The following is a 57671-nucleotide window of genomic DNA, read 5'->3' on the forward strand; positions in this document are numbered from 1 at the left end:
CGTGCTTTTCCCATTTAGCGCATCGAGCCTTTCCGCCAAAGATAAATAAATTTGCCAATCGGTAAGCTGATCTTCGTCAATGTCCACCACCGCTTCAGAATACTTAGCGAAATTTCGCACAGCGAAGTTGTGAAAAACAACGTCGTAGTGGTCGCGTTCTAGCGCGGTTACTGGAGGAAGAATTACATCAGCATGGCGGGAAGTTTCGGTAACATAAAAGTCTACGGCAACCATAAAATCGAGTTGTGAAAACGCCTTATCAAGCTGCTCTGCATTGGGCGTAGTAACCACGGGATTGCCAGCACCAATTACCATAGCTTTAATTTGCCCGTCTCCGGGGGTTAAGATTTCCTCGGCTAAACACGCTACCGGGTACTCACCAGCAAAGGCTGGAAGCCCCCTTACGCGAGAGCTAAACCCGCCCATACTGCCCCTACCTGAAACTGGCAGTACGTCAGCGGCCGGCTGGGTGAACATCATGCCACCTCGCTTATCTAAGTTTCCGGTAAGCATGTTAAACAGCATAATAAGATACTGGGTGAGCGTGCCAAACCTTTGTACGCTAGCCCCCATCCTTCCATAACAAACTGCAGACCCGGCATTGCAGAAATCCAAAACAAGCTGAGTTATTTGTGACGCCGATATACCGGTAAGCTCGCTGACTTTTTGTGGCGAGTAATCGCGAACGTATTTTTCGACCTCTTTTATATCTTCTGCATAAGGTAAAATTTCATCCACTTTGTACAATTGCTTTTCAAACAATACATGCAGCATAGCCAGTAGCAAAAGCGCATCACTGCCTGGGCGAATAAAGTGATGTTCACAGCTGATATCAGCGGTTTCACTGCGTTTAGGGTCGATAACGACGACCTTCCCACCGCGTTTTTGAATACCTTTCAAACGCTTTTTCACGTTTGGCACCGTCATAATGCTGCCGTTGGATGCCAGCGGATTCCCGCCGATGATCATAAAATGCTGGGTATGGTCGATATCTGGAATGGGAATTTGAGAGATATGACCAAACAGCCGTCTACTAACAATGTGATGTGGCAACTGGTCAACAGATGTAGCTGAATAACGGTTATGAGACTTAAGGGCTCGATAGAAATAAGGCCCGAACAATATAGACCCCATATTGTGTGCATTAGGATTCCCTAAATACACGCCTACCGCATCGTTACCGTGCGCCTGTTGAATGTGGTGTAGCTTGTTTGCAACCAAATCAAAGGCTTCATCCCACCCGATTTCTTCCCATGCGCTGTCTTCCCGTGCGCTGTCTTCTCCGTCGATTTTTACTCTTTTAATTGGGCGCTTCAAGCGATCAGGGTCGTCGTACAAATCTTTTAGCGCACTGGCTTTGGGGCAAATATGGCCTTGGCTAAAGGGGTTATCTTTATCACCTTTTATTGACAGTATTTGACGGCCTCTCGTCGCTACTTCAATACCACACATTGCTTCACATAATGTACAAGTAGAGTAATGCAATTGTTGTTCAGCGTTGCTCACGGTAATTCCTACACAATTCATTGTTAATGATTTGTTATGAAATTAGCGATTATTGCTGTAATAGACAAGCATCACTGAAAGTGATGATGCAATCGTTGAACGTTAAATTTGTACCCATGATCGCATTAGCTGAATGAAATTCGATTATTTTGCAGTAATATTAACGTTAGTTTTACAACCCAAGAGTACGGTGTTTCACGTTTAATCATGTACTCTGATGTAGACAGAATATAAATAACAAGCACTTGGAAACATAATTATGATAACGACAAAGAAACGTTTACTGGCCGTCACGCTAGTAGGCGCCCTAGGCTTAGGCGTTGCACCAACTTTATACGCCCAAAACGACAGTGAAGAAAAAACAGAAAATGAACTTGATAAGTGGGAAGTTAGTAACCCACCTTATGCATTAAACGAAGTCACCATCAAAACAAACGAAACCACCTGGTCTAGCTTAGACGTTGCGCCAAACGGCAAGTTTATGGTTTTTGACATGCTGGGCGACTTGTACAAAGTGAGCATGAGTGGCGGCAATGCGACCCCGCTTACCCAAGATTTTGCTTGGAATATTCACCCTTCAATTTCTCCAGACGGCAAACACATCGCATTTATCTCGGATAAAGATGGGTTAAGCAACGTATGGGTTATGGACATTGACGGCAGTAATCTTCGTCAGGTAACCAAAGAGAAAAGCAATCTTATCCACTCTCCTAAATGGAGCCCAGACGGCGAATACCTAGTGGTAACCAAAGGCATCATGTCTAGCCGTAGTATTCCGGCGGGCGAGATTTGGATGTACCACAAATCAGGTGGCGACGGCCTGCAAATTAAAGCCCGTAACAGCGGAAAGCGCGACCAGCAAAACATTGCCGACCCTGTGTTCTCTCATGACGGCAAGTATATTTACTTTACCGAAAATACCGTTCCGGGCGCCCGCTTTGAATATAACCGCGACCCGTTAGAAGGCATTTTTGCTATCACTCGCTACGACCGCGAAACCGGCGAAGAGAGCCGCTATATTAGCGGTACGGGCGGCGCGGTAGTCCCCACCCCTTCACCTGACGGTAAATACATCGCTTTTGTGCGCAGGGTTAAAGACAGAACCGCGCTTTTCATTAAAGACATTAAGACAGGGGTAGAAACACCGCTGACGTTGGAGCTAGAGCGAGATATGCAGGAAGGCTTTGGCTCAGAAGGTTACTTTGCCTACTTCGACTGGATGCCAGACAGCAAAAAAATCGTATATTGGACAGGCGGTAAGTTCCACACCATCGACGTGAAAGATAAAACCACCAGCACCGTGGACGTGACCGTTGAAGGCACGGTGAAATTTGCCGATGCACTGCGCTTTGATGTAGACGTTGCACCTGATGAATTTGACGTTCGCATGATCCGCTGGTCTCAAATGTCGCCCAACGGAAAAACCGTACTCTTCCAAGCGTTAGGTAAACTTTATGTGCGCGACGTTAAATCTGGCAAAATTAAGCGTTTAACGAAACAAAACGACCATGACGAATACTATCCGCGCTTTTCTAACGACGGAAAGTCGATTGTTTATACGACATGGAATGACCAAGACCTAGGCACAGTTCGCGTGGTTTCTGCTCGTGGCGGGAAAGGAAAGGTTATTACCCAGCAGCCAGGTCACTACATTGAGCCGTCGTTCTCTGCCGATGGCGAGAAAGTGGTGTTCCGCAAATTTACCGGCGGCTATTTACTAGACCCCAAATACTCGGTTGAGCCAGGTATTTACGTAGCAGACCTTGAAGAAGACACCGTAGAAAAAGTATCTGAAGGCGGCTACAACGCGCATTTCGCGGGTAACGATGATCGAGTGTATTTCACCGAATCAGCGGGTGGCGAAGCTTATTACGAAACCCAGCTTTCAAGTGTTAACCTTAAGGGTAACGACAAGCGAACTCACCTTTACGGTGCAGATAAGGTAAGTGAGTACAAACTTTCACACGATAAGAAATGGGTTGCGTTTGTTTACCAGTTCAAAACGTACGTGGCGCCGTTTGTTGAAAATGGCAAGCGCATTACCATTGGCCCGAACATGACCTCACTGCCGGTAACGCAGCTTTCAAGCCGTGCAGGTGAATACTTAACGTGGTCTCCTGACAATAAAACCCTAAGCTGGTTTAACGGCCCTACGCTATTTAGCCGTTCACTTGATGAAGCCTTTGCCTTTGTTGATGGCGCAGCGGAAACCTTACCTGAACCAGTAGCTGAAGGTATGGACTTGTCGTTTACCACCAAAGCTGACAAGCCATCTGGTTACAAAGCTTTGGTTGGCGGTAAAGTGGTAACCATGCGCGATGCCGACAACACCCAAGAGGTGATTGAAGATGGCGTTGTGCTGATTAAAGACAACCGCATTGAAGCGGTGGGTAAGCGTGGCGATGTGACCATTCCTGATGATGCAATGCAAATAGACACCACGGGAAAAACCATTATTCCAGGGCTTGTTGATGCGCACGCTCATGGTTCGCAAGGACGTAATGAGATTATTCCCCAGCAAAACTGGAGTCAGTACTCGAATGTGTCGTTCGGCGTAACGACCATTCATGACCCTTCAAACGACACGACAGAAATTTTTGCTGCGGCAGAATTACAGCGTAAAGGCGATATTGTTGCGCCGCGTATCTACTCTACCGGCACGATTTTATACGGTGCAGAAGGACTAGGTTACAAAGCGATTATCAACAATTATGAAGATGCCTATTTCCACGTAGAGCGCTTGAAAGAAGCTGGTGCTATTTCAGTGAAAAGCTACAACCAGCCCCGTCGTGACCAGCGTCAGCAAGTGCTGTGGGCAGCAAAAAATCAAGAGATGATGGTAGTGCCTGAAGGAGGCGGTAAGCTTCAGCAGAATCTGACTATGTTGGTAGATGGCCATACGGGTCTTGAGCACAGCATTCCTGTGGAAAAAGGCTACAGCGACGTCACTCAACTATGGAAAGCCACAGAGTTTGGCTATACGCCAACCTTTGTTGTGTCGTACGGCGGCATGATGGGTGAAGAGTACTGGTACGATAAAACTGAAGTGTGGAAGAACCCGCGTCTTCTTCGTTATACCCCGTCGACTATTTTAGATAGCCGCGCTATTCGCAGACCAACTGCGCCAGAAAATCAGTACAACCACCAAAACGTAGCAAGCTACGCCAAAGAACTTCGAGATAATGGGGTCAGTGTACATATTGGCGCTCACGGTCAGCGTGAAGGCCTAGCTGCGCACTGGGAACTGTGGATCATGGAACAAGGCGGCTTCACGCCTTGGGAAGCGCTACGCGGCGGTACTATTGACGGCGCGAAACACCTAGGTATGGGCAAGGACCTTGGCAGTATCGAAAAAGGTAAACTTGCTGATTTAGTGGTGATTGATGGCGACGTATTAAGCGACATTAGAAAGAGTGAATTCGTAGAATACACTGTACTAAATGGACGCGTATACGAGTCGGCCACCATGAACGAAGTAGGCAGCAAAGAAAAACGCAAACCCTTCTTCTTTGAACAAGACAATGCCACCTTTATGCCGCAACAAACGGCAGATGAAGTGGAAGCGAAAGCGCACCACTATCATTGGGAGCATTAATAAGTGAACCGCTAAACAAAAGGGGCATCACATTTTGTGAAGCCCCTTTTTACTTTCCGTCAGTTAAACTTGCTTGCTATCGGTTACGCCCATACTGTTCGTGTGACGACACCCAGTCTGACGAACTAATGGCTGACGCTAGCGATATCTCACCAGCCAGCACAACTGACGCCACGATCTCTGCAAATTTATACACGCGATCTCGTCCGTAGCAATCTAACAGTTCTAAGCATTCGCGCTGGGTACCAATACCAGTACCACCGCCATAAGTAGCGACGATAAGTGAGGGAATAGTGATAGACACATATAAGTCACCATCGTCTGTTAATTCTGAATACATCATGGCCGCTGACGATTCAGATACGTTGGCTACGTCTTGCCCCGTTGCTATAAACATAGCGGTAATACCGTTTGGCGAATGAAGGCCGGTGTTATTCACACCAGATAAGAAAGACCCTACTCCAGCCACACGGCCGTGATAATCGATTTGTTTAGGGTCAACACGCATTACCTCCAATAAATGCTCTCGTTTAATAGTGGCTTCTGCCGTAACCCGTTTGCCTCGCGTGCGCATAATGTTTATTTGAGAGGCTTTTTTGTCGGTAGCAAAATTAGATTCGAGGTAAAAATTCTCTATTCCCTCGTAATGGTCGAGTATCCACCCGCAAGCCGCAAAAGTTGCGCGCCCAACCATGTTTTGTCCAGCAGCATCGCCGGTTTTAAAGTTAAACCGCAAAAACGCAAATTTATTCGATAGGAAGTGGTCAATATAAGTTAGCTTAGCCACGCTTGAGGTCGCTTCAGCTTCTTCTTTAATCTTTTCAAAGTTTGTTTTTATCCACTTTACAAAGTCCCGTGCACCACGGGCATTTTCAAAGATAAAAACTGGGGCTCGTTGCATGGCATCATCAACTACCGTAGCCGTCACGCCACCACTCATGTTAAGTAACTTCATACCTCGGTTGTAAGACGCCACCAGAGTGCCTTCAGTAGTTGCAAGTGGCACGACAAAATCACCTTGAGCGTGTTCGCCTTTTATAGTCAACGGCCCAGCAATACCAATAGGAACCTGCGCCACGCCAATAAAATGCTCGATGTTGCCTTTAAGCGCTTGCGGGTCAATTGAGTACTTACCTAGGTGGTCAATTTTCTTGCCCGTAGCGCTTTCAAAATATTCTTGGCGTGTTTTTATAATGCTCTCGCCGTAGTCGTCCATGTCGTCACGGGGGATAAACGCACTGCGTTGCCCTGGCGCCGTAATATTATCTTCTACTTCAAATTTAAGCTTTCCAAATGGTGAAGCGGAAAAACAGATACCCAGCTTTCGTTTTTCAGGGCAAGGCGCTTCATCAATATCCAAGTGCACGGTAATAGTTTGACGCAAGCCAAACGGCTCGCCGTCCGAGTTGTTTAATGCATCCACGGAAATACAGGAATCAGGCGTAAGCTGGAGTGAAATTTTGTCTTCAGGAATTTTTTCTCCATCAAGAGAAATCCACTTTACTTCCCTGATGGTCGCGTCTTTTAACCTGTTTTTAAGAGAAAAAGATAAGCCTTTATTTGTCTTAGTGAGGCTTGCACGCGTGTAAAGTTGCTTTAAAAGTATGCTGGGTACAAACATGTGGCGTCCTTCTACGTATTCTTACCGTGTTGTTTTCATATTTCTTTGTTTTTTATAGCACATTCTTTATACACTTCTATGACTTCTTTATATTTCTTCACCTTTTTCTTGCGCAATATCAACTTTCAAATTTAGGCCAAGCGCTTTCAAAAATGCGCCAAGCCCAAAGAGGGTGCTTGTTACCGAAAAGTAGACCTTAAGCACTCTTCATTCGCTTCTCACTCCGCCTAAAGTAAACACCGTCACCGCAGTAACGTTGACCACAAGGTATCTGGTAGTAACAAAAGGAGGCGTCATGGATCGCGATGCCAAGGATTAATCGCCGGTATGGAAGCGGTAGCCAGATACTCTTTATGTGCAAACTAGCACCTAGAAAAGGGGTTGCTTTAACAGGACCTAAGCGCAAGTAGCGGATTATATAGGGATGAAGATGAGAACAGGGTTGTTTAGAAAAGAAGCTATTGATGAGCAATCAAACGCAGTAGAGGGCAGATTTTTAATGACGCCTAAACCTGCCTATTCAGCGATAGCTGGGCTACTTGTCGTGTGGATTGTGGCAGTTGCTGTTTACCTAAACATGGAAAGTTATGCACGAAAAGCTTCGGTAACTGGATGGTTAGAACCAAGCCATGGTGTTTTCAAGCTTTATTCAGACGCAAGGCGAGGAAAAGTGCTCGACGTTATAGCCAGTGAAGGTCAATTAGTTGAAAAAGGCGCACCGCTAATAAAAATTAGTTACAGCAGCAAGGATGCGTTAGGCCATAGAGTCAGTACACAGTTACTTGCCGAACTTGAATCGAAACAAAACCGAACTTACCAAAGTATTAAGCGCCTGCGCACTTTGCACCTAGCACAGCAACAGCGCTTGGAAGAGCAGCTTTCTCAGGCTAAACATACTTCAGCAACGTTGAAAGACATTATTGCTTTAACCCGATCACAGTGGCTTTTAGCATCTAAACAAAGGGCAAAAGCACAAACCTTACTTGAACAGGGACATATTAGCCGTGCCGACTTTGAAACCCATTCGCTTAATCGCTTAAATGCAGAGCAGAAACTTGCTTTAGCGAAAAAGGATTGGAATAACGAGCAAGCCAACATAGCAGCAATAAGTCATGAGCTAGCTACCTTGCCTGAACAACAAGCCAATGAGTTGGCAACTATAGAGAACACATATAGCGATCTCACTCAACAAATTGTAAGTCACAAAAGTAATGCTGAAGAGATAATTTATGCGCCCCGCAGCGGCGTAATTTCAGGCCTGCATGTTAGGACCGGTTATACGGTAGATAGCTCTCGACCTCTACTCACACTGCTCCCTCAAAATGCTGACATTCAAGCGCGAATTGCGGTCCCCGTGCGCTCAGCAGGATTTTTGCGAGAAGGACAAGCCCTACATATACGATATGACGCCTTCCCTTATCAAAAGTTTGGTGTGCAGTTAGGCGAAATAGTCAATATTTCCTCGTCGCTTGTCTTACCTGAAGAACTTGCCGATGTACCTATTTCAATTAGCGAGCCAGCCTACTTGGTTACTGCCACCTTAGATACAAACGAAGTATTGGCTTACGGCAACAGTATTTCATTGAAAGCAGGCATGACATTTTCGGCAGATGTTCAATTAAGTCAACGCACGCTTATGGAATGGTTAATGGAACCGCTTTATAGCATTAAAGGGAAGCTGTAATCATGATGAGTTCAACACACCCTCTTTCGGTACAACTATTTCATACAACAAGTAGGGTACCGGTTATTTTGCAAAGCGAAGCGGCTGAGTGCGGGCTTGCTTGTATGGCAATGATTGCACAGTACTACTCTGACAAGCGAGATCTTAATACTTTGCGTCAAAGCATATCCGTGTCATTGCGAGGAACAACTCTAAAAGACGTAATGCGAATTGCCAGTGACTTAGGCTTTCAAACCCGAGCGGTAAAGATAGAAATGGAGCATCTTGCTCAGCTATCTTGTCCAGCTATTTTGCACTGGGATATGAATCACTTTGTTGTTTTGACAAAAGTAAGAGGGAAGCATATTTTCGTTAATGATCCCGCGCTAGGAAAAAGAAAGCTCAATTTTGCAGAAGCCTCAAAATACGTCACGGGGATCGCGCTTGAGGTCTCACCAAGTGACACATTTAGCCCCAAAAAATCTGCGCCCCAACTTGGGCTTACTCAGTTTTTCTCCCGCGCCATTGGCTTTAAACGTAACCTACTAACCCTTTTCGCCTTATCGGTAGTGCTGCAGATTTTTGCCCTTGCTGCACCCTACTACATGCAAACAGTGGTAGACGATGTATTAATTTACAACAACGATGCTTTGCTCAAAGCTCTCGCTATTGGCTTTACTTTATTACTGGTTATAGAAACCTTTACAAGCGGTATAAGAAAGTTCGTTATCTTGTCCGTTTCATCCCGCCTACAGCTACAAATGTCTGCCTCTGTATTTAAACATCTTTTAGCTCTTCCCTTGGACTATTTTGATAAACGCCATATTGGTGATGTGGTATCGCGCTTTGGTTCCTTGGCTAGCATTCGGGAGTTTTTAACAACAGGGGTCGTTACCGCCATGCTAGATGGAATAATGGCAATCGTTACCTTGGCGGTGATGAGTTTATATTCGTTCAAACTTACTTTGGTTGTCGTGGTAATCATGCTTATCTATCTGGCCATTCGTTTGGGACTCCTGCCATTTATAAAAAGGCATACCACAGAGCGCATTGCCTTGGCAGCATCTGAACAAAGCCACTTTATGGAAAGTGTACGGGCAATTTTACCTATTCGCGTGTATGGACAAGAAATACAGCGTCACGGCATTTGGCAAAACAAGCTAGTTGCAACGCTTAATAAAGACATCACCTTAGGGAAATTTAATATAGGTAGCGCACTGGCAAACCAATTGCTATTCGGTGTTGAAAACTTGGTCGTTGTTTATATTGGCGCAAACCTTGTCATGCAAGGTTCCCTTTCAATAGGCATGTTGCTAGCTTTTATGGCATATAAGACAAGGTTTGTAGGTGCTATCGACGGTATAGTTAACAAGCTTATTGAGCTTAATATGCTAGGCGTTCATTTCAACCGCTTAAGCGATATTTTACTTACACCAGTAGAGCAAAAAACTAAAGTTCAGCCGCTATATAACACTGAGCGTTCGCTCGGCGTACACAGTACACATACGCGTAACCGCTCGGCTTCTACCTCAGATTCACTTAACTCTCCCCTATTCCACCAGCCCAATGCCGACTTGCCGGAAAGTAGCACATTTGACGGTAGCGCTATGACAGATGCTACCGCGCTTAGGGTGAAGTCACTTAGCTACCGCTATGGGGAAAATAGCGAGTGGGTATTTAAAAACCTGACATTTTCAGTAAAAACCGGTGAAATCGTAGCCATTATAGGTGGCAGCGGCTGTGGTAAAAGCACGCTGCTGAAGTGCTTAATGGGCCTTTATCCAGCCTCGCAAGGTAGCATAGAACACCCTAGTACTGTAAACCCTGTCATCGCTTCTGTGCTTCAAGAGGACGCCTGCTTAAGCGGCACTATAGGCCAAAATATCTGTTGTTTTGAAGAAGTCCCCAACCTCAAAAAAATGGTTTATGTAGCACAACTTGCCTGTATCCATCACGACATTATGCACATGCCTATGCAATACCACTCGCTGGTAGGCGATATGGGTAGCAGCTTAAGCGGTGGACAAAAGCAGCGCTTGCTTTTAGCGAGAGCGCTATATCAAGAGCCCGACATTTTGTTCTTAGACGAAGCAAGTAGCCATTTAGATATGGCCAATGAGGCGCAGATAAATCACCACCTCAAATCCTTGAATATGACCCGAATTATTGTGGCTCATCGCCCCCAATCTATCGCCATGGCAGACAAAGTTTATCGCCTAGAACAAGGCACATTACAACCATGCTCTCCCTCTGAAGTAACAGGAAGCGCAACATCTGGTAAACACGGAGAAACACTATGAAAAACCATGAAGTAAGAGAACCCGCAGTATTGATGACAGCTGCTGAGCGTATGCAAATAGATGCGAGTGGCATTACCGCTCGTGACACCGTTATTCCCATGGACTGTCTATCGAAACGTGAGCTACAGGTAGTACACAAAATAATGGAAGGCCGCTCTAACAAAGTGATCGCCTCTGAGCTATTTATCAGCGAGCGAACCGTTAAGTTTCACTGCGCCAACATTTATAAAAAACTCAATATCAGTAGCCGTTCAGCACTTATCGCCTGCTGCTTTAGAACCCTTTACCGAGAAGTGGTTTCGCTTTAAGCGCATCCACTTTTTAACTCAACACGCCACTACAAGGAGCGTACTTTATGAAACATCATCAACCAAATAACAACCAACCAAATCTAAACCAACCAGCAAGCACCGAGCCCGTTGCTTTAGCGGAAGCTCATCTGTTTGAGGTATCCGGCGGTCTACGCATTCGTTTAAGCGATACCGTACCGGTAGTCGGCCCTAGCCCCAAAGAGCCGGTTTATATAACCATGGCTATTGGTGAAGGTGGCGGCAAACTACCGGATATTTTGTCATAGCTCTAACCCCTTAGCGTCAGCATATGGATAGCCAGTGTTTACGATCTGTCCATGTGTTGCGCTTTTGACAAACAGATGTACTTAATCGATAACCCATTAGCAAGGAGCGCGAATGCACGTTGCACTTTTAGGAAGTGAGCAAGACCCACAAATTCAACACGTAGCGAAGGCGCTTAGTCAAACAGCTACCCCTTTTTATATCGCTAATACGCAACAATTCGGTTCAGCCTGGAGTATTAGCTATGACCCTGATTTTGATGACGGATTGGTTCATTTCAATTCAACGACACTATGTGACCAACCCAGAGTGACTTTTTCGAACACCAGAGCAGCCTATTGGCATGAATATTTGCCGGGGACTTCGTTGACAGCATCAGGTGAGAAGAGTCGTCCCGATCACGCTTTGAATAACAAAATGAAGACCGAAAAGCCTTATGATAATTCATCTAAACTGCTAGAAAATGCTACTTGGACCGAGCAAGAACGGGCAAGCACTTTACTTTGTTGGTTTAGCTATAGCAACATCAAATGGGTCAATTCTATCGATGCCGTGAGAAGCCACCAATGTAAGCCTTATCAATCACGCATTGCTGGCAAGTTAGGTGCACATATACCCTACACCTTTGTTGGCAATGCCTCCGAAGTCGCTTCTCAGTTTTGCAACAACATGCGAGAAGTTATTTATAAGCCGGTTCGTGGGGGTCGCACGATACAATTTGTAAATAAACAACCTAATATGCGCCCGCTCCTAAATACACTTTTAAATGAGCGCCCTGTGACCTTTCAAAAATACATTGCGGGCGAAAATGTACGTAGCTATGTGCTTGGCAATGATGTGCTAAGCGTACAAATCGACTCAAGCGAACTAGATTATAGAAACGACGACAATGCCAGTGTGTCTGTGACTATTATCCCAAACGAGGTGCAGCGTATGGCTATTAAAATTTGCCAAGCGTTAGGCATGCATTGGTGCGCAATCGACTGGCGTAGAAGTGCGAAGGGAAAGCACTTTTTTCTAGAGGCAAACCCCAGCCCTTATTTCCTAAAAGTAGAGAACGATACCGGCCTGAATATAACAGACAAATTGGTGGCACTGCTTTTAAAACATTAGGGTTAGATTAATTCTAAGTGCCTAACTCTTTCGGGTTGTTTCAGGCTTCAAAATTCAAAGAGCTTATGCGGGATTGTACTATGAAGTTCCTCTATACATTAGAAGCCGAAATGCGCGATGTCCTGAGGCACAGAGGTAATGCATTTGCATTACTTTTGTTGTCGTACTAAAATTTGAAGTAACCCAATTTGTATATTTTAGAGATTGTTATGACACGCGTTGCTTTAGAAACGGAATCAACACTTACCGAACGTTTTCAAACTACAGTGCCTAGTTCTGTTCGACAGGCATTACGTTTAAGCAAAAAAGACAAAATTAAATATGCCATTCAGGCTGACGGTAGCGTTGTTATATCGCGTGTAGAAACACAAAAAAGCGATCCCATAATTGGTGAGTTTTTGGCGTTCATTGCTCGTGATATCCAGGCTAATCCAGAAAAGGTAGAACCGTTATCTACAAGCATGCGTGAGAGCGTGAGTGAATTGATTCAAGGTGTTGAGGTTGACCTAGACGCTCCTCTGTTGGATGAGGACGAGTAAGTTTGGAAAAAGCGATACCAATGGTCATAAACGGTTGGACACTCTATGCTCATCCACTATTTAAAGATCAGTATCTCAGTCTTAAAGTTCAGGTTGAAGCTTTACGGGAAAAAGATCCGCAAAATTACAAAAAGAAAAATGTAACTAAGCGATTAGTTGCTATCCAAAAACTGGCCTTTGAACTCATACCCCATGATCCTACTCACGCAAATTTCCGCCAAGGGAATACATTAGGCGATGACAATAAACACTGGTTTCGAGCAAAGTTTTTTCAACAGTATCGACTTTTTTTTCGTTTCCACCTTGAATCAAAGGTTATTGTATATGCATGGGTGAATGACGAGACAAACAAGCGAGCCTATGGAAGTAAAACAGATGCTTATAAAGTTTTTGAAAAGATGGTGAAATCTGGTCACCCACCAAAAGAATGGAAGGATCTTTTAAAAACAGCTAAGAATGAACTTCTCCCACTTTAAACCGCCTGCTTATTTTCTTTTAGCTAATAGTCTCACTATTACTTTGAGTTTAGGCACATTCATGCATTGCCATCCATGACACCTAACAGTATACAATTTTTGATTTATAAATTGACGACTTGGTTTGCTTAAAAAATAATGAAGCCTCCCCTATAGTTGGGCAATGACCCAACTATAGGAAGAGGCTTCTACTTAGCGATTAATTATAGGATGAAACGCGATAGGTCTTCGTTGTCCACCAATGTTTCTAGGTGGCTGTTAACGTAATCTGCATCAATCACGAAGCTCTCACCGCTTTTTTCAGAAGCATCAAACGAAATATCTTCCATTAGGCGTTCAAGCACCGTGTGCAAGCGACGTGCGCCAATGTTTTCGGTGCGCTCGTTCACCTGCCATGCTGCTTCTGCAATACGCTGAATGCCCGAATCATCGAAGCTGATATCAACTCCTTCCGTTTTCATTAACGCAACATACTGCTGAGTTAATGATGCATTTGGCTCGGTAAGAATACGTTTAAAGTCACCTACTTTCAGCGCAGCAAGCTCAACACGAATAGGCAGTCGACCCTGAAGTTCTGGGATAAGGTCAGACGGCTTGCTCATTTGGAATGCACCTGAAGCAATAAACAAGATATGGTCGGTTTTAACCATACCGTGTTTCGTCGATACTGTAGAGCCTTCTACAAGTGGAAGCAGGTCACGCTGTACGCCTTCACGAGAAACATCGCCTGACGTATTGCCTTCACGCTTACAAATTTTGTCAATTTCATCGACAAACACAATACCGTGCTGTTCTACTGACTCAATGGCTTTTTCTTTCAAATCTTCTTGATTTACAAGGCGTGCAGCCTCTTCTTCAATAAGCAGTTTGAACGCTTCTTTAATTTTCAGCTTCTTCTTTTTCTTTTGCGAACCCGACAAGTTTTGGAACATGCCTTGAAGCTGATTAGTCATTTCTTCCATACCAGGAGGCGCCATAATTTCTACGCCCATTTGTGGAAGTGCTACGTCAATTTCAATTTCTTTGTCGTCTAAATCGCCCTGACGTAGCTTCTTGCGAAATGCTTGGCGTGTGCCGCGATCTTCAACGTCTTCTTTGTTGCCCCACGCGTCTTCTGGTGGAGGAAGCAAAACGTCTAAAATGCGCTCTTCCGCGGCTTCTTCAGCACGGAATTTCACTTTCTTCATTTCGTTTTCTTTCGTCATTTTTACCGCGATGTCGGCTAAATCACGAATGATAGTCTCAACTTCTTTACCTACATAGCCCACCTCGGTGAACTTTGTCGCTTCAACTTTAATGAAAGGTGCGTTAGCAAGTTTAGCTAGACGGCGAGCGATTTCAGTTTTACCTACCCCCGTTGGACCAATCATCAAAATATTTTTTGGCGTAACTTCTTGGCGCAGCTCAGGCTCAAGCTGCATACGACGCCAGCGGTTTCTAAGTGCAATAGATACGGCGCGCTTGGCATCTTGTTGACCGATAATGTGTCGGTCTAACTCGTGAACAATTTCTCTTGGTGTCATCTCAGACATGAATAAACCCTTTTCTAACAATACTTGTTGTACTTGCTACGCAGACGAGCGACAACAAGCCAATAACAGCTTTCGCTATTACTTAGTAATCTAGTACATCAACCGTTTGGCTATGGTTAGTGAATACGCAAATATCACCGGCAATGGTCAGCGACTTTTCAGCAATTTCCTTAGCGCTTAACTCGGTATTATCTAAAAGTGCAGTAGCTGCCGCTTGGGCGTAGTTACCGCCAGAGCCAATAGCGATAAGATCTTGCTCTGGCTGCACTACGTCACCATTACCGGTAATGATAAATGACGCCGTTTCATCGGCTACGGCAAGCAGGGCTTCGAGTTTGCGTAGCGCCCTATCAGTCCGCCAGTCTTTGGCAAGTTCAACCGCCGCTTTGGTTAAATGGCCTTGGTGCGCTTCAAGCTTCGCTTCAAAGCGCTCAAATAGCGTAAACGCGTCGGCCGTGCCGCCCGCAAATCCCGCTAGAATTTTGTCGTGGTACAAACGGCGCACCTTGCGCGCATTCCCTTTCATTACTGTGTTGCCCAGTGATACCTGTCCGTCACCGGCCATTACCACTTGATTCCCACGTCGTACAGATACAATCGTTGTCACGTTATTTCCCCGTTTAGCTGGGCGCTGCTGCGTTTTATACGTACCTTTTAGCGGAACTAGGGCAGCAGCGTAATAATTCAATAACAAATAAGTGGGGGAAGGCTTTTTAATTTCAAGGGTAGGATAGAATTATGTGCGCTCAGCGCTGCATATTATATGGGCTTAGCGCTGACGGTGCTTATTGAATATGTCATTTATCGAGCGCATACTTTCGCCAATACAGCCTATGGCCAATTGAAATAATGCCTAGGAAATAGAGCACAGATAAAGTAGCAACATTGAAGTCGCTACATAAATGTAGCTCGCCTAGAAGCGAGCTCGTTCTTTGCTGTCTGATAGCGCTCTGGAAAGAGCGCTACAAATTCCAGTACCAAATTTGGCATGTGGCAATGTTCACCTTACGCAGGCTGTGCTTGGCTTTCTCCGCATCGCGCTTAGACTCATAAGGGCCAAGAATAACGCGGAACCAATCACCATTGCTGCCGGTGCTGTGTCTGATAAGAGCTTCTAAACCCTGGAATGCAATTTTGGCTTTCATCTCTTCAGCTTGGGCGCGGGTTCTAAACGAGGCGCACTGCATTAAATAGCGTTTATCCGACTTTTCCTGCTCTCTTACTTCAACTTCTACTTCGTATCCTGGCAGAGTCTTGATGTATTCCCACTCTTCCTCAGGCAGTTCAGGTAAAGACTCTTCTGTTGGGGCAACAGGTCGTGAAGCCTGAGTATCTACGTCATCCTCTACATTGTCTTTTATCGACCACAAAAATACACCGAAGCCAATCACTAGAGCGAAAATGCCTATAAGGCGAACGATAGGAAGCTTCCCAGAAACTGGGCCGTTAGATTGTGCGTTTGATCGCGTATTTGTGGCCGGTTTTCTACCTTTACCAGCAGCCTTCTTTTTTTGAGGAGAGCGTCCACGAGAGACATAATCGCGTTGAGCCATAGTCGGCAATATTCCTACTTGTTATCGTTGTTTGTATGCGTAAGAAAACGTCATATACCAAGTCTATTAGAAGGGCTAGTGTTTCAGCCTCTTCAATCTTGTTAAAATTTTAACGTATTGCTACCCAACAAGCTAACTGAAATCGGTAGGATCGATATCTATCGACCACCTTACTTTCATAGCCTGCGGTAACGCCTGTAAAAATGGCAGCGCCAAACGCAGCGCGTTATGAAGCGGCGCACGCTTTTCATGGCTACATACCAGCATAAACCGAAACCTGCCTTGCCGTTTTTCAATTAAGCAAGGAAACGGACCGTTTATATCAATGGCGTGCTGTTGATTAAACACCTGCTTACTTTCCTGTAGAAAGCGATAAGCCAAACTGCTATCGGTAGCCTCTGCGCGAATAACAAACTGGCTAATAAAAGGGGGTAACCCTGCTGCCTTACGCTCCATTAAAGCGTGCCGTGCGAAATGCCCATAGCCATTGTGCACTAAATCTTGTAGCAAAGGGTGATGGGGGTTGTGGGTTTGAAGCCACATTTCACCAAGTTTGCTGGCGCGCCCTGCTCTTCCAGCAAGCTGAGTAACAAGCTGGGCAAGCTTTTCTGGCGCTCTGAAATCCGCGCTAAAAAGTGCACCATCACAATCTAGCACTGCTACTAGGGTGACATGAGGAAAGTGATGACCCTTTGATAGTATCTGGGTGCCTACCAGAAGCTGGTACTCTTGGCGATTAATAGCATCAAGGGTTTGGTGAAGCTTGTCTTTGCCCCGCACGGTGTCACTGTCAATACGTACTTGTTTAATGCCTGGGAATAAACTTGCAAGCCCTTGCTCCACTTGCTCGGTTCCCGTACCTGCCGTTACTAATTCATTGTGATGGCACGCTTCGCAGTTTGATGGCATTGAGCGCATGCCACCGCAGTGGTGGCACTGTAGCCGGTTTTGGGCTTTGTGTACGGTATAAGGGCGGTCACAGCGCTTACACATTACGGTTTCACCACAGCGATGACAAAGTAGCGCTGGCGCATAACCTCTTCGATTCACAAACACCAACACCTGATTTCCTGCGCTAATGTGCTGGCGCATTATGGTTAGCAGGCCTTGCGAAATACCGTAATGAATAGGTTGGTCGCGCGCATCCAGCACATGCTGATGTGTGCTTTTCGCACCTCCCGCTCGCTTGGTTAGCTGTAAGTGAGCATAGCGGCCGCTTAGTGCATTGTTGAGTGTCTCAAGCGCGGGCGTGGCACTGCCTAGTAAAAGAGGAATATTGTGCTGCTTGGCACGCATGGCTGCTAAGTCACGGGCGTGGTAGCGAAGCCCATCTTGCTGTTTAAAAGACTCGTCATGCTCTTCATCCACAATCAACATGCCGGGGTTATGCAGCGGCGTGAAAATAGCCGAACGAGTACCAATGATAATACCGAGTTCACCGGCTTTAGCACGCTGCCAAACATGTAAACGTTCTTTATCAGAAATCTGAGAATGCAAAACGCCCACCGCAATGCCAAAGCGCTTCTCAAAACGAGATACCGTCTGAGGTGTTAGCCCAATTTCTGGCACAAGTATAAGCACTTGTTTTCCGTCGCGCAGTAAAGGTTCAATGGCCTGAAGGTACACTTCCGTTTTACCGCTACCGGTAACCCCTTCAAGTAAACTTACCGCGAAGTTACCTTGCTGACGATTAAGCGCAGCAATGGCAACTGACTGTTCAGTGTCTGGAATTGGCTTTTCAGAAAGCGATAACGAGGAAAGCCAACTACCTGGCTTAAATTCAGGTGCTATTTCTTCGATACGTACCAAAGACTTTTCAACAAGCGCTTTAACTGCAGGTGCACCATACTGTTTTCGCGCTTGCGACGCTAATAAAGCTCCACACGCCAGCGCGGAAAAGCAAGCTTGTTGCTTCGGCGCTCGCGATAGCGTTTCTGCAGCCGTTTGCTCACCGTCTTCGGTAAACATTAGCATGTCTTGTGGCGTGGGGGCCGCCGACTCGCCTTTGCGTAATAAAACAGGCAACATGGCGTGCAGTACTTCACCTGGCGCATGATGGTAATACTGCCACAGCCACTGAGCCATTTTCAGCAACACATCATCTATAATGGGGCTATCGTCAAGTACCGACTCGATAGCTTTTAACTTATCGACGTTGTCAATTTCACTTTCAGTTTTTTGTAGAGTTTCGACGACCACACCCACCAATTTACGTGGACCAAAAGGCACAACCACTCTTACACCCGCACTGAGTGCGTTGTTGTGGGTATATGTGAAAAGTTGGCGCAGTGGCACTGGCACGGCAACTTGGATAAAGGCCATTGCGAACGTTCTACCTTATTTGATGACTTTTACAGCGCGCAAATTGCTTGCTGAGCGTCTTACACTGAAACTATTTATTTAGAGGCTACATGCATACCTATAGGTTACAGCAATGTGCGCTGCTAGCAGCTAGCTACACCCCTAGCTATACCTTTTGCTATTACCACACAATTTTGCCATTAGCGCATATGGGCCTAGCCTTGAAAGACAAATATTTAAACATATTTTACTGGTAAGCATGAAAGGAATGTTGTTTGTTTAGGCGTCTTGTTGAGTTCTCTTGTTTAACATTTGGACAAAAACCGCTTGATCAAGCCACTTCCATCCTATATTATGCGCCGCTCTTTTTGCGATGGGTTGTTCGTTGAACGACTTATCATTTGAATTAAGTAACGTATGGTGTGCGACTTCGGGTTGTATAGCGATACGGCCTTATTATTTGAGGTAACCCAATGAAACAAGATATCCACCCTAAATACGAAGAAATCAAAGCAACTTGCTCATGCGGTAACGTATTGAACATCCGCTCTACCCTTGGTAAAGACATCAACCTAGACGTATGTTCTTCATGCCACCCATTCTACACTGGTAAGCAACGTAACGTTGATACTGGTGGTCGTGTTGACCGCTTCAAGAAGCGTTTCGGTGCATTGGGCAAAAAGTAAGCCTGATATCGAGTTTGAAAAAAGCGCCTATATGGCGCTTTTTTATTGCCTGAAGGTTACTATTCATGTCAGAAACTACTGTTGAATAGCTTCCACTTATGCAAGCGCCTCTAATTAAAAGCTAATTGATCATATCGATAACGCTTACACTTAAAATCAAAACACTCATTATACTTAATGAAATTTTTTGATTCCTGACAGATGTTTATCCCAGTCTCCTCTACTTTGTTTTTTACACGCCTCTTCACTGTCAAAATAAATACCAACAGGAATAGACTTTATAGATTCAAGGGCTATATTCACCTGGTTTATGAAGTCCATATCCCAACCGCTTATCAATGCTTGCTGTTTCTCCCGCTCCGTATTAAACACGGCAACAACTTTAGGCGCTTTCCAAGGCCCTAGATGCGTAAGCCATACAAAACCATTATGGTCAGATTTTACGTTTTCACACACGTCAGTTAGCACTGCGACTAGTTTTCTTTCTGTCATATTCTTTGTTTTAAAAGCTAGCTTGAAAGGTTTCTTGTCGTATTTTATCAGATAAATGAAAGCGAAATTAAAGAGGTTTATCTTTGTGCAATATTATCTAGCACTGTTTTTAAGAATATAAATTGATAAGTATTTTAGCCGTTAAAGCACCCGCATCTACAATACCATTACAATACACCCTCAAAATATTAAGCGGATTAATAATAAATTTTATGAATGACAATTATAGGCTTATTTTACTGGTCTAATTAGTATGCCTAACCTACATTGATAATTGAGAATTCTGATCAGATATGTACACAGTGATTGGCTGTGTTAGAGTTGCGATCGGCACCTTGATAGTGAGCATTAATTTTATGAATAATGCTTTACTGTAAAGGCTCGTGGCGCTTTTGGATATAAATGTAGGTCTAAATGTTAGTCCTAATATCAACAGCGATATGTGAGGAAAATCAGAAAGCGTTAACGCTAGGTCTGCAGTTTCCAACGTACCACACCAGTGCCCACAACTATTTATAATCACTTTTGTCATTAGTTGGTTGTAACGCGCTTATGTTTATCTACCTATAACTACAACGATAATAAAATAGCTACAGAGCGTGAACGAAAACACCGATGAACCCTACATCTAAGGATACTTTTTTACATGTCAGATTTTAGACAACGCGCACTTGACTATCACGCCAAACCCACGCCTGGAAAAATTCGCGTAGAGCTATCTAAGCCTGCCGATAGTGTCGACGATCTTGCTCTTGCTTATAGCCCGGGCGTTGCCGAACCGGTGAGAGAAATCGCCGAAGATGCAGATAATGCCTATAAATATACGGGTAAAGGCAACCTTATTGCTGTTATTAGTAACGGAACGGCAATTTTAGGATTAGGCAATTTAGGCCCATTAGCTTCAAAACCTGTCATGGAAGGTAAAGCGCTTCTATTTAAACGCTTTGCTGGTTTAGATGCCATTGATATTGAAGTGAAACATCGTACGACGGAAGAATTCATCAATACTGTAGCCAATATTGCTGATACGTTTGGCGGTATTAACCTAGAAGATATCAAAGCGCCGGAATGCTTTGAAATTGAGCAAGAGCTCATTAAGCGCTGTAAAATCCCAGTATTCCATGATGATCAACACGGTACCGCTATTGTAACCGCCGCAGGTATGCTTAACGCTTTAGAGATTCAGGGCAAAAATATAGAGAACGCTAAAATTGTTTGCATGGGCGCTGGCGCAGCAGCGGTTGCCTGTATGGAGCTACTGATTAAGTGTGGAGCCCAGCGTGAGCGTATCTACATGTTAGATAGGAAAGGCGTTATCCACACTCGTCGCGAAGATTTAACTGAGCACAAGAAGCTGTTTGCTAACAACACTGATAAGCGCACCCTTGAAGATGTAATGGAAGGCGCAGATATCTTTGTCGGTGTATCAGGCCCTGATGTTTTACCGCCAGAAGCGCTTTCTTTGATGGCTGAAAATCCAATTGTATTTGCATGCTCTAACCCTGACCCAGAGATAAAGCCTGAACTCGCTCACGAAGTACATAAAGACCTAATTATGGCTACTGGACGCTCAGACTACCCTAATCAGGTAAACAACGTGCTGTGCTTTCCATTTATTTTCCGTGGCGCTCTAGACGTTCGCGCTACAGCTATTAATGACGAGATGAAAGTGGCGGCAGTTGAAGCCCTTCGTGCTATTACAAAAGAACCCGTCCCAGAGGAAGTATTAGCCGCAAGTAAAAGTGACAGCCTAACGTTTGGTAAGGATTATATTATTCCCAAGCCTATGGACCCACGTCTGTGCGAGCGTATTGCTACCGCTGTATCTAAGGCGGCTATTGAGTCGGGCGTTGCACGAGTGCCTGAAAACCCGGAAGAATAAAGATACATAAAAACGGCGCTGTGTTGTAGGTAATTACTTACATCCGCTAACATACAATACAGGGCCGTGTCTCTTTAATGATAGATATCAGTCGTCTTCAGACACATCATTTTCGAAGCTTGGATCAATACCCATTTCTTCCATAATGCGCCTAGCTTCAGCCGGCACGCGATTAGGGTTGTCTTTACGCAGGTCATCGTCGTTAGGCAAAGGTTGTCCGGTAAACGCGTGTAAAAACGCTTCACACAACAGTTCCGAATTAGTGGCGTGGCGCAAATTATTGATTTGGCGTCGGGTACGCTCATCAGTAAGTGCTTTAAGCACATTAATAGGTATAGAGACAGTGACTTTCTTTACCTGCTCGCTCTTTTTCCCATGTTCTGCGTAGGGGTGAATATATTTACCGTTCCATTCTGCCATTGTACTAACTCGGTCTACTCTTTTTATATTATGAAGAGAAATTCTAAACAAGTTCACGAAAAGGTCAATTGAGCAGTGTAAACCTCTTGACGTCTAGACATATATTCTTTAATTTAGACGTCTAAACGTCTATAAGATTACATTTTTGAGAGTATAAACCATGGTTTCTTACGCACAAGGTATCGATGCATTAAACCAGTCCCTGTCGGAGCTGCGTGATATTGATGTATCTTTTGAATTCTTTCCGCCTAAAACGGAAGCCATGGAACAAACCCTGTGGAAGTCGGTTGAACGTCTAGCCCCGCTAAAGCCAAGCTACATGTCGGTTACTTACGGCGCCAATAGCGGTGAACGTGACAGAACCCACGATGTGGTAAAACGTATTCAACAGCAAACAGGCGTTGCTGCCGTTCCTCACTTAACCTGTGTCGACGCAAGCCGTGATGAATTAAAGCAAATTGCAAGAGACTACTGGGATTCTGGCATTCGCCGTATTGTCGCCTTGCGTGGCGACTTGCCTAAAGGGGTAGACAAAACAGAGATGTATGCCTCTGACTTAGTTGCCTTACTAAAAGACGTTGCCGATTTTGATATTTCAGTTGCTGCCTACCCAGAAAAACACCCTGAAGCGCCAAATGCGCAGTTCGACTTGCTAAACCTTAAACGCAAAGCTGAAGCTGGCGCTACCGAAGCGATAACCCAGTTCTTCTTCGATACGAGTGTTTACCTGCGATTTAGAGACCGCGCAGCCGCCGCGGGAGTAGACTTAGACATAGTTCCAGGAATTTTACCTGTGACTAACTACCAAACGTTAGTAAGGTTTGCTGGCTTTACAGACGTGCACGTTCCGGGCTGGTTGCACAAGATGTTCGACGGTCTTGATGCAGATGATCAAGCCACTCGTAACCTAATAGGCGCTAATATTGCCATGGACCAAGTGAAGGTACTGGCAAAAGAAGGGGTGAAGCACTTTCACTTCTATACTCTCAACCGTAGTGAACTAAGCTATGCAATCTGTCATATGCTAGGTGTGCGCTCCGGCGATTGATTTTGTGTAGCGGTAACAAAGCTATACAAGTAGATAACTAAAGGCGCATTCCATGCGCCTTTGTTGTATAAAGTATTGATTAACCTTTTGCCACTGAAGCCTACGCCAGTTACCATTTGCTGTATTATGAATTGAACTATTGATACCGTAAGGTCTCCCATCAAAAGATCACGCTGTTTGTCTGCCAGAGGGTATCGCCAGGAGAAGTCGAGTGGATTTAGACAAGGTTAAAACCTTATATAACAATGTTACTCCTCAGCTAAGAGAGCTCTTCAGCATCTTTATAAAGCGCTGTAGAGAAGACAATATTACTATTTCTGCTGGGCACTTGGCTTATGTAACTTTGTTATCTTTAGTACCCTTTATTATGGTGACCTTTACCATAATGTCGGCCTTTCCTGCCTTCGCATCGGTAAGAAGCAAACTTGAGCATTTTGTTTTTAGTAACTTTGTGCCTACCGCCAGCGATGTGGTACACAAGTACATGACTGATTTTGTTGGCAATGCCTCCCAAATGAGCGCTATTGGTATTTTGTCACTGCTGGTCGTAGCGCTAATGCTCATATCAAACGTAGATAAAACCCTTAATAGAATTTGGCGCACGCAAAGTGACAGACCCATAGTGTACACTTTTGCTATCTATTGGATGGTGATCACCTTAGGGCCCATGCTAATTGGCTCTAGCGTAGTAGTAAGTTCCTATTTAACTGGCCTCGCTGCTTTTACCGAAGAGTACACGCCTGGATTGGGAACCTTCTTACTCAGCCTTGTGCCAAGCGGTGCTGCCATGCTCGCATTCACCATCTTGTACATGGTAGTGCCAAATAGAAGAGTGTTTGCCCGCCATGCTTTCATAGGCGCAATTGTTGCCACCATAGCTTTTGAAATTACTAAATCGGGCTTTGCCTTGTATGTAACGAACTTTCCTTCTTACGAATTAATTTATGGCGCCCTAGCGGTGGTACCTATCCTGTTTTTATGGGTGTATTTGTCGTGGATAATTGTGCTGTTTGGGGCAGAATTCACGTGCAGTTTAGGCGAAGCTTTTGAAAACCGTAAAGCAGAGAACGAGCCGCGCAAAGTTCCAAAGGAGTAGCCGACCTAAAACGGGCGTAATGATGATTAGCCTTACGCCTCGGCTCTATAAAAAATGTATGAAACGAAAGAAGGGAGCTACAAGCTCCCTTCTTTATAATTAATGCCTAACTAATGGCTAGTTTTTCATCGAAGATATAAAAGCGTCAGACTCAGCGATAGCTGAATTCATTTGTCTGATAAGCTGAGCAACATTGTTTTCAATAGTAGAAAGTTCGCCCTGCAGTGCACCAATGGCGCTGGCATTTAGGTTGTGCTTCAAGTACAACACATTATCTTGAAGCGCGCTTAATACTGGTGGCATTTTGCTTTCAGCTTTACGCATAGCTGTCATTAATGAAGAGTAGCGACGCTTGGTCTCGCGAAGCTTCGCCGCGCTATCCCGTTTCAACGACGCATTCTCATACTTTTCAAGCTCTTCTGCCCACTCGTCAAACAAAGCTTCAGCAACGCTTTCCACTTTATCGATGCGTGAACTCACTTCTTCTGAAGCAGCAACGCTGTCTTCGTACTGACCATTCAAGCGATTGTAAACGTCTTCTAGCTCTCCACCATCGAACGCAACAGCAGCACTGAATGCTTCTAACGCAGAGTTAAACTGCTCTTGTGCGTCTTCCTGTGATTCTTTTGCGTTTTCAACGCGGTCAACTAAGATATCGCGCTTTTCAACGCCTACCTTTTCCCATGCTGCGTAATATGCAGACTGACACCCACTCAGGGCAAGCATAGCAACAAATGCTGATGCGATTAACTTCATGCGGTTACTCCACCTCTAAAACGTGCTGCGCTTATAATACAAATCAAATGCAAAAGGGCACCTAAAGGCCAAAAGACAATGGCAAGTACCACAGTTGCAGCTAAGGCATAACATACGCCTACTGTGATGAAAAAGAACAATGCACCTAAAATTCTTCCCTGTACCAGGTGACCTAACCCAGGAATAAAGAAGTTACAAATTGCGGCGATAACGTTACCGCCCGATCCTTGACCTGCCATATCAACATCCTCGCATTTATGACTATAATATGATTAGCTAGCACGTAATGACACTTGTTCTATAGTATAGACTTAGCGTTCATTGCTTAATTTACAAGCAAAAACGGCGTTGAAGCAGTCAGCACGCAAACGTTTGAATAACAATAAACTAAACTAAAACAGGCACTCACACAACGCGCAGAAACAAAATGAAACGACTTTACCCCGATGTTACCTACTATGAAAACGGATTTATCGAAGTGGGAAGTGGGCATTCGCTTTACTTCGAGCAAAGTGGCAATCCAAACGGTATCCCCGTACTTTTTATTCACGGCGGACCTGGCGCAGGCTTACCCCCTAACTACAAATGCTTTTTTGATAGCAACAAATATCGCATTATAGGTTATGAGCAACGTGGTTGCGGCCGCTCTACCCCCCTCGCTGATACGATAAACAACGACACTTGGTCTAATGTTGAAGATATAGAAGCACTACGAACTCACCTTTCTATACCAAAATTTTTACTATTCGGCGGCTCATGGGGCTCTACACTCGCCTTACTTTATGCGCTCAAGTATACCTCGCGAGTAACAGGTCTCATTCTTCGCGGCGTATTTTTAGCCCGGCAAGAAGACAGAGATTGGTTTTTATCGCCAAATGGATGCGCAGCTCAGTTATTTCCTGAGTACTACCGCAAATTCACCAAGGATGTGCCTACACCGGTGACCTCAAGTGCAGTCTGCAGTTTTTATAGCGCAATGGTACGCTCTAGCAATGATGTACTGCGCCACGCAGCCTTAAAGCGCTGGTATCAATGGGAAGAGCGATTATCGCGCATTACTTTACCACCCGGCGTAGGTGACTCTACTGACAATTACCCCATGCAATTGGTCACTTGCCTAGCAACTTTGGAGTGCCACTTCCTTTCTAACAAGTGTTTTTTAGATGAAAACTACATCCTTGAAAACATTGATAAAATAAGTCATATTCCGGGCACTATTATTCACGGTCGCTACGATATGATATGTAAAACGGAAGCTGCTGAAGCACTTCACAAAGCATGGCCACAGAGCCAGTTACAAATCATCCCGGATGCGGGGCACAGCACATCCGAGCCCAGTATAGGATATGCTCTTTGCCGCGCTACTCGCGACATGTCACGCTTTATTCAGGAGTCATCAAAGTGATAGGACTTATCCAACGGGTATCAGAAGCTAATGTAGCTGTAGACGGTAACGTTATTGGTGAGATTGGCAAAGGCATGTTAGTGCTGTTAGGTGTGGAAAAGGAAGACAGCGAAGCGCAAATAGAGAAGCTTGCAAATAAACTGTGTCGGTATCGCATGTTTAGCGATGAAGATGGCAAAATGAATTTAAATATTGAGCAAGTCGATGGCGAAATACTGGTGGTATCTCAGTTCACGCTTGTTGCAGACACTCAAAAAGGGAACCGTCCAGGCTTCTCTCGCGGTGCATCCCCAGAGCATGGTCAAGCTATCTATGAACAATTTGTGCAGGCCCTTAAAAATAAAGGCATGAAAGTAGCCACAGGCGAGTTCGGTGCAGATATGCAAGTTGGCCTTATTAACGACGGGCCTGTTACTTTTCAGTTCAATGTCTAAGAGCTCAAGGGGCGCGTCTCCCTGCGCTAGGCGGCTGAACCTTTATTTTTACCAGCTAGGCGAAGGCGATAAGGGCAATCCTCGCTTTTTAGTCCGTAACTTTTAGGTCCATCAGTTTACAGGTAACTGTGTACTTCTTCGGCATTCCAAGTTTGCTTACACAATTAAACTTGTACCTCATGGGTTCTTACGTTTAAATACTCCTTCATTCATTTAAGAAGGTCGGTTTATTGTGTACAAGGTAGTTACGCCAAAAAGCGACGCCGAATTTGAAGCCTATTTTCATTTTCGATGGGAGCACTTACGCCAACCATGGAATTTCCCTCCCGGCTCTGAGAAAGACGAATATGAACAGGTCGCAGAGCATCGTATTATTACCAACCGTAAGAACGAAATTGTAGCCTGTGGTCGTGTTCATTTAAACACTGCTGAGGAAGCACAAATTCGTCATATCGCGGTACATCAGGACCATCAACGCAAAGGCTTAGGTCAGATGATAATGGCGGCGCTGGAAAACGTTGCCAAAGACTTAGGTGCTGAGCGAGCAGTGACAAATAGCCGCGAAATATCTATCGACTTTTTTAGTGCGTGTGGTTTTGAAATTGAGCGTGAAGCCCCTAACGAATTAGGTATGCTTAAACGCCAGCAAATGGTTAAGAAATTCACTGAAAACAATTCCTTAATACTACACCCTAAATGGTGTAAATCGCTGCAGGAAACCTGGTCAGAGACCATACCTATTACTGAGCACATGGGTATAAAACTATACCAGTATACCGGGCGCACCCTTGAAACCCGCGCTTCGCTGAATAAAAATATTAATATTCACGGCACCATGTTTGCGGGCAGTATTTTCTCTTTAGCTACACTTACCGGCTGGGGCATGATTTACTTGCAGCTTAAAGAGCGTGGATTAGACGGTGACATTGTATTAGGCGATGGTGATATCCATTACCACAAGCCGATCACTATGAAGCCAAGGGCCATCTGTAATATCGAAACCTTATCGGGTAAGTTTAAGCCGCTAGAAAACGACAACAAAGCGCGGTTTGAATTGAGTGTGGCTATTTTGGATGGCGATACGCCGGTAGCCGAGTTTGACGGTGTCTTCTACGTTCTTCCCCCCTCTAAAAACGAAGAAGAGTAGCGTTGCGGGCTCTCGCTTTGCCACTAGCGATAAAAATCTACACATAAAAAAAACGCCTTAAAGGCGCTTTTTTCAAAGTTAAGCTTTTGTGCAAGCTATTTACTGTGCGTACTACGCAACCATAGCAGCTTGAAGTTTTTTCATCGCGTTCTTTTCAATTTGACGAACACGTTCTGCAGACACCTGATACTTATCAGCTAAATCTTGCAGCGTAATCTTATTGTCTGCTAACCAACGGGTTTCAATGATGTCTTGGCTACGCTCGTCTAGCGTTTTAATTGCTGAATACAAACGCTTGCTCGCCGCTGTATCCCAATCATTGTTAATCACATCAGTTTCAACGTCTGAAGACTTGTCCTCTAGGTATTGAACTGGTGCGAAATTACCTGTTTCATCTTCATCTGCAGTTAAGTCAAACGCTTGGTCCTGAGAACTCATACGTGCTTCCATTTGAAGCACTTCTTTCGTACTCACACCTAATTCATCTGCAACGGTTTGCACTTCAGCATGAGTAAACCAACCAAGACGCTTTTTCGCCTTACGAAGGTTAAAGAACAGTTTACGCTGCGCTTTAGTTGTCGCAACTTTAACTATTCTCCAGTTTTTAAGTACAAACTCGTGAATTTCTGCCTTGATCCAATGAACCGCGAAAGAAACCAAACGCACACCCACTGTAGGGTCGAAACGCTTAACGGCTTTCATCAGACCGATGTTACCTTCTTGAATTAAGTCGGCTTGTGGTAAGCCATAACCTGAGTAAGATTTTGCAATGTGCACTACAAAACGAAGGTGTGACATTACTAGCTTACGAGCGGCTTGTAAGTCTTCGTCTTCGCGAAGGCGCACTGCCAACTCGCGCTCTTCCTCAGCGCTAAGCATATCAATGCTGCTTACAGCTTGAATGTAGCCTTCAATGCTACCGCTGTGTGGCACTGACAGGGCCATAGATTGCAAATTGTTGCTCATTGTTCACCTCATTTATTGCCGCTTCATATTAACAAAGTAACTGAAGCTGCGCGAGACCTAATTAAGATATGAAGTCTAACCGATATGTAGGTATAGTGACTATTTCTACAATATCAAGACCTAGAATAAGAAAAAAAGTTCAACTTTAAGAAAGAACTATCCATTTAGCGCTCTCTCAGTCAAAACCTCTCACCATTCCTTATGAGCGCAAGCTCTTTTAACTTCATACTCCACTAACGCCACATCCGTTCAACGATTGGCCTGCATTTAGTGGTAGTCGGGTAGGTCATCTAACCACAACGCTATTATACTTTAATTACATAGCAAGAATTAAAAGCTAATCTCACTGGTATGAATTCTAACGTTTATACGCTACCTACATCGGCGATAACGTAAATATTAGCAATCAGCGTTCTTAGCGTTCTTTTAAACGCTCGCTGTAGTGCCATACCTTGATTATATGAGTATTTTAAACCTTGCTTTTCTCTTCGGAAATTGAAAATATTAGATTGTATTAATCGATTTTGCACTACGACCGCTGCATGGCATTTTCCAGACAACAACAATAAAAAACTGGAAGGGAAATACTTAAGGAAGGAGTAAGGCAAGTAAAGCAAAGAGGAACTTAATGTTTGCTTACGTCGCTAGACAACCCATATTTAATGTAAATCGAGAGGTTTACGCTTACGAACTGCTTTTTCGCGTGGGCGAGGAAAATTGCTTTCCAGATATCCCTCCCGATGAAGCTACCTCGAAAATTCTCACTTCTACTCACTTAAGCTTAGGCATTGAAGAAATTACCGGTGACAAAAAAGCGTTCATCAATTTTCATCGAGATACGCTAATGTTTCGCTTTCCTACGTCGTTAGATGCTGACAAAGTTGTAATCGAAATCGTCGAAACGGTAGAGGTAGATGACGCCTTAGTTGCAGCGTGTAAACATATCAGAGGATTGGGTTACCCAATTGCCCTAGATGATTATGACATGAAGGGAAAATGGGAAGCCTTCATTCCATTCACCAGTGTGGTGAAAATTGATATCACCGAAATTTCTCACGATAAAATCCCCGCCTTGGTAGCGCGTTTCAAATCAAACAGCATCAAACTAGTGGCCGAAAAGATTGAAACCTATGAAGAATTCCATAAGTTCAAAGAAATGGGGTTTGATTATTTTCAAGGCTATTTTCTTGCTAAGCCGGAAATCGTTAGGCATAGGAAGTTGGGGCCAAGCAGCTTAACTATGATGGAGCTGCTCACCTTAAGCAGCCAACCTAAGCTTAATTTCGATGATGTGAATAAGATTATTGAAAGAGATCCATCGCTTACCTACCTGCTGCTGCGCTTTATCAATAACCCGATGGTAAATAAGCGTCATAAGATAACGTCACTTAAGCATGCGCTAACCTTTATGGGTGAAGTAGAAGTGAAGAAATTTATATCTTTACTCGCTCTTGCCAACTTAAGCGATGGTCAACCCACCGAATTGATGCAGATGGCACTGGTTCGTGCGAAATTTTGTGAGTTAGTGTTTACCCAACTCGAGACGTCTGACAATCCGCTGAAAGGCTTCCTTACTGGACTATTGTCTTTGCTTGACGCCATGATGGAGCAACGTATTGATGATCTGGTAAGCAAGGTACCAATCAGTGATGATGTTAAGGGCGCGCTTTGCGGTACTCCCGGTATGCTGCGTAATTGCTTGACGGTTGTTCAATATTTTGAACGAGCTAAGTGGGCTGGTGTTAAGCAATTTGCGACAAAATATGAAATGAAACAAAGCCAATTACACAGCTACTACAATGAAGCAATAAAGTGGGCAAAACACATTCATAACGCAGCATTGAAAGATGACTAACCAGCTTAATAAAAGAATAGGTTTTCAAAATAATCATTGATTTGTTGTTAGATTATACCTACATATCATAGACTAGGGTGTGGGCTTAATTTTTCTAAGTCCATTTGATACCAATAAAAACCTCGTCAAACCATGTTGCCTCAGGATTAGTTTATGTTTGCGTTCATAGCTCGCCAGCCTATTTTAGACAAAAGCAAAAACGTATTTGCCTATGAACTCTTGTTCAGGGATGGTAAATCTGGCGCATACCCAGAACACAGCGACCAAAAAGCTAAGTATATTTCTGAACATTTTCATCCGCTAGGGCTTGACGATATAAGCGGTGAGAAAACATCCTTTATCACATTCTCATCTGATACCATTATTTCGCGCTTTCCAACTTCGCTCAATCCAGAGTCGGTCGTTGTTGAACTTGCCGACCCTACCGATAACGCGAACGGTCTGTATGAAGCTTGTCAGCACATCAAACAGCTTGGCTTTAAGCTCGCCATCGACGACCCTATGATGGTAGGCGCAACCCATGATGTCTTCCCTCTTATCGACATAGTAAAAGTAGATGTCACTAAAACTCGCTTTGAAACCATCGAAAAGCACATCCCCCGCTATCATGATGCTAACGTGAAGCTTGTTGCTGAGCAGGTCGATACCCAAGATAACTTTTCTACTTGTGTAGACTTAGGCTTCGACTTCTTCCAAGGCTATTTCTTTTCACAGCCTGAAGCGCGCATACTTAAGCAGCTTCCAGCCTCTAAAATGAATATCGTAGATTTGATGGGAGAGAGTTCAAGTACTAGCTTTGATGTTGAGCGCATTAGCCAAATTATTGAACGCGACGCCACGCTTAGTTTCTTATTGCTAAAGTTTATTAATAACCCAACCATCAATAAGCGTTACAAAATTACATCGTTGAAGCATGCCCTAAATTACATGGGTGAAGTTGAAATTAAGAAATTCATCGCGTTATTAAGTTTGACTAATTTAGGCGATGAAAAGCCCTTAGAAATCATTCATATGTCACTCGTACGCGCCAAGTTTTTTGATTTACTTGCCGAGCGCAGGGGCATTAAAAATAACCCGCCGATATCTTTCTTAGTTGGGCTATTTTCGTTACTTGAAGGTTTACTCGACCAGTCTATGACTGACATTGTTAAACAGCTTCCGCTGTCTGAAGAGGTGAACGACGCCTTGTTGGGCAAAAACCTAGAAATGAACAACTACATGACGTTAGTTCGCGCCTTTGAGAGTGCTCTTTGGATGAACGTGATCAAGCAAGCAAAGTTGCTGAACATTGATCAAAAGCAACTACATATGCTGTACAACCAAGCTATTACGTGGGGCAACGGTGTACGCAGTGCTATTTCTGCACACTACCCACGCGCTACTGCTTAACTATTAAAGATGCAAGGCGTTAGCCATTAGCTAGTTAGCACATACTCGTAAGCACAATAGCTAGGGTTTTAATTTCATCACGTTTATTTGGGCTCAATCTCTTTTACGTGACGTTGCACTGAGATAAGGGAACCGAGCAAGCCTAATAGTACTGAAAGCCCTAGCATGGTTAGCAATGCTGAACCGGTCAGCCCAGTAATATTAAAATCTTTCTGATACATGGCAGCAAATGTGGTTATGCTGCTATCCATCCACCACAAAATAATAATTACGGCAAACCACGCTATTAATCCGCCTAGTAAGCCATACCAAAAACCTGTGTATAAAAAAGGGCGGTGAATAAACGCATCGGTAGCTCCCACCAGCTTCATCACTACAATTTCATCGTATTTGTTGAGTATGTTCAGTCGGATAGTGTTACCAATAATGAGCACCACAGCGATAAACAAGAGCAACCCAATTAAAGTAACTAAGTCTCTTGCGATATCAATAACTGCGTACAAGCGCTCTAACCACTCAATATCGAGCTTGCCAATGTCTACTTCTCGCTGCTGGCGCAGCTTGTCTAACAGCGCTTTAGCAGCAGTGGGTGATGCATGTTTTTCACCAGGCGTAACTAAAACAACATCTGGCAGCGGGTTTTTCTCCAGATACGCGATAGCATCGCCTAATCCGGATAAATGCTGAAATTCCTTAAGTGCGTCATCGGCAGGAATGTAAACCACACTGTCTATTTCAGACCAGGTATTCAGTCTAGCCACGAGCTGTTGTGAGCTTGCAGCATTAATATTAGGCTTTAGAAAAAGAGAAATTTCTGATGCCTGGTCCCAGCCCGCGGTAATTTTCTCAGTGTTTTTTACCATGATATAAAGGGTGCTTGGCAAGGTTATGCTCAAACCCAGTACGCCAATTGTCATTAACGAGGCTAAGGGCTGTCGCCAAAGCTCACCAAGGCTAGACAAGGCTTGTCGCACATGGCTAACAAAGAACATGACGATAGTTTGTACCATGCCCACTTTTGCTGCAGATGCGCCTTGGGCGCGACCTTTAAATAAAATACTCAAGACCACTCTCCTTCGCCATTACCTGAACCTGCGCCACCCATATCGTCGGTTAGGCCATCAGTAATCATTTGCCCGTTTTTAAGAGTGAGCGTGCGATAGCGCATACGAGCAATTAACCCTAAGTCGTGAGTCGCAATCAGCACGGATACTCCCGCTTGGTTAAAATCTTCGAACAAGCGGATAATTTCCATTGAAAGTTTAGGGTCGAGGTTACCGGTTGGCTCATCGGCTAGCAGTAAAGGAGGTTTATTTACCACTGCTCGCGCAATACCCACCCGTTGTTGCTCACCTCCAGATAACGTAATAGGCAAGCAGCGGGCTTTGTCTCTAAGCCCTACCATTTCGAGGGCGGCATCCACACGTTTGCGAATTTCTTTGTGTGTATACCCTTCAATTACTAGCGGCAAAGCGACGTTGTCAAAAACTGATTTATCCATTAACAGCTGATGACTTTGAAAGATCATACCAATATCGCGGCGAATGTAGGCAATATCTCGACGGGTAATGGTGTTAAGGTCGTGACCATTAATAAGAACGCGCCCTACTGTTGGGCGCTCCATTAGGCTGATAAGTTTAAGTAGTGTACTTTTTCCTGCACCCGAGTGCCCTGTTAAAAAGGCCATTTCACCTGGGGCAATATGAAAATTCACCTTACTAAGCGCACGTTGCCCGCCTGGATAGGTTTTGCTTACCTGCTCAAACTTTATCATTATTTTTCCCTACCGCTTTGCTGGTTTTAGCTTTCAGGTGTGTCCATTTCGCTAAACAAGGCGTCAATAAATTCTTGGCCGTCGAACTGGCGTAAATCATCGATACTTTCGCCAACACCTATATACCTTATAGGAATTTTAAACTTATCGGCAATAGAGAATATAACACCGCCTTTTGCTGTACCGTCTAATTTGGTAAGGGTGATACCCGTTAAGCCCACGGCTTCGTTAAACAACTTAGCTTGGCTAATAGCGTTTTGCCCGGTACCAGCGTCTAATGTAAGCATCACTTCGTGAGGCGCATTGGGGTTGATCTTCTTCATAACGCGAACCACTTTCTTTAGCTCTTCCATCAAGTTGTTCTTGTTCTGCAAACGCCCTGCGGTGTCAGCAATAAGAATATCAGTGCCGCGCGATTTGGCCGCTTCTAGAGCATCGTAAAGTACCGATGCACTGTCAGCACCAGTATGTTGCGCGATAACGGGAATGTCGTTGCGCTCGCCCCATACTTGAAGCTGTTCAACGGCAGCAGCTCTAAAAGTATCACCGGCGGCAAGCATTACTTTCTTACCTTCTTGCTGAAACTGCTTAGCAAGTTTACCAATAGTGGTGGTTTTACCAACACCGTTAACACCTACCATCAAAATAACAAATGGGCCTTCACTTGAATCGTGCGCTTTCATAACCTTCGAAAGCGGCTGGTTAACTTCAGACAGCATACCCGACATTTGTTGCTTCATGATTTCCAGTAAAGCTTCCGCGTCTTTAAGGTCTTTTCGTGACGCGCTATCAGTCAAGTGGTCAATAATTTTCTGTGTGGTATCCATACCCACGTCGGCCACTAAAAGCTGTGTTTCAAGATCTTCGTACAGCTCGTCGTCAATGGTTTTGCCTTTAAATAGGCTAACGATACCGCTGCCTAAATTCTCTTTTGTGCGAGATAGGCTGGCTTTTAAGCGTGCAAATAGCGACTTTTTCTCTTTCGGCTTTTCTTCCGCTTGAGCTTTCGCCTGTGCTTCGGCTTCTGCCTTTGCGCGAGCCTCCTCTTCCGCTTGGGCTTTAGCCTGTGCTTCAGCTTCCGCCTTTACGCGAGCTTCTTCTTCCGCTTGCGCTTTAGCCTGTGCTTCAGCTTCTGCTTTTACGCGAGCCTCTTCTTCCGCTTGCGCTTTCGCCTGTGCTTCAGCTTCCGCCTTTGCGCGAGCTTCTTCTTCCGCTTGCGCTTTCGCCTGTGCTTCGGCTTCTGCCTTTACGCGAGCCTCTTCTTCCGCTTGCGCTTTCGCCTGTGCTTCGGCTTCTGCCTTTAAGCGAGCTTCTTCTTCCGCTTGGGCTTTCGCCTGCGCTTCGGCTTCCGCCTTTGCGCGAGCCTCTTCTTCCGCTTGCGCTTTCGCCTGTGCTTCGGCTTCTGCCTTTAAGCGAGCTTCTTCTTCCGCTTGGGCGTTAGCCTGTGCTTCGGCTTCTGCCTTTAAGCGAGCTTCTTCCGCTTGGGCTTTAGCCTGTGCTTCAGCTTCCGCCTTTGCGCGAGCCTCTTCTTCCGCTTGCGCTTTCGCCTGTGCTTCGGCTTCTGCCTTTAAGCAAGCTTCTTCTTCCGCTTGGGCTTTCGCCTGTGCTTCGGCTTCTGCCTTTAAGCGAGCTTCTTCTTCCGCTTGGGCTTTTTGTTTCTCTGCTTTCTTGTTCTTACTGAACCAGCCAAAAAGTTTCGACATCGTTAGGACAAATCCTTATAAATTCTTAGCAATTTCGGCTACACTTGCCGCCTAATGTATGAACGCATGATACCATTGTCGGCCACTATGAAGCGAGTTTCTCGCCCCACTCGGGCACCATCTTCTGCAAAAAAACCTCATTCACCAAAAAATGGTAGAGCCCACCGTGCAAATAGCACTGGGCAGATACGTATTATTGGTGGTCAATGGCGCGGTAGGAAGCTACCTGTATTAAACGCAGAAGGGTTAAGGCCTACTACCGACAGAAATAAAGAGACCTTATTTAACTGGCTAATGCCTTATGTTAACGACGCACGCTGTCTAGATGTATTTGCGGGCTCGGGTGGACTGGGTTTAGAAGCATTATCGCGCTATGCGGCACATTGCGATTTTATTGAATTAGATAATCAGGCTGTGTCACAGCTAGAAAGTAACCTTTCTTTACTTAAAGTAAATGAGGTTGCATCAGCCAACGTCTACCAAGGTAATGCGCTAAACATATTGAAGGGGCTAAACGCTTCAACGCCTACCGAATTACCTTACGATGTAGTATTTGTTGACCCGCCGTTCGGCAAAGATTTGGTAGCACCTGCGCTTATATCGCTTGCAGAGAATAACCTAGTGCAAAGCGGCAGTGTAGTTTACTTAGAGCATGAGAGTGCACTCACAACACCTTCTTTACCTACCCACTGGCAAGTTATTAAAGAAAAACACACCAGCGCACTGCGCTACATGTTAATAGAAGTGAGCTAACTAAAACGTACGTACGCTTAACTTAGCGCAAAGCCGTGAACCTACCTGCAGTGCACGGCCTAGCTACTTTAAAGTTCAAGACCTATGTTTGAGATACCCGCTTCCAGCGCGAGAGCTTTCATTTCGTCTGCTGCCTTTGCAGGGTACTTAGCCTGCTCAACGTAATCGAGCAGTTCGTTTTGTACCTCTACTTCAAATTCCATAAGTGGATGAGCTTTCACGGTCTCATCATCAGCTTCTTCGCTTTCTAATAAATAAGCTTCAACGCTACCTTGAGATAGTTTGCTGATTACCACAGCACCTTGGGGGTCGTCACCTGCTATTAGATTAAGTAGGCCAGCTAATCCGATAGCTGCATCAATAGCAGGGTACACGCCATAGTTATCGTGTTCGCTGGTATCCGGGGTGGCAACTTCCACTTTTTCAAGCTGCACTGCGATATTAAATTTACTTTTAGGAGACTTAAGTGTTTCCCAGACCAAGTTTAAGCAGTTGCGTAAGGCATTCGCATCACCACTTTCTGTCAGCTCACAAAAAAGCGTGTAGTTAGGCAGCATACGTTCCAGTAACGCAGCGCCGAATGCAACGGATTTCCAGCCTTCCAAGGCGCGAACACGCCCAAAGGTATTAAGTTTTTGCTTTGCCATTTAAAGGGCTCCAGTGGCATGCATGAAATATTTGGTAACGCCATCTAACAACATTTGGATAGCGATCATAACGAGGATCATACCCATTAATCGCTCCATCGCAACTAGGCCGCGCTCCCCTAAAATTTTATGAAACACGTTTGAAAATAATAAGATGACGGCGCTAATCGACCAGGAAGCAGCAAGCGCTAGTGACCAATCCACCATTCTATCCGGTGCTTGATTAGCAAGTAGTATTAACGCCGCTAAGGTTGAGGGGCCTGCGATCATAGGGATAGCAAGAGGCACCAAGAAAGGCTCTTCACCCACTGCAAGTCCACTTGGATTGCCGGACGACGGAAATATCATCTTAAGCGCAATAAGAAATAGAATGATACCACCGGCAATACTCACAGTTTCTTGCTCTACATTCAAAAAGTTAAGAACCGACTGACCGCTGAACAGAAATAAGAATAAAATACCAAGCGCAAACAATAGTTCTCGTATAAGAATAAATTGACGTCTTTTAGGCTCAATGGATTTAAGCACCGACATAAAAACCGGCAGATTACCGAGCGGATCCATGATCAAGAAAAGCATGACGGCAGCGGACCAGGTATCCATTTTTTTATTGTCTCCGATTGAGAGCGTAAGCCCAATTTTAGCGTGAATCGTAAAGTATAACTCAATATTCATGCAGATAGATGGTTATGGCGCGCAATGGTAAACCAAGCAGAGTGAGTAAAAAACACCTTTTAACACTCGACTGCTGCTCTTTATATCTATCTAACTCCGATTTTTAAGCAAAAAGCGCGTGCCCATCATTAGCGATCATTAAAAGAATCGGTAAAAAAGACTCGAAAAATAACAAAAATGGGCTTAACTAAAACAATAGGAAGCAGTATGCAACAGGCGTAGCAACGATAACCTTATCTAGCCTTTGGTTTATGCAATGCGTAAATAGGCACGCTCACCATAGCTGGATGTTTAGTATTTTATTCGCCTTTTAGGTAATGTCTTGTACAAAGCGCTTCTGATGTAATGACAAGATCACACAGCCTTGACCAAAGTAGAGGCTTGGTTAAAACCTAACAAAAACAACCACAATAGGAAAAATTGTAATGAGTTTGATGACGGTAAAAGAAGTGGCGGCATTTCTGGGTGTGCAAGAAGTACGCGTAGAGCGTCTAGAGCGCGAAAGCCTTTTAGTATCAAAAGACAAAGATACCGACGGTAACCCACTTTTTGATAGCGGTGACGTTGAGCGTTATAAGAAACTAGCTGAACGCTTGGGCGGGATCTAGTTAACGAAAAGGGGCGACACTCTGTGAAGCCCCCTCTGTTTTTTATTTATGCAGTGAAATCTTTCAGCATTCTGGCAATTGAACGAATGCCTTTTGCTGTTGCACCTACTGGCATTTCAGCGGTTGCACCACCGTGATAGGCCGCAGCCAAATCTAAATGTACCCAGCCTTCTGCTTTAACAAAGCGCGATAAGAAGCCAGCAGCGTTTGACGCACCGCCACCACCGCCACCTTTCATCGGGCGGCTGTTCGCCGTGTCAGCAAACGCTGAAGGGCAACGGTCTGCGTGAAAGTCTTCAAGGGGTAATGGCCAAAAGCGTTCATTCTCTGCTTTTGCGGCTTTAAGCATTTGATCGCGTGCATTATCATCTAGCGAGAATACACCATGATAATCAGAGCCCAAGGCAACCATTGCCGCACCCGTTAACGTTGCTGCGTCGATAATAAGCGGTGCGCCAGTTTCCGTTGCGGCCATCAAACCATCAGCCAGTACTAAACGCCCTTCTGCATCAGTGTTAACAACTTCAACGGTTACCCCATTTTTGTAGGTAAGTACATCGCCCAGTTTATAAGCGTGACCACTTATCAGGTTTTCCGCACAGCACAATATTAGCTGGATACGCTTTTCGCTGCCTTGAGAAATAGATAAGCCTAGCGCGCCAGTTACCGTTGCCGCGCCCCCCATGTCACACTTCATATCTAACATACCTTCGCTAGATTTAATGCTGTAACCGCCGCTGTCGAAGGTAATTCCTTTCCCTACTAGCACAGCATCGACGGGGGCATCTTCGTTGCCTGTGGGATTGTAATCAAGGACTAGCATTGCAGGCGGGCGTTCACTACCACGACCTACGTTATAAATACCTATCCAGCCTTGCTCTTTAAGGTCTTCACCTACTGTCATTGAGTAAGAGACTTTGTCTCCACCCAGCGATTTAAGCCACTGGGCAGCACGTGTCGCGAGGGTTTCAGGGCTAAGGTTTTCAGGAGTTTCGTTTACCAGCTGACGAGTAAATAATAATGCCGCATACTCCTGCTCTAGCGCAGCTTTGTCAGCCGTATCCGCCCATTGGATAGAGGCAGGCTTAAGAGCACGGGTAAAGCTAAGTGCAAAGGCCCACTGTTGCTCTTTATGCCAATCACCCTTAAGCGCAACGGCAGGCAACCCTAGACCATCTAACTTTCTCGCTGCTTGCTGAATTAATCGCTCGTTAAGCTTGTCATCAGGTAGGTGAATAACTGCGCCTGATTCAGTGAAAGAAAGCTTAGCGCTTTCGCCCCATACAGCTTCAGCACTATTGGTTGAAAGGCTTACGGTAAATTCTGCCATCGCGTTTTATTCCTTATACATCGTTATGTTTTCGATAAGCGCTTTTTGCGCTTGCTCAAATCTTTGTTACTCTCTTTTGCCTGCATACCGCGAACATATTGTGCGTTCCCTATAAACCCTATGCCATAGCACACGAGTACCAGCAGGGAACGTCTCCGCGGTGAACCTAATTTTTATAAAAAAGGCGATACATGAAGTTTTCACCTTCGTTATTACGCGGCACCTTAATTAAAAGGTACAAGCGATTTCTTGCCGACGTTGAGCTAGACGACGGTTCAATCGTTACTGCTCATTGTCCAAATACTGGCGCAATGACCGGCTGCGCTGAACCGGGATATACGGTTTTTTTAAGTGAGTCGACGAACCCAAAGCGAAAGCTCAAGTATACATGGGAACTTGCCCAAACGTTTGATGGTCACTTCATCGGTATTAACACACACAATGCTAATAAGTTGGTGGCAGAAGCACTAGATAACAAGGTGCTAGGTGAATTTTCCGATATCGGCGGTTGGAAAGCAGAAGTAACACCGCCAACTGCCAACAGCCGATTCGACTTCGCGTTAACTAGGGAAAACGCGCAGCGTCAAAAACTTACAGAATACATGGAAGTAAAATCCGTCACTTTAGCGGAAAAAAATAAAGGCTACTTTCCCGATGCGGTAACCCAGCGAGGTGCAAAACACTGCTTGGAACTGGCTCGCCTAGCGCAAGGCGGTATAAAGACCAGCTTGTTGTTCTGTGTGCAACATACCGCTATTGAAAGTGTTCAAGTTGCAAAGCATATTGATCCAACTTATGCCGAAAGCGTACAGATTGCCGCTAATGCAGGCATAACTGTGCTTGCCGCAGGCTGTATAATTGATGAACAAAAAATCCTATTAAATCAATCACTCCCTGTGATTTTATAAAAAATAGGTTGATTTTTTTCATTTCGCCTTCATATTTGCGCCTTGTTTTAGTGGGAGAACGCACTAATGCGTTTGCTGGTAGCCAGTCGTATAAATGATTAAACATCTGGCAAATGTTAGAAACAACACACCAGCATAATAATTACATAGACACGATCGATTGCCTGAAGCTGTCGAGTCTGATATAGATATCGGTCCAATCAGGACAAGATGGATGTCGTAGTGTAGGAGATGTGGCAGATGCCAACAGGAAAAGAAACAAAATCCCTAGGACTATTAGCGCTGGCAGGTTTGCAGCCGTACGAGCCAAAAGCTGACGAAGAGTACATGGGCGAGCCCCAACTTGAGCACTTTCGTCTATTGCTTAAAGCGTGGCGCAATCAACTTCGTGAAGAGGTTGACCGTACGGTAACGCACATGAAGGATGAAGCAGCAAACTTCCCTGATCCTGTAGACCGTGCAGCTCAAGAAGAAGAGTTCAGCCTTGAGTTACGTACACGTGACCGTGAGCGTAAGTTAATAAAGAAAATTGAAAAAACGCTTAAGCGCATTGAAGAAGACGATTTCGGCTTCTGCGATTCTTGTGGTATCGAAATTGGTATCCGTCGCTTAGAAGCGCGTCCTACAGCTGATTTGTGTATCGACTGTAAGACCATGGCTGAAATCAAAGAAAAACAACTTCAAGGTTAAGCTAATAACCGCGAGTATGTTGATATAGAAAGCCTCATCCCAAAAAGATGGGGCTTTTTGTTAAACCTTAATTATGCATAACCACTATGTAGGGCGCTTTGCTCCCTCACCCTCCGGCCAATTACATTTCGGTTCACTCGTTACTGCTGTTGCCAGCTACCTAGACGCGAAAAGCCACAACGGCTCGTGGTTGCTTCGCATGGAAGACATCGACGAACCACGCTGCATAGCAGGTGTCGACAAGGACATCCTTACCACACTAGAAGCCCATGGTTTGTATTGGGATGGCGATGTCATTTACCAAAGTCAGCAACATCCTCGTTATCAAGAACTTCTCGATGACTTACTTACACAAGAAAAAGCCTATTTTTGCATCTGTACACGTAAGCAAATTAAAGCTATGGGCGGTATCTATAACGGCAATTGTCGGGACAAGACAGTGTGTTCAGCCACCCAAGACTGTGCACTGCGCCTAAAAGTAGATACGCCACTTGAAGCTTTTGAAGATGTGCTCATGGGTAAGTTTACGCCTTCTAGTTCAAACGCCAGCTTAAACGCCGAAGATGTAGTACTTAAACGACGTGACGGTTTGTTTTCTTACAATCTAGTTGTTATTTTGGATGATGTATTTCAGCAAGTTAACTGTGTAATCAGAGGGTGCGACCTTATTGATGTAACGCCATTGCAGCGCGCGGTGTATAAAACACTCGGTTACACCGCCCCTCAATACGGGCATGTGCCGGTAGCGGCTGTCGCGCCAGGCAGAAAACTGAGTAAACAAAACCGAGCAGCCCCCGTTAACAACGATACAGCGCTAAATAATATTGTGCGTGTAATGGACTTTTTAGGCTTTTCCTTTCCAAATGCATCAGAATTTGATGATATTGATTCAGCGCTTAAAGCGGCTATTTCGATGTGGGATAGGAAAAAAGTAGTGAAAACACCCGAAATTATTGTTCCACAGCATGAATCCACTTATTATAGCGAACCTTTATAGTCTGCGGAGATACCATCATCATTCATCGTGTTTTTAAATCTGTTAAGCGCGCTTTTTCAAAAGAGAGCTCGTCCTCTGACGCTTTGAAGCCAAGGACAATGACCCGTGGAGAACACGGTATTTCTCGTGAAGATGTAAGCGCAAATGCATTGAAAGTAATGTATCGCCTTAATGGAGCTGGCTTCGAATCCTATTTGGTCGGAGGCTGTGTACGCGATATTTTGATGGGGCACGAACCAAAAGACTTCGATGTGGTGACTAACGCTACACCTGAACAGATTAAGGGTTTATTCAGAAACTGCCGCCTGATAGGCAGGCGCTTTCGCTTAGCTCATATTGTTTTTGGTCGAGAAATTATTGAAGTTGCCACATTCCGTGGTCACCACCAAGAGTCCGACGAAGACGAAAACTTGCCGAAGGGCAAAGCTATTGCAAAGCGTGACGCACATGGTCAGTTAGTCCGCGATAACGTATTTGGCTCTATCGAAGAAGATGCTGAGCGCCGTGATTTTACCTTCAACGCCATGTATTACAGCGTGGCCGACTTTACGGTAAAAGACTTCGCTAACGGCCTAGCCGCCATAGAAAAGCGTGAAGTTGAGCTAATTGGCGACCCAGAAACACGCTACCGTGAAGACCCGGTGCGAATGCTACGCGCGGTACGTTTTGCCGTTAAACTTGGCATGAGCATCGAAGAAAAAACCGCGGCACCGATGAAATCTCTGGCGAATCTTCTCCAGAACATACCACCCGCACGTTTGTTTGAAGAAACCCTTAAATTGTTTTTATCGGGTAAAGGGGAAGAAACCTTCTTGATGCTGCACGAATACGGTTTAATTGAGCCTTTATTCCCTCAGCTTACGCCATTTTTAAAAGATGAAAACAGCCGCGAAATGCAGTTTGTGCGCCGCGTACTTGCCAATACCGATGAACGCATTAACAACGATCAGCGTGTGACACCAGCTTTCCTTTATGCAGCATTATTATGGTATCCGGTTGAAGAGCAGTCTCAACGCTTGCAAAGCGAGTCTGGCTTAAACGCACACGATGCATTTAACATTGCATCAGGCGAGGTTATTGCCCGTCAGACGCAACGCATTATGATCCCTAAGCGCTTCTCTACCGTGGTACGCGATATCTGGATTTTACAGCAGCGTCTTCCTAAACGCTTTGGTCGTCGTGCGTTTCAATTACTTACTCACCCGAAATTCAGAGCTGGCTATGACTTTTTATTGGCTCGAGGCCAAATAGAAGGCGGCGATTTGCTTGAGCTAGCTCAGTGGTGGACGCACTTCCAGCACGCTGACAATGGTAAACAAAAAGGTATGCTTAACGCGCTTCGCAAAAGCGAGGGTGGCGGAAAAGGTGCACCGCGAAAACGCAAGCGTAAACCCGCAGCGAAACGAGGTCCAGATGCATAAAGAGCATGTTTACATTGGCGTAGGTAGCAACCTTGGTAATAGTCAGGAAAAAGCGCAGCGTGCCTTTGATGCCATTAGTCAATTAGAAGATACTCGCGTACTTAAAACCTCTTCGCTTTATTCCAGTAAGCCGATGGGGCCGCAAGACCAACCTGACTATATTAATGCAGTATGCTTAATAGAAACATCGCTTAAACCTCACGGACTGTTAAAACAACTTCAGCGGATAGAGCTAGAAGAAGGCCGCGAGCGTAAGGGTGAGCGCTGGGGCCCGCGCACGCTAGACTTAGATATATTGCTATACGGCAGTGAAACTATCGATACTGCTGATTTGATCATTCCTCACTACGGTATGGCAGAGCGTGAGTTCGTTATGGTCCCCTTGTTTGAAATTGCCCCTAATATGGTAATGCACGACGGTAAGCCTATTTCAGCGTGGGTTGCTAACTGCTCGCTAGACGGACTTAGTCGCCTGCGAGACTTCCAATTAGCGACAAAATCCGTATAGTTCGCCACACGATATCAACAAATATCAATCTGAGACATGTCATGAAGAAAGTAACAGTATCTGGCTTGCTTAAGAAAAAGCAGGCCGGGGAAAAGATCACCTCTTTAACCGCTTACGACGCCAGCTTCGCCAAAATGTTTGATGAACAAGGCGTAGACGCCCTTCTTATCGGCGACTCTTTAGGCATGGTTCTTCAAGGTGAAGACGACACCCTTCCGGTAACTATCGACGATATTGCTTATCACACAAAAAGTGTACGACGTGGTACCGAGCGCGCTTTCGTTTTAGCTGATATGCCATTCATGTCTTACGCTACTCCAGAGCAGACCTACACTAATGCAGCAAAACTAATGGCTGCCGGTGCTAGCATGGTAAAGATGGAAGGCGGAAGCTGGTTATGCAACACCATTAAAGGCTTAAACCTTCGCGGCGTGCCCGTGTGCGGGCATCTAGGCTTAACACCCCAGTCAGTTCACGTATTCGGTGGATTTAAAGTACAAGGTCGTGAAGCAAGCCAAGCAGAAAAGCTGCTTAGCGAAGCAAAAGCATTAGAAGAAGCCGGTATTCAGCTACTAGTACTTGAGTGCGTACCTTCATCGTTAGGAAAAACAGTCAGCGAAGCCTTAACTATACCAGTAATCGGCATAGGCGCAGGTAAAGATACCGACGGCCAAATTCTAGTGATGCACGATATGTTTGGTATCAGCGCTAACTATATGCCTAAGTTCTCTAAGAACTACCTTGTAGAAACCGGTGATATGCGTAAAGCAGTGTCAAAATACATTGAAGATGTGCAAAGTGGTGCGTTTCCTTCTGCTGAACACAGCTTCGAATAACGGGGTAAAATATGAAGGTGCTTGATAGTATTTCAGCATTGCGCGACACCGTAAATACGTGGCGTCGACATGGTGAAACCGTAGGCTTTGTTCCCACGATGGGCAACCTGCACGACGGTCATCTTAAACTAGTTAAGAAAGCAAAAGCACACAACGATAAAGTGGTGGTAAGCATTTTTGTAAACCCCATGCAGTTTGGTGCGAATGAAGATTTAGACGCCTACCCACGTACCATAGAAGAAGATAAAGCTAAGCTTATTTCTGTGGGTGCTGATGCTGTATTTTTGCCTAGCGTCGCTGAGATGTACCCAGCAGGACTAGACGCGCAAACCTTTGTTGAAGTGCCTGGTATATCAGACTCTCACTGTGGCGCCAGTCGGCCAGGACATTTTCGCGGTGTGGCAACCGTGGTTACTAAGCTGTTTAACATGGTACAGCCAGACGATGCTTTCTTTGGCGAGAAAGATTTTCAGCAGCTACAAGTGATCCGCGCTTTAGCGCGCGACTTGTCAATGGCGGTAAAAGTTCATGGTGTACCTACCGAGCGGGAGGCGTCAGGTCTGGCAATGAGCTCTAGAAATGGCTACCTGACAGAGTCTGAAAAAGCCACAGCAAGCGCTATTTTTGAAGAGATGCAGCGTGTTAAAGCGAGCATCGAAAATGGTAATACTAACTTTGCTGAGCTTGAAAATATCATGGTTGCTAACCTTGAAGCGAAAGGCTTTAAGAAAGACTACTGCCAGGTAGTTAACGCAGCTACGTTTGAAGCGGCTAGCGATAGCGACAAAGAGCTAGTATTACTAGTTGCTATGTCTATGGGTAAAACCCGTTTAATCGATAACATGCAAATTACACGACGTTAAGCGAAAGCCACTTATAAACGAAAAAACGCCCGATGCAACACTCTTAAACAGAGCCAGCACCGGGCGTTTTTGTTTGTTCGTTTTGAAACGTTAGCTTTTCGTTAGCCTAGAAACTACTCGAATTTAAAAAGCTAACACCTTAGAGGCTAGCACTTAAGATGCTTCACCTAAGAAGCTAGAGTTTCTGTTTCGCTAACAAACTCCATAAGGTCCTTCCACGCCTGTGTTTCTTTCGCAATAAGATGCTGCTCAGCCAAAATAGCGGCCAAATCATTATGGCTCGTTAACGGGTTGGCTAACACCACCCGAAATACGGTAATACACTGAGACGGGTAATCTGGCGCTTCTAAACGAGTACGAGATACGAATGACTTACCAGCTTCACGCTGTTGCTTTTGTACTGCGACAACAAGCGCGTCAACTTTCTGATTAATCGCATTGCGCGTTTGGGCGTTAGCGTGCTTTAACTTTTCTTGTACCTCTTCAGGGCACACTCGATACGTTAATAGCGATAACGTCGGCGTAGTAGTTAATTCAAAGTCACTCGCCTTATCTATCATTTGTGAAAAGTCTTTGGCTTTATCGATACTGCGATCAATAAGGAGTTCGTAACCTTTGCGACCAAATATATGCAGCGCCGAATACACCATCATAGCCATACCGTTACGGGAGCCCTCTAGCGTGGTAGCGCCTAAATCTTTAGAGCCTGCACGCAGTATATACTGAGCATGGTGTCTAACCGCGTTGGCATTTTGTGGGTCTTTAAAAAGTGCCATGCCCGCGCCCATCGGCACGTACATTTGCTTGTGGGCATCAATGGTGACTGAGTCTGCACGCTCAATACCCTTTAATCGGTCGCGATAACGCGCTGAAAATAGGGTAGCGCCGCCCCAAGCTGCGTCTACGTGGAACCAGCAGCCCAGCTCTTTTGCAACGTCAGCAAGTTCATCCAGCGGGTCGACGTGACCGGTCTCAGTGGTACCGCCCACACCAACGATAGCAAGAAGCTTATTCCCCTCTTCCTGATAGCGTTTACCAATACGGAGGGCTTTCGCTGGATCTAAGGTTTGTTTCGGCGCAGCTACCGTTAACAGCTGCTCGCGACCTAAACCTAGTACGTCTACTGCTTTTGATAATGAGTAGTGGCCACGTTTACTGCACATCACCCCTAAGTTATTAATATCGTAGTGACGATAAGCAGCGGCGAGACCAGCTTTAGCTACGCCTGAAAAGCCTTTTTGTGGGCCGAGCAATTTATTACGAGCTACCCACAAAGCAGTGATATTGGCGATAGTACCGCCTGAACAGAATGCGCCTAATGAGTGAGCTGCACTATGCAAGTGCTCATCATAAAAACCTTGAGGCTGGTCATAAACAAGGTTGTGCATCATACCCAGCACTTGACGTTCTAGGGGCGTAAACGCTTTAGAGGTCTCTATTTTAACCAGGTTCTGGTTAAGCCCTACCATTAGCTTAGAAAGCGGTAGATGGAAATAAGGCAGCGCAGAGGTCATGTGACCAATAAAAGTAGGCGAGTAAGTATTTACAGAGTGCGCAACGAGCTTATCAAGTAAGCTTTCAGCATGAGTGGACACAAACTCAGGTGACTCAGGCACTTTGGAGTCTGAAAAATCTTTTTCAATTTCTTCTAACGACGTTTTTTTTGTCACTACATGCTGTGACAAAAAATCTAAGATATTGTCAGATAAATGCTGCTCTATTTGAGCCAGCTTTGAGTCTTTGTGTTCAGGTTTGGTAAAGACCCTAAACAGGTGCTCTAAACTAACTTGCGCTTCACCCACTCAACACACCTCATACTTTAAACAATCACACATTTCGCTTACATTTATTGGGCGAAATAAACAGGCGGTTTTGTAGGATACCGGCCTGACACTTACTTTTCCTTTTAGCCATTTAGCATGCTTCTTAAACAGCAGCTATTTAACCCCTATACCTCGTTGCTACATAAAAACTAGATATCGGCTAGGCTAATGCGCGTTGACGCGGTCCATTCGTTGCCAAACCTGAAACTTATCACAATACTTTCAGGGTGTGGCACTTTACATCAGTTTGCAATGCTCGCCAAGAGGTAGAAACCGCCAATTCACTGTCTTATGTGAAACATTCAGACTAGTTAGTCAATTTTCATGAACATGACGGACACACTATACCTTTAGCTGCCTAGTGATGTGACCTGCAAGGATAAACAATACTTCTTTCAAATTAGTACCGCAAAATTTTGCACTCTCAACTATATTTAATTTATGAATAGTGCGGATGTGCAGTCTGCTATAGCTGTTAAGTGCAGGTGTCAGCGACGTATCAGTCACTATTAGATACATTATTGCAAGGAGGTCGGTTTATGCCCATACGCGAAATATCCGAGGATTTCTCCATAGAAGATATTGTCCCCTACTTTCAACCCATCGTTGACTTAAATAGCCAAGGAGTGTGGCGATACGAATGCTTGGCACGCCTAATTACGCGAGGGGATAAAACATTTCTGCCCAGCGAATTTCTTTATCTTATCGAACGTGACCAGCATGTAAATTCACTTGCAGCAAGTATGTTCGTGCAGTGTGCGAGTTACTTTCACGATGTGAATATACCTTGGAATATTAATATTAGTGCCAAAGATTTATATAACCAGGAGCTCACCAACACACTTATAACCCACTTAGCGAGTTACCCTGCGCCCGAGCGAGTGAGCATTGAAGTCAGTGCATCTACAGCACTGTCTAACCCTAAAAACTTAACCGCCTTTATAGAAAAAAGTATGCATGCCGGGCTTGGCGTTTTCATTGACAATGTAGGCTCTTGCCCTGGAAATATCCGGGCTTTGATGAACCTGCCAGTTCGAGGCATAAAGCTAGCAGGCGGGCTAATCAAACATTACGATGAACAAGAGGCAGTAAGAGAGTATGTGGACTATTTATTGTCGCTGTGTGAACGACATAGCGTAAGCACGATAGCTGAACACGTTGAAGATGAAGCACATTTAGAACGCGTAAAGCGCCTGCCCATTCGCTATGCACAGGGCTATGTTTTCAGCCCGCCTTTGGCGAACGTGCGCTCCGCCACAGCACGGCATTAATAGGCTAGCCATTTGGCAATTTAGAAGAAGAAGGGCGAGGTATTGAAGTAAGCTCCCCGCCCTTTTATCCAAAGTAAGCTGCCGCTCAGATATTCAAAGCCTTATTAACTTTCTTCGCTGCGACAATTTAGCTTCCAACAGGACTGTCCACTACCTCGGTACTTTCGTTCAAACGGCGTCATGTGATTGTCGCCGGTGACTTCAGATAAGTCTGACACCATGCCGTAGTGTTTAGCCGCTTGCGCAAATTCCATTAGGTAGATAAGCCAGTTGCTACGCACCTCAATATTGGGGGTGATAGCCATCAGGTCTACCATGGCCGCACTGCCGTGCCAACGCTTTTGAACTTGGGTCTTTTTGGGGTACGGGTTAGGGTACAGCAAAAAGTGCTGCGTCACCTTCCAATTAGACTGTTTTACCAAGCGCCAAAAGTCATTCACATCAGCACGGATCACCCGATAGTTGTCCTGCTGCGCGCTGTAATGCTCATGCTTGTCGACCCGCAGGGCCGATTTATCAATGCCGATAACACGGGCATCGGGGTTAGCTCGTGCTATGTTGGCCGTACTTTCGCCTACACCACAGCAAGAGTCTAAAATAACCTCTCCATTGAAGCCATTATCGGCATCAAGCCAGGCACTTACTTCATCAAAGGCGGCTTGCGTATGCTCGCTAATCGGTCGCTTGTTTTCACTGACTTGGTACTTTTTTACTAAGTCGTCTAACTTATCGTGAATACCCACCTGCGAGGTGGTGATTTCCCTAGAGTTACCGCTTGCCATTAGCTACGAATACCTTTACCGGTTTTAAGTAAGTAGTACGCCACGCTAAACAGCAACGCGTTGAAGCCCACTAACAAAGTCAACGACAGTGTCACGTTTACGTCAGATACACCTAAGAAGCCGTATCGAAACCCGTTAACCATATATACAACAGGGTTCGCTTTACTCACCCATTGCCAGAATTCAGGCAATAGCGTAAGAGAATAAAATACGCCGCCTAAATAAGTTAACGGCGTTAAAACAAACGTTGGCACCACGCTGATATCATCAAAGGTTTTGGCAAACACTGCGTTAATCAGGCCTGCTGTAGCAAACAACGTAGAGGTGAGCAATAACGTCAGCGCAATAATGCCTAAATTATGTATTTGTACGTCAACGAAAAATAGCGACACCAAGGTAACGATTATTCCTATGAGAATAGCGCGTGCTACACCGCCGCCCACATAGCCAAGAATGATGACCGAGGTGGGTACAGGCGATACCAATAGCTCTTCGATATTACGCTGGAACTTTGCGCTAAAAAATGAAGACGACACATTGGCGTAAGAGTTCGTGATCACCGACATCATAATGAGACCCGGTACAATAAACTCCATGTAGGTAAAGCCCCCCATTTCGCCAATACGGTTACCGATAAGGCTACCGAATATAACGAAATAAAGGCTCATCGTAATAGCAGGTGGTACTAGAGTTTGTACCCATATGCGCAAAAAGCGCGTGCATTCTTTTATCCAAATCGTGGTTAGCGCTACATAGTTTTGTTTAAACCAACCCACGTTTTCTTCTGTGCTCATTTGTGTACTTTCAGTTTTCATGTTCTTCACCTTTTCCTGCTGTGGGCTTAGCTAGCTTGTTTCGCTGATTCAACTAAACGCACAAACAATTCTTCCAGGCGATTTGATTTGTTGCGCATACTCATTACTTGAACGCCCTTTTCACTGAGTTGCGTGAAAACTGGGTTTAGTCCTTCGGTCTTCTCTACATCAACTTCAAGGGTGTGGTCGTCAATCAAGCGGTGCTCGAAACCGGTTAGCAAGTTGTCTGTGGTCGATACGCCATTTGCGGCTTTAATATCTAACACAAAGGTTTCTACATTAAGCTTAGACAGCAGCGCCTTCATGCTGGTGTTCTCTACAATGGTGCCCTTATTAATAATGGCGATATTGCGGCACAGCATCTCTGCTTCTTCAAGGTAGTGGGTGGTGAGGATAATGGTAATACCCTGACGGTTAATCTCTTCTAAGAAACCCCACATAGAGCGGCGAATTTCAATATCTACGCCTGCAGTTGGTTCATCTAGAATAAGTAGCTTTGGTTCATGCATTAACGCACGAGCAATCATTAAGCGGCGTTTCATACCACCTGATAACTCGCGGGCGCGGGCATCGCGCTTTTCCCATAGATCCAGTTGAGCAAGGTATTTTTTAGCGCGTTCTTTCGCAACACTACGCGGTACGCCATAGTACCCAGCTTGGTTAAGCACAATTTGCAGTACGGTCTCAAACTGGTTGAAGTTAAACTCTTGTGGTACCAGACCAATGCAGGCTTTAGCTTGTTCTTTTTGCGTTGTGAGATCATAACCAAACACCGAAACGCTACCGTTAGTTTGATTAACAAGTGAGCTTATAATGCCAATGGTAGTAGATTTTCCCGCCCCATTTGGGCCAAGTAATGCAAAGAAGTCTCCTTCTTGTACTGTAAGGTCGACGCCTTTTAGTGCCTGTACGCCACCTTTGTAGGTTTTGGTTAACCCTTTAATGTCCAACGCTTTCATGATTTGCCCGTAGTGAGAGTGTGACTACTAAGACATACTGACCTTTGATAAAAGCCAAAGGTCAGTACGCCCTAACCAACTTTAGTGAGATGTCGTTATCTGTCGCTAACAATATATAGCCAACGAAGTGTAACCTAGTTCATGCTATTAAATGAATACACTCGCGTTTAGTGGTTGCTTTAAACAGTTAGAAAATGAGTGCGAAAAGACCTTTTTTCAACCCTAATAAAAAAGCGCTGCGTACCGTTGGGGGAGCACGCAGCGCAAAGGGTAGCTATAAGCCAATAGAAATGTTTACGTAGAAGTTCAGCCTTACCGCTTCCACGGTACTGTTTGCCACTCTCTTGAGAATAAAAGAGACGTCAACAGCACAGTCTGCTTTAACCACATTGCACTTGCTAAAACAGACTAGGTATAGAAGCCTTTTTTGAAGCGATGCGCACTGTGTTCGACAGACGATATTTATTTAACACGGTACAAATGGCAGAAAAGGCGCCTAATTGTGGAAATGTAATGATGGTTTAATACCAGTCCATACAGACAGTACAATAGAACGCTAAGCCAGATAGAAACTCGCGTTGTAGAATGCTCTATTAATAAAAATTTCGCTCAACGCTTCTCAAATATGGCGCAAATGAGGCAAGTTTGAGGATTTTATGTCGAACTTAGGCAATAGCTTTTGTTCATAGGTATAGTGTGCGTTCTATTAGAATTATAATTGTGGGTTAATGTATGCCAAAGACAATTGCATTAGTGGAAGATGACGCGGCCATTCGCGAAAACTACATTATGGCGCTTAAAGCGCAGGGATATAGTGTAAATGCCTATGAAGACAGACCATCTGCGGCCGAAGCGTTTAACCACACCCTACCCGACTTAGCCATTATTGATATTGGTTTGAAAGATGAAATAGAAGGTGGCTTTATGCTGTGCCAGCAACTGCGAGGTCTTTCTCAAACCCTTCCCATTATCTTTTTTACTGCGCGGGATAACGATGTCGATACTATTAGTGGCCTTAGAATGGGCGCGGATGATTACCTAACTAAAGATATCAGCATGGCTCACCTGCTAGCCCGAATTGCCGCACTGTTTAGACGTACTGATTTGCTTGCTGCCCCCACAGAGCAAAAAGATGAGCTAAAAGTAGGTGACTTGAAAGTAGACGTATCGAGAATGACGGTAAGCTGGCAAAACCAACCTGTTTTACTGACGGTAACAGAGTTCTGGATGCTGCACGCACTCATCAAGCGACCAGGTCATGTAAAAAGCCGTCAACAGCTTATGGATGAGTCGAGAATGGTAGTAGATGACACCACCATTACGTCTCACATAAAACGTATGCGCAAGAAATTTGTGCAGCTTGACGCAAACTTTGATCATATCGATACCGTGTACGGTATGGGGTATCGCTGGCAGCTTTAAAGCGCTTGCGTCTAAAGCTGTGTTTCACCCGTTACAAAAATAAGGGCAACCGACTACACACATGGGATTTCGCTTTTCTATCCGCCTTCAGCTTATGGTGCTGTCGTTGTTCCTATTCACCATTCCCTACTTGGGCTATAACTACGTGTGGGAGCTTGAGCAATACCTTAGAAATGGTCAAGAGCAAACCATGATAGGTACGGCGCGAGCCGTTGCCACTGCACTTCACGAACGACCCGCTTTGTTTGATAGTCAATCAGCTTATCTTCAAGACGTACGCCCTGGTACAGACCTTTACGCACCGCCTATTCCTTATCCTATTCAGCTAGATGGCGAACTTAACGACTGGCAGCAAGTTAGCGAATTAATGAGCGAGTATGGCAGTGATGAAGTCATTGAGTATTACAACGACTTTGCCGGCGAGCCCACTAGCCTGTCGTTTAAACATATGGTGGGACGCTACGGTCAATTTCTGTATGCCATGTTTGAAGTCAATGATGACGCGCTGTTATGGCGGCAACCCAATAGCTTAAGCGTAGAAACGGGCGACCATTTACTTATCGGCATGGAAACCCCACAAGGCGAACTAGCAAGATACGTTGTTGCGCCCTATGAAAGTGGTTGGGTAAACGCGTACAAACTTGCTAGCAATACGTCTACAACACGGGCAATAGAGAACGCCCTTTCAATTCAGGGTCGCTGGCAGGAAACTGCCACTGGCTACAATGTTGAATTGCGCTTTCCGCTGTCTATGACCACAGGCGGTTTAGCATTTTCACTCGTCGATGTTGATGATGAGAACAGCAGGTTGAAGCAATACGCGTTAGGCACAGCAAATACAAAAGAGCTCGCTGAGTTGGGCACTGTCATAACACCCTCCCCTGAAATTGAGCGTATTTTGGCGGGATTGAAATATGCCGATTCAAGGGTGTGGGTTGTGGACAAGCACAAACGCGTGCTCGCTCGCGCTGGTGATATTCAATCGGCCACAGGCATTAAAGTCGATAAAAAAGAAGCCCCATCCAATGCGGTTTGGCATTGGATAGAAAGTGAGTGGTTACTTCCGCTTTATTACCAAATTCTCACCCGTCCACCTTCCGACTTTATCGATGAGTTAGACGATGCCTATGCACTCGTGGGGCAGGATTTAGGTACTGCGTTAAATGGTCAGCCTGAATCACTTTGGCGCTTGTCACCCGATAACAAAGCTATTGTACTTTCTGCTGCCTACCCTATTTTTATTGAAGGTAATGTAATGGGGGCGGTAATTGTAGAACAAACTACTAATGGCATTCGCACATTGCGAAACCGAGCCCTAGAGCAACTTTTCCACGTTATTTTAGCAGTAATGACCATAGGTACATTAGGACTACTGCTATTCGCTACGCGAATTTCAAATCGTATCCGTTCTCTTCGTGATAACACCGAAGCTGTCATTGATGACAATGGTAAAATTATTGGCGCACTGCCGGTATCTAACCAACGTGATGAAATTGGCGATTTATCCCGTTCATTTGCCGACGTCCTTTCACGCTTACAGCAATACAACTCTTATCTAGAGAACATGGCCTCTCGTTTGTCTCATGAGCTAAGAACACCTATCGCTGTGGTGAAGTCATCGTTAGACATGCTTTCTCACGTTAATGATGCTGACCAACAAGCGGTGTTTGTAGAAAGAGCTCAGTCAGGCGTAAATCGTCTAAGCACAATATTAAACAGTATGAGCGAGGCTACGCGATTAGAGCAAGCGATTGAGCAGGAAGACTTAGAAACCTTTGATATTATCAAGGTGATTGACGGATGTGTTCAGGGCTACCGGCACGCGTATGCGCAAAGAAAATGGACCTTTAGTTCCACTGACAATAGTTTGCTTATTGAGGGGTCACCTGAACTTATTGCTCAACTTTTCGATAAAATCGTGTCAAACGCTGTGGACTTCAGCAAAGACAATGATGAAATCACCGTTAAACTAGAAAAGAACGACAAATCTGTGCGGTTGTCGGTAAGTAACCCTGGGCCTCTACTTCCCAAAGGAATGAAGAGTCAGCTTACTCAATCCATGGTGTCGGTAAGAAAAGAAAATGACGTACAAAACGCGACTAACTCTCCTCACTTAGGGCTAGGACTTTATATCGCGAACATGATAGCCACTTTTCATAAGGGTCAGCTCTTCTTAAATGACAGGGAAGATGGCACGGGCGTCATTGTTACCGTAAGTTTGCCTCTCTAGCTCTCTTGTAAATTGATAAGGCAAAGCTATCTGTTATCAGGACCTTTATGTGCGAAGCGTCAGCTTTTCCTCTTTCTTAAACTGTTTTCATTTATCAATAGATATGCAATCTAATAATACAACTAACAGAAATATAAGGAATATTTAAATTAAGCGTTACTAAAAACTTATTTAAATATATTAAATGAGAATGTTTATCATTTATATTTACAAACATTTACATATTTCATAGACTTCGTCCTCCTTACACACACTCAAGGGAAACAGGATGAAAAACACTAAATTAACTATGGGCGCACAGACCATTGCAGCGGCACTTGCATTTGGTAGTGGCGCAGTAATGGCTCAGGAAGAAGTAGAATCGTGTAGTGATGCAACTTCGACAGAATGTGAAGCCGTCTCTGACGAAGCAATAGAACTGATTAAAATTCACGGCGTACAGCAATCTATCTACCGCTACAATAAATCTGGCGATCCTCGTCGCTTAGCAGACCTTGTTGATACACCACAAACCATTAGCGTTCTTACTCAAGACCAAATTCAAGAAAGCGGAAGAACAGATCTTAGAGATATCTTGCAAGCACAGGCAGGTGTAACTTTAGGTACGGGTGAGAATGGTAATGCTTTTGGTGACCGCTATATTATTCGTGGTCATGAAGCACGTAGCGACGTATTCGTTGATGGGCTTCGCGATCCAGGCATGACAACTCGCGAAAGCTTCGCAACTGAGCGTGTTGAAATTACAAAAGGCCCTAGCTCTACTTTTGCCGGTCGCGGTTCTTCAGGTGGTGCGGTTAACTCTATCACCAAAAAGGCGTCTACCGCTTATAACTTCGGCCGTGTTGATGCCGCAGTTGGTACCGATGAGCACACGCGTTTAACCGTTGATCTAAACAAAACGCTTAGTGAAACCAGCGCGGTGCGCCTAAACGGACTTTACTCGTCAGAAGATAAACCTGGACGTGAGGGTATCGAGCGCGACCGCGAAGGTGTGCAGCTTTCTTATGTGAATCAGCCTACTGACCGCTTGTCGTTCACCGGCGACTTGTATTACCTCAATGCAGAAGACATTCCTGACTTAGGTAGCTATTACGATCGTGATGCAGGCTATCCGCTTGAAGATATTCCTGTTTACGCACAAGATGAAGATTTCCAAAACTCGGAAGTAACCACATTCACCTTGCGAACTGAATATGATATTAGCGATAACGTGCGTTTTTATAACGCAACCCGTGTAGGTAAAACGGAAAACGAATATATTACCACAGGGATGCGAGGCACTAACCGTGACGCAACAGACCCTACTGCGCCAGGCGCTTACACCCTATCGCTTAGCAACCACCAAGGTTGGCAGGAAGTTGACTACGTAACTACACAGTTCAACCTTTTCTGGGATACGGCTTTCGCAGGCGTTGATCACCGCTTTGTATTCGGTTTTGAATATACAGACGAGTCGGTAGACAACGGCGTGTTCAATATGGACTACACCAATCCATCGAACTGTTTAACCAGCGGCCGCCGCGGTGTATCTGAAAGCTATTGCTTGTTAGATGGCGAAGGTAACATGGTTGATAATATCAACTCGCTAATGGGTAAAGCTTATACCCGTGGCGATGCTGATGCCCTATTCGACATTGAAACTTACTCGCTATACGTAATGGACACCTTTGAGCTTACCGATAACTTTAATGTTTTCGCTGGTCTTCGCGTAGATAGCTATGACTATAGCAACCAAACCTCTAGCGACCTTTACGAGTTCTCAGATGAACTGTACAACGGTCATTTAGGGCTAGTTTATGATGTGACCGAAAACGGAAACATCTACGCTTCGTATAGCACGGCAACGAACATAAACGGCGGTGAATCAGATCTAGGTGCTAACTGTGGTTATGGTGGTATTTGTGGTACGCCAGAGCAAGCGTCTCAAGCTGATCCAGAGCAGGTTGAAAACATTGAGTTAGGTACTAAGTGGTCACTGTTCAATGAAAAGCTTGTAGCAAACGCAGCACTATTCCGCATCACTAAGAGCGACGTACACGAAAGTGTCGGTGATGCTTACTCAACGCTCGGTACATTGAACACAGGTGAAAACCGTGTAGAAGGTATTGAGTTTGGTTTAAGCGGTGATATCACAGATAAGCTTAGCATCCAGGCGTCTGCTGCATTTATGGATTCTGAAATTCTTGAGTCTTACAGCGAAGATAATATCGGTCTTGCGCTAAGCAACTTCGCTGACGAAAGCTTCTACATTCAAATGCGCTATCAGCCTAATGAGAAGTTTGCCTTTGGTGGAGACTACAGCTACC

Annotated in this window: 51 protein-coding genes (2 of these 51 cut by a window edge); 30 read left to right on the forward strand and 21 right to left on the reverse strand. The window is 44.9% G+C overall.

The window, feature by feature from the left end:
- Positions 1–1506: the 5' portion of a molybdopterin oxidoreductase family protein gene (locus ACYTPF_RS17125; RefSeq protein WP_461853059.1), read on the reverse strand. It extends 717 nt beyond the left edge of the window; only the first 1506 of its 2223 coding nucleotides appear in the window; its start codon is at positions 1504–1506; its stop codon lies off the left edge, out of view.
- Positions 1507–1765: 259 nt separating this feature from the next.
- Between ACYTPF_RS17125 and ACYTPF_RS17130 the strand changes: the two genes are divergently transcribed.
- Positions 1766–5101 carry an amidohydrolase family protein gene (locus tag ACYTPF_RS17130; protein ID WP_461853060.1) on the forward strand — a complete coding sequence of 1112 codons (3336 nt, stop codon included), beginning with the start codon at positions 1766–1768 and terminating at the stop codon, positions 5099–5101.
- A 76-nt stretch (positions 5102–5177) separates the two neighbouring features.
- On the opposite strand, the gene ACYTPF_RS17135 is transcribed toward ACYTPF_RS17130, so the two are convergent.
- Positions 5178–6722, reverse strand: a complete 1545-nt coding sequence (locus tag ACYTPF_RS17135) for a hydroxymethylglutaryl-CoA reductase (protein ID WP_461853061.1) — start codon at positions 6720–6722, stop codon at positions 5178–5180.
- Between the two features lie 430 nt (positions 6723–7152).
- Here ACYTPF_RS17135 and ACYTPF_RS17140 point away from each other — a divergent pair, with 430 nt between their 5' ends.
- From ACYTPF_RS17140 to ACYTPF_RS17170, 7 genes are all read left to right on the forward strand, one after another.
- Positions 7153–8406, forward strand: a complete 1254-nt coding sequence (locus ACYTPF_RS17140; protein WP_461853062.1) for an HlyD family secretion protein — start codon at positions 7153–7155, stop codon at positions 8404–8406.
- 2 nt (positions 8407–8408) lie between these two features.
- The gene (locus ACYTPF_RS17145) at positions 8409–10685 is read left to right on the forward strand and encodes a peptidase domain-containing ABC transporter (RefSeq protein WP_461853063.1); all 2277 of its coding nucleotides are present in this window, start codon (positions 8409–8411) and stop codon (positions 10683–10685) included.
- Positions 10682–10993: a helix-turn-helix domain-containing protein gene (locus ACYTPF_RS17150; protein WP_179984757.1), complete on the forward strand. Its 312-nt coding sequence runs from the start codon at positions 10682–10684 to the stop codon at positions 10991–10993. Before ACYTPF_RS17145 ends, ACYTPF_RS17150 begins: the two co-directional genes overlap by 4 nt.
- A 47-nt stretch (positions 10994–11040) precedes the next feature.
- Complete coding sequence (locus tag ACYTPF_RS17155; RefSeq protein ID WP_461853064.1) at positions 11041–11262, forward strand: hypothetical protein; 222 nt, start codon at positions 11041–11043, stop codon at positions 11260–11262.
- Positions 11263–11374: 112 nt separating this feature from the next.
- A complete protein-coding gene (locus ACYTPF_RS17160; RefSeq protein WP_461853065.1) occupies positions 11375–12373 on the forward strand; it encodes an ATP-grasp domain-containing protein in 999 nt (332 codons plus the stop codon).
- A 209-nt stretch (positions 12374–12582) separates the two neighbouring features.
- On the forward strand, positions 12583–12912 hold the full coding sequence (locus ACYTPF_RS17165) for a type II toxin-antitoxin system PrlF family antitoxin (RefSeq protein WP_179984760.1): 330 nt from the start codon (positions 12583–12585) through the stop codon (positions 12910–12912).
- A 20-nt stretch (positions 12913–12932) separates the two neighbouring features.
- On the forward strand, positions 12933–13388 hold the full coding sequence (locus tag ACYTPF_RS17170; RefSeq protein ID WP_461853092.1) for a type II toxin-antitoxin system YhaV family toxin: 456 nt from the start codon (positions 12933–12935) through the stop codon (positions 13386–13388).
- A 203-nt stretch (positions 13389–13591) separates the two neighbouring features.
- On the opposite strand, the gene hslU is transcribed toward ACYTPF_RS17170, so the two are convergent.
- The 4 genes from hslU to priA form a co-directional block, all read right to left on the reverse strand.
- Entirely contained in the window at positions 13592–14920 is a 1329-nt protein-coding gene (gene hslU / locus ACYTPF_RS17175; protein ID WP_118491788.1) for an HslU--HslV peptidase ATPase subunit, read from the reverse strand.
- An 82-nt stretch (positions 14921–15002) separates the two neighbouring features.
- Positions 15003–15527, reverse strand: a complete 525-nt coding sequence (gene hslV, locus ACYTPF_RS17180; protein ID WP_025257580.1) for an ATP-dependent protease subunit HslV — start codon at positions 15525–15527, stop codon at positions 15003–15005.
- 355 nt (positions 15528–15882) lie between these two features.
- Complete coding sequence (locus tag ACYTPF_RS17185) at positions 15883–16473, reverse strand: SPOR domain-containing protein (RefSeq protein ID WP_179984761.1); 591 nt, start codon at positions 16471–16473, stop codon at positions 15883–15885.
- Between the two features lie 132 nt (positions 16474–16605).
- Positions 16606–18795 (reverse strand): primosomal protein N', encoded by a 2190-nt coding sequence (gene priA / locus ACYTPF_RS17190; RefSeq protein WP_461853066.1) that lies wholly within the window; start codon positions 18793–18795, stop codon positions 16606–16608.
- A gap of 452 nt (positions 18796–19247) precedes the next feature.
- Here priA and rpmE point away from each other — a divergent pair, with 452 nt between their 5' ends.
- On the forward strand, positions 19248–19460 hold the full coding sequence (gene rpmE, locus ACYTPF_RS17195) for a 50S ribosomal protein L31 (protein WP_118491779.1): 213 nt from the start codon (positions 19248–19250) through the stop codon (positions 19458–19460).
- Positions 19461–19634: 174 nt separating this feature from the next.
- On the opposite strand, the gene ACYTPF_RS17200 is transcribed toward rpmE, so the two are convergent.
- The gene (locus ACYTPF_RS17200) at positions 19635–19952 is read right to left on the reverse strand and encodes a hypothetical protein (protein WP_461853067.1); all 318 of its coding nucleotides are present in this window, start codon (positions 19950–19952) and stop codon (positions 19635–19637) included.
- A 646-nt stretch (positions 19953–20598) separates the two neighbouring features.
- Between ACYTPF_RS17200 and ACYTPF_RS17205 the strand changes: the two genes are divergently transcribed.
- Entirely contained in the window at positions 20599–21834 is a 1236-nt protein-coding gene (locus ACYTPF_RS17205) for a malic enzyme-like NAD(P)-binding protein (protein WP_461853068.1), read from the forward strand.
- 87 nt (positions 21835–21921) lie between these two features.
- Here the strand turns inward: ACYTPF_RS17205 and metJ are convergent, their stop codons facing one another.
- Positions 21922–22254: a met regulon transcriptional regulator MetJ gene (gene metJ, locus ACYTPF_RS17210; protein ID WP_014950979.1), complete on the reverse strand. Its 333-nt coding sequence runs from the start codon at positions 22252–22254 to the stop codon at positions 21922–21924.
- Between the two features lie 160 nt (positions 22255–22414).
- Between metJ and metF the strand changes: the two genes are divergently transcribed.
- On the forward strand, positions 22415–23302 hold the full coding sequence (metF, locus tag ACYTPF_RS17215; protein WP_179984765.1) for a methylenetetrahydrofolate reductase: 888 nt from the start codon (positions 22415–22417) through the stop codon (positions 23300–23302).
- A gap of 211 nt (positions 23303–23513) precedes the next feature.
- The gene (locus ACYTPF_RS17220; protein WP_179984766.1) at positions 23514–24398 is read left to right on the forward strand and encodes a virulence factor BrkB family protein; all 885 of its coding nucleotides are present in this window, start codon (positions 23514–23516) and stop codon (positions 24396–24398) included.
- 117 nt (positions 24399–24515) lie between these two features.
- Here ACYTPF_RS17220 and ACYTPF_RS17225 read toward each other — a convergent pair whose 3' ends face one another.
- Both ACYTPF_RS17225 and ACYTPF_RS17230 read right to left on the reverse strand, forming a co-directional pair.
- Positions 24516–25154, reverse strand: a complete 639-nt coding sequence (locus tag ACYTPF_RS17225) for a DUF2959 domain-containing protein (protein ID WP_179984767.1) — start codon at positions 25152–25154, stop codon at positions 24516–24518.
- A complete protein-coding gene (locus tag ACYTPF_RS17230; protein WP_025257569.1) occupies positions 25151–25393 on the reverse strand; it encodes a hypothetical protein in 243 nt (80 codons plus the stop codon). Before ACYTPF_RS17230 ends, ACYTPF_RS17225 begins: the two co-directional genes overlap by 4 nt.
- A 188-nt stretch (positions 25394–25581) precedes the next feature.
- On the opposite strand from ACYTPF_RS17230, the gene pip reads away from it, so the two are divergent.
- The 3 genes from pip to ACYTPF_RS17245 all read left to right on the forward strand — a co-directional run bounded on the left by pip (position 25582) and on the right by ACYTPF_RS17245 (position 28140).
- Positions 25582–26559: a prolyl aminopeptidase gene (gene pip, locus ACYTPF_RS17235; protein ID WP_179984768.1), complete on the forward strand. Its 978-nt coding sequence runs from the start codon at positions 25582–25584 to the stop codon at positions 26557–26559.
- Positions 26556–26993 carry a D-aminoacyl-tRNA deacylase gene (dtd, locus tag ACYTPF_RS17240; protein ID WP_179984769.1) on the forward strand — a complete coding sequence of 146 codons (438 nt, stop codon included), beginning with the start codon at positions 26556–26558 and terminating at the stop codon, positions 26991–26993. Before pip ends, dtd begins: the two co-directional genes overlap by 4 nt.
- A 232-nt stretch (positions 26994–27225) precedes the next feature.
- Positions 27226–28140 (forward strand): bifunctional GNAT family N-acetyltransferase/hotdog fold thioesterase, encoded by a 915-nt coding sequence (locus ACYTPF_RS17245; protein ID WP_179984770.1) that lies wholly within the window; start codon positions 27226–27228, stop codon positions 28138–28140.
- 111 nt (positions 28141–28251) lie between these two features.
- On the opposite strand, the gene rpoH is transcribed toward ACYTPF_RS17245, so the two are convergent.
- On the reverse strand, positions 28252–29106 hold the full coding sequence (gene rpoH, locus ACYTPF_RS17250; RefSeq protein WP_179984771.1) for an RNA polymerase sigma factor RpoH: 855 nt from the start codon (positions 29104–29106) through the stop codon (positions 28252–28254).
- A gap of 628 nt (positions 29107–29734) precedes the next feature.
- Between rpoH and ACYTPF_RS17255 the strand changes: the two genes are divergently transcribed.
- Both ACYTPF_RS17255 and ACYTPF_RS17260 read left to right on the forward strand, forming a co-directional pair.
- Complete coding sequence (locus ACYTPF_RS17255) at positions 29735–30961, forward strand: EAL and HDOD domain-containing protein (protein WP_461853069.1); 1227 nt, start codon at positions 29735–29737, stop codon at positions 30959–30961.
- Between the two features lie 153 nt (positions 30962–31114).
- On the forward strand, positions 31115–32350 hold the full coding sequence (locus ACYTPF_RS17260) for an EAL and HDOD domain-containing protein (protein ID WP_461853070.1): 1236 nt from the start codon (positions 31115–31117) through the stop codon (positions 32348–32350).
- 83 nt (positions 32351–32433) lie between these two features.
- Here ACYTPF_RS17260 and ftsX read toward each other — a convergent pair whose 3' ends face one another.
- From ftsX to ftsY, 3 genes are read right to left on the reverse strand one after another with little or no spacing between them, the layout of a single operon-like run.
- The gene (gene ftsX, locus ACYTPF_RS17265; protein WP_461853071.1) at positions 32434–33414 is read right to left on the reverse strand and encodes a permease-like cell division protein FtsX; all 981 of its coding nucleotides are present in this window, start codon (positions 33412–33414) and stop codon (positions 32434–32436) included.
- Positions 33411–34124, reverse strand: coding sequence for a cell division ATP-binding protein FtsE (ftsE, locus tag ACYTPF_RS17270; RefSeq protein ID WP_461853072.1), 714 nt, complete (start codon positions 34122–34124; stop codon positions 33411–33413). Before ftsE ends, ftsX begins: the two co-directional genes overlap by 4 nt.
- Positions 34125–34150: 26 nt before the next feature.
- On the reverse strand, positions 34151–35827 hold the full coding sequence (gene ftsY, locus ACYTPF_RS17275) for a signal recognition particle-docking protein FtsY (RefSeq protein ID WP_461853073.1): 1677 nt from the start codon (positions 35825–35827) through the stop codon (positions 34151–34153).
- 66 nt (positions 35828–35893) lie between these two features.
- Here ftsY and rsmD point away from each other — a divergent pair, with 66 nt between their 5' ends.
- A complete protein-coding gene (gene rsmD / locus ACYTPF_RS17280; protein WP_179984777.1) occupies positions 35894–36580 on the forward strand; it encodes a 16S rRNA (guanine(966)-N(2))-methyltransferase RsmD in 687 nt (228 codons plus the stop codon).
- A 68-nt stretch (positions 36581–36648) separates the two neighbouring features.
- Here the strand turns inward: rsmD and ACYTPF_RS17285 are convergent, their stop codons facing one another.
- Positions 36649–37227, reverse strand: coding sequence for a YjaG family protein (locus tag ACYTPF_RS17285; protein WP_179984778.1), 579 nt, complete (start codon positions 37225–37227; stop codon positions 36649–36651).
- Complete coding sequence (locus ACYTPF_RS17290; RefSeq protein ID WP_118491750.1) at positions 37228–37830, reverse strand: YhgN family NAAT transporter; 603 nt, start codon at positions 37828–37830, stop codon at positions 37228–37230.
- Positions 37831–38327: 497 nt separating this feature from the next.
- Between ACYTPF_RS17290 and ACYTPF_RS17295 the strand changes: the two genes are divergently transcribed.
- A complete protein-coding gene (locus ACYTPF_RS17295) occupies positions 38328–38510 on the forward strand; it encodes a helix-turn-helix domain-containing protein (protein ID WP_118491748.1) in 183 nt (60 codons plus the stop codon).
- Positions 38511–38556: 46 nt separating this feature from the next.
- Here ACYTPF_RS17295 and pepB read toward each other — a convergent pair whose 3' ends face one another.
- A complete protein-coding gene (gene pepB / locus ACYTPF_RS17300) occupies positions 38557–39840 on the reverse strand; it encodes an aminopeptidase PepB (protein ID WP_461853074.1) in 1284 nt (427 codons plus the stop codon).
- Between the two features lie 191 nt (positions 39841–40031).
- On the opposite strand from pepB, the gene sfsA reads away from it, so the two are divergent.
- The 7 genes from sfsA to panC all read left to right on the forward strand — a co-directional run bounded on the left by sfsA (position 40032) and on the right by panC (position 46063).
- Positions 40032–40748 (forward strand): DNA/RNA nuclease SfsA, encoded by a 717-nt coding sequence (gene sfsA / locus ACYTPF_RS17305; protein ID WP_461853075.1) that lies wholly within the window; start codon positions 40032–40034, stop codon positions 40746–40748.
- Between the two features lie 240 nt (positions 40749–40988).
- A complete protein-coding gene (dksA, locus tag ACYTPF_RS17310; RefSeq protein WP_012519849.1) occupies positions 40989–41438 on the forward strand; it encodes an RNA polymerase-binding protein DksA in 450 nt (149 codons plus the stop codon).
- A gap of 73 nt (positions 41439–41511) precedes the next feature.
- Positions 41512–42435, forward strand: a complete 924-nt coding sequence (gluQRS, locus tag ACYTPF_RS17315; RefSeq protein WP_461853076.1) for a tRNA glutamyl-Q(34) synthetase GluQRS — start codon at positions 41512–41514, stop codon at positions 42433–42435.
- Positions 42436–42533: 98 nt separating this feature from the next.
- A complete protein-coding gene (pcnB, locus tag ACYTPF_RS17320; RefSeq protein WP_179984782.1) occupies positions 42534–43856 on the forward strand; it encodes a polynucleotide adenylyltransferase PcnB in 1323 nt (440 codons plus the stop codon).
- Positions 43849–44364, forward strand: a complete 516-nt coding sequence (folK, locus tag ACYTPF_RS17325; protein WP_179984783.1) for a 2-amino-4-hydroxy-6-hydroxymethyldihydropteridine diphosphokinase — start codon at positions 43849–43851, stop codon at positions 44362–44364. Before pcnB ends, folK begins: the two co-directional genes overlap by 8 nt.
- Before the next feature lie 41 nt (positions 44365–44405).
- Positions 44406–45200, forward strand: coding sequence for a 3-methyl-2-oxobutanoate hydroxymethyltransferase (panB, locus tag ACYTPF_RS17330; protein WP_461853077.1), 795 nt, complete (start codon positions 44406–44408; stop codon positions 45198–45200).
- Between the two features lie 11 nt (positions 45201–45211).
- Positions 45212–46063, forward strand: coding sequence for a pantoate--beta-alanine ligase (panC, locus tag ACYTPF_RS17335; protein ID WP_461853078.1), 852 nt, complete (start codon positions 45212–45214; stop codon positions 46061–46063).
- 167 nt (positions 46064–46230) lie between these two features.
- Here panC and panP read toward each other — a convergent pair whose 3' ends face one another.
- Entirely contained in the window at positions 46231–47865 is a 1635-nt protein-coding gene (gene panP, locus ACYTPF_RS17340; protein WP_179984785.1) for a pyridoxal-dependent aspartate 1-decarboxylase PanP, read from the reverse strand.
- A gap of 560 nt (positions 47866–48425) precedes the next feature.
- Between panP and ACYTPF_RS17345 the strand changes: the two genes are divergently transcribed.
- Positions 48426–49157: an EAL domain-containing protein gene (locus tag ACYTPF_RS17345; protein WP_179984786.1), complete on the forward strand. Its 732-nt coding sequence runs from the start codon at positions 48426–48428 to the stop codon at positions 49155–49157.
- 104 nt (positions 49158–49261) lie between these two features.
- Here the strand turns inward: ACYTPF_RS17345 and trmB are convergent, their stop codons facing one another.
- From trmB to ACYTPF_RS17360, 3 genes are read right to left on the reverse strand one after another with little or no spacing between them, the layout of a single operon-like run.
- Positions 49262–49939, reverse strand: a complete 678-nt coding sequence (trmB, locus tag ACYTPF_RS17350; RefSeq protein ID WP_179984787.1) for a tRNA (guanine(46)-N(7))-methyltransferase TrmB — start codon at positions 49937–49939, stop codon at positions 49262–49264.
- Positions 49939–50754, reverse strand: coding sequence for an ABC transporter permease (locus ACYTPF_RS17355; protein WP_461853079.1), 816 nt, complete (start codon positions 50752–50754; stop codon positions 49939–49941). The genes trmB and ACYTPF_RS17355 overlap by 1 nt, the downstream gene beginning before the upstream one ends.
- Before the next feature lie 26 nt (positions 50755–50780).
- Positions 50781–51713, reverse strand: coding sequence for an ABC transporter ATP-binding protein (locus ACYTPF_RS17360; protein ID WP_179984789.1), 933 nt, complete (start codon positions 51711–51713; stop codon positions 50781–50783).
- 732 nt (positions 51714–52445) lie between these two features.
- On the opposite strand from ACYTPF_RS17360, the gene pdsR reads away from it, so the two are divergent.
- From pdsR to ACYTPF_RS17375, 3 genes are all read left to right on the forward strand, one after another.
- Complete coding sequence (gene pdsR, locus ACYTPF_RS17365) at positions 52446–53135, forward strand: proteobacterial dedicated sortase system response regulator (protein ID WP_179984790.1); 690 nt, start codon at positions 52446–52448, stop codon at positions 53133–53135.
- 61 nt (positions 53136–53196) lie between these two features.
- On the forward strand, positions 53197–55365 hold the full coding sequence (gene pdsS / locus ACYTPF_RS17370; RefSeq protein WP_461853080.1) for a proteobacterial dedicated sortase system histidine kinase: 2169 nt from the start codon (positions 53197–53199) through the stop codon (positions 55363–55365).
- A 268-nt stretch (positions 55366–55633) separates the two neighbouring features.
- Positions 55634–57671, forward strand: the 5' portion of a protein-coding gene (locus ACYTPF_RS17375) for a TonB-dependent receptor (protein WP_179984792.1). 257 nt of this gene lie beyond the right edge of the window; the window shows 2038 of its 2295 coding nt (coding positions 1–2038); it begins with the start codon at positions 55634–55636; its stop codon lies off the right edge, out of view.

Source organism: Alteromonas sp. HB246098 (assembly GCF_054890645.1).

Bases quoted from the DNA above. Each gene is read 5' to 3' on its own strand.
- ACYTPF_RS17130 (WP_461853060.1), top strand. From the start codon at position 1,766: ATGATAACGACAAAGAAACGTTTACTGGCCGTCACGCTAGTAGGCGCC.
- ACYTPF_RS17135 (WP_461853061.1), bottom strand. From the start codon at position 6,722: ATGTTTGTACCCAGCATACTTTTAAAGCAACTTTACACGCGTGCAAGC.
- ACYTPF_RS17140 (WP_461853062.1), top strand. From the start codon at position 7,153: ATGAGAACAGGGTTGTTTAGAAAAGAAGCTATTGATGAGCAATCAAAC.
- ACYTPF_RS17145 (WP_461853063.1), top strand. From the start codon at position 8,409: ATGATGAGTTCAACACACCCTCTTTCGGTACAACTATTTCATACAACA.
- ACYTPF_RS17150 (WP_179984757.1), top strand. From the start codon at position 10,682: ATGAAAAACCATGAAGTAAGAGAACCCGCAGTATTGATGACAGCTGCT.
- ACYTPF_RS17155 (WP_461853064.1), top strand. From the start codon at position 11,041: ATGAAACATCATCAACCAAATAACAACCAACCAAATCTAAACCAACCA.
- ACYTPF_RS17160 (WP_461853065.1), top strand. From the start codon at position 11,375: ATGCACGTTGCACTTTTAGGAAGTGAGCAAGACCCACAAATTCAACAC.
- ACYTPF_RS17165 (WP_179984760.1), top strand. From the start codon at position 12,583: ATGACACGCGTTGCTTTAGAAACGGAATCAACACTTACCGAACGTTTT.
- ACYTPF_RS17170 (WP_461853092.1), top strand. From the start codon at position 12,933: ATGGTCATAAACGGTTGGACACTCTATGCTCATCCACTATTTAAAGAT.
- hslU (WP_118491788.1), bottom strand. From the start codon at position 14,920: ATGTCTGAGATGACACCAAGAGAAATTGTTCACGAGTTAGACCGACAC.
- ACYTPF_RS17185 (WP_179984761.1), bottom strand. From the start codon at position 16,473: ATGGCTCAACGCGATTATGTCTCTCGTGGACGCTCTCCTCAAAAAAAG.
- priA (WP_461853066.1), bottom strand. From the start codon at position 18,795: ATGGCCTTTATCCAAGTTGCCGTGCCAGTGCCACTGCGCCAACTTTTC.
- rpmE (WP_118491779.1), top strand. From the start codon at position 19,248: ATGAAACAAGATATCCACCCTAAATACGAAGAAATCAAAGCAACTTGC.
- ACYTPF_RS17200 (WP_461853067.1), bottom strand. From the start codon at position 19,952: ATGACAGAAAGAAAACTAGTCGCAGTGCTAACTGACGTGTGTGAAAAC.
- ACYTPF_RS17205 (WP_461853068.1), top strand. From the start codon at position 20,599: ATGTCAGATTTTAGACAACGCGCACTTGACTATCACGCCAAACCCACG.
- metJ (WP_014950979.1), bottom strand. From the start codon at position 22,254: ATGGCAGAATGGAACGGTAAATATATTCACCCCTACGCAGAACATGGG.
- metF (WP_179984765.1), top strand. From the start codon at position 22,415: ATGGTTTCTTACGCACAAGGTATCGATGCATTAAACCAGTCCCTGTCG.
- ACYTPF_RS17225 (WP_179984767.1), bottom strand. From the start codon at position 25,154: ATGAAGTTAATCGCATCAGCATTTGTTGCTATGCTTGCCCTGAGTGGG.
- ACYTPF_RS17230 (WP_025257569.1), bottom strand. From the start codon at position 25,393: ATGGCAGGTCAAGGATCGGGCGGTAACGTTATCGCCGCAATTTGTAAC.
- pip (WP_179984768.1), top strand. From the start codon at position 25,582: ATGAAACGACTTTACCCCGATGTTACCTACTATGAAAACGGATTTATC.
- rpoH (WP_179984771.1), bottom strand. From the start codon at position 29,106: ATGAGCAACAATTTGCAATCTATGGCCCTGTCAGTGCCACACAGCGGT.
- ACYTPF_RS17255 (WP_461853069.1), top strand. From the start codon at position 29,735: ATGTTTGCTTACGTCGCTAGACAACCCATATTTAATGTAAATCGAGAG.
- ACYTPF_RS17260 (WP_461853070.1), top strand. From the start codon at position 31,115: ATGTTTGCGTTCATAGCTCGCCAGCCTATTTTAGACAAAAGCAAAAAC.
- ftsE (WP_461853072.1), bottom strand. From the start codon at position 34,124: ATGATAAAGTTTGAGCAGGTAAGCAAAACCTATCCAGGCGGGCAACGT.
- ftsY (WP_461853073.1), bottom strand. From the start codon at position 35,827: ATGTCGAAACTTTTTGGCTGGTTCAGTAAGAACAAGAAAGCAGAGAAA.
- rsmD (WP_179984777.1), top strand. From the start codon at position 35,894: ATGATACCATTGTCGGCCACTATGAAGCGAGTTTCTCGCCCCACTCGG.
- ACYTPF_RS17285 (WP_179984778.1), bottom strand. From the start codon at position 37,227: ATGGCAAAGCAAAAACTTAATACCTTTGGGCGTGTTCGCGCCTTGGAA.
- ACYTPF_RS17290 (WP_118491750.1), bottom strand. From the start codon at position 37,830: ATGGATACCTGGTCCGCTGCCGTCATGCTTTTCTTGATCATGGATCCG.
- ACYTPF_RS17295 (WP_118491748.1), top strand. From the start codon at position 38,328: ATGAGTTTGATGACGGTAAAAGAAGTGGCGGCATTTCTGGGTGTGCAA.
- pepB (WP_461853074.1), bottom strand. From the start codon at position 39,840: ATGGCAGAATTTACCGTAAGCCTTTCAACCAATAGTGCTGAAGCTGTA.
- sfsA (WP_461853075.1), top strand. From the start codon at position 40,032: ATGAAGTTTTCACCTTCGTTATTACGCGGCACCTTAATTAAAAGGTAC.
- dksA (WP_012519849.1), top strand. From the start codon at position 40,989: ATGCCAACAGGAAAAGAAACAAAATCCCTAGGACTATTAGCGCTGGCA.
- gluQRS (WP_461853076.1), top strand. From the start codon at position 41,512: ATGCATAACCACTATGTAGGGCGCTTTGCTCCCTCACCCTCCGGCCAA.
- pcnB (WP_179984782.1), top strand. From the start codon at position 42,534: ATGACCCGTGGAGAACACGGTATTTCTCGTGAAGATGTAAGCGCAAAT.
- folK (WP_179984783.1), top strand. From the start codon at position 43,849: ATGCATAAAGAGCATGTTTACATTGGCGTAGGTAGCAACCTTGGTAAT.
- panB (WP_461853077.1), top strand. From the start codon at position 44,406: ATGAAGAAAGTAACAGTATCTGGCTTGCTTAAGAAAAAGCAGGCCGGG.
- panC (WP_461853078.1), top strand. From the start codon at position 45,212: ATGAAGGTGCTTGATAGTATTTCAGCATTGCGCGACACCGTAAATACG.
- ACYTPF_RS17345 (WP_179984786.1), top strand. From the start codon at position 48,426: ATGCCCATACGCGAAATATCCGAGGATTTCTCCATAGAAGATATTGTC.
- trmB (WP_179984787.1), bottom strand. From the start codon at position 49,939: ATGGCAAGCGGTAACTCTAGGGAAATCACCACCTCGCAGGTGGGTATT.
- ACYTPF_RS17355 (WP_461853079.1), bottom strand. From the start codon at position 50,754: ATGAAAACTGAAAGTACACAAATGAGCACAGAAGAAAACGTGGGTTGG.
- ACYTPF_RS17360 (WP_179984789.1), bottom strand. From the start codon at position 51,713: ATGAAAGCGTTGGACATTAAAGGGTTAACCAAAACCTACAAAGGTGGC.
- pdsR (WP_179984790.1), top strand. From the start codon at position 52,446: ATGCCAAAGACAATTGCATTAGTGGAAGATGACGCGGCCATTCGCGAA.
- pdsS (WP_461853080.1), top strand. From the start codon at position 53,197: ATGGGATTTCGCTTTTCTATCCGCCTTCAGCTTATGGTGCTGTCGTTG.